This window comes from Weissella paramesenteroides (assembly GCF_036327715.1).
Classification (GTDB): domain Bacteria; phylum Bacillota; class Bacilli; order Lactobacillales; family Lactobacillaceae; genus Weissella; species Weissella paramesenteroides.
The window spans coordinates 921679-978320 of the sequence record NZ_CP130559.1; the positions used below are offsets into that span (position 1 = coordinate 921679).

63 protein-coding genes, 1 pseudogene and 1 other annotated feature (2 of these 65 only partly in view) are annotated in these 56642 nt (G+C 35.9%); of the genes and pseudogenes, 32 read left to right on the plus strand and 32 right to left on the minus strand.

The genetic code is table 11. The annotated features are described in order from the left end of the window. Both QRX23_RS04460 and QRX23_RS04465 read left to right on the plus strand, forming a co-directional pair. Positions 1–1453 carry the 3' portion of an alpha-galactosidase gene (locus QRX23_RS04460; protein WP_330156049.1) on the plus strand. 767 nt of this gene lie to the left of the window's left edge, so 1453 of the gene's 2220 nt are visible here — the last part of the coding sequence; its start codon lies off the left edge, out of view; its stop codon occupies positions 1451–1453. A 78-nt stretch (positions 1454–1531) separates the two neighbouring features. Next, on the plus strand, positions 1532–2476 hold the full coding sequence (locus QRX23_RS04465; RefSeq protein WP_330156050.1) for a Dyp-type peroxidase: 945 nt from the start codon (positions 1532–1534) through the stop codon (positions 2474–2476). A gap of 54 nt (positions 2477–2530) precedes the next feature. Here the strand turns inward: QRX23_RS04465 and QRX23_RS04470 are convergent, their stop codons facing one another. Next, positions 2531–3181, minus strand: coding sequence for a DUF3862 domain-containing protein (locus QRX23_RS04470; RefSeq protein WP_330156051.1), 651 nt, complete (start codon positions 3179–3181; stop codon positions 2531–2533). Between the two features lie 168 nt (positions 3182–3349). Between QRX23_RS04470 and QRX23_RS04475 the strand changes: the two genes are divergently transcribed. From QRX23_RS04475 to QRX23_RS04500, 6 genes are all read left to right on the plus strand, one after another. Next, complete coding sequence (locus tag QRX23_RS04475) at positions 3350–4429, plus strand: YdcF family protein (RefSeq protein ID WP_330156052.1); 1080 nt, start codon at positions 3350–3352, stop codon at positions 4427–4429. Between the two features lie 194 nt (positions 4430–4623). Beyond that, positions 4624–5589 carry a D-2-hydroxyacid dehydrogenase gene (locus tag QRX23_RS04480; protein WP_277361322.1) on the plus strand — a complete coding sequence of 322 codons (966 nt, stop codon included), beginning with the start codon at positions 4624–4626 and terminating at the stop codon, positions 5587–5589. A gap of 261 nt (positions 5590–5850) precedes the next feature. Then, positions 5851–7533 carry a D-lactate dehydrogenase gene (dld, locus tag QRX23_RS04485; protein ID WP_330156053.1) on the plus strand — a complete coding sequence of 561 codons (1683 nt, stop codon included), beginning with the start codon at positions 5851–5853 and terminating at the stop codon, positions 7531–7533. A gap of 232 nt (positions 7534–7765) precedes the next feature. Next, positions 7766–8140 (plus strand): MORN repeat-containing protein, encoded by a 375-nt coding sequence (locus tag QRX23_RS04490; protein WP_330156054.1) that lies wholly within the window; start codon positions 7766–7768, stop codon positions 8138–8140. Continuing rightward, positions 8130–9989 carry an acyltransferase family protein gene (locus QRX23_RS04495; RefSeq protein WP_330156055.1) on the plus strand — a complete coding sequence of 620 codons (1860 nt, stop codon included), beginning with the start codon at positions 8130–8132 and terminating at the stop codon, positions 9987–9989. The genes QRX23_RS04490 and QRX23_RS04495 overlap by 11 nt, the downstream gene beginning before the upstream one ends. Positions 9990–10009: 20 nt before the next feature. After that, positions 10010–10852, plus strand: coding sequence for a metallophosphoesterase family protein (locus QRX23_RS04500; RefSeq protein ID WP_330156056.1), 843 nt, complete (start codon positions 10010–10012; stop codon positions 10850–10852). 62 nt (positions 10853–10914) lie between these two features. Here the strand turns inward: QRX23_RS04500 and QRX23_RS04505 are convergent, their stop codons facing one another. Beyond that, positions 10915–11340, minus strand: coding sequence for an Hsp20/alpha crystallin family protein (locus QRX23_RS04505; RefSeq protein ID WP_002827298.1), 426 nt, complete (start codon positions 11338–11340; stop codon positions 10915–10917). Between the two features lie 198 nt (positions 11341–11538). On the opposite strand from QRX23_RS04505, the gene QRX23_RS04510 reads away from it, so the two are divergent. Further along, positions 11539–12873 (plus strand): threonine/serine exporter family protein, encoded by a 1335-nt coding sequence (locus QRX23_RS04510; RefSeq protein ID WP_408068657.1) that lies wholly within the window; start codon positions 11539–11541, stop codon positions 12871–12873. Positions 12874–12944: 71 nt separating this feature from the next. On the opposite strand, the gene QRX23_RS04515 is transcribed toward QRX23_RS04510, so the two are convergent. After that, entirely contained in the window at positions 12945–13796 is an 852-nt protein-coding gene (locus QRX23_RS04515) for a hypothetical protein (RefSeq protein WP_330156057.1), read from the minus strand. 147 nt (positions 13797–13943) lie between these two features. On the opposite strand from QRX23_RS04515, the gene QRX23_RS04520 reads away from it, so the two are divergent. After that, positions 13944–14489, plus strand: coding sequence for a TetR/AcrR family transcriptional regulator (locus tag QRX23_RS04520; protein WP_330156058.1), 546 nt, complete (start codon positions 13944–13946; stop codon positions 14487–14489). Positions 14490–14538: 49 nt separating this feature from the next. Here the strand turns inward: QRX23_RS04520 and QRX23_RS04525 are convergent, their stop codons facing one another. Together QRX23_RS04525 and QRX23_RS04530 are read right to left on the minus strand one after the other, a co-directional pair. Continuing rightward, positions 14539–14895 (minus strand): DoxX family protein, encoded by a 357-nt coding sequence (locus tag QRX23_RS04525; RefSeq protein ID WP_330156059.1) that lies wholly within the window; start codon positions 14893–14895, stop codon positions 14539–14541. Positions 14896–14915: 20 nt separating this feature from the next. Beyond that, positions 14916–15992 carry a lipocalin-like domain-containing protein gene (locus QRX23_RS04530; RefSeq protein ID WP_330156060.1) on the minus strand — a complete coding sequence of 359 codons (1077 nt, stop codon included), beginning with the start codon at positions 15990–15992 and terminating at the stop codon, positions 14916–14918. A 114-nt stretch (positions 15993–16106) separates the two neighbouring features. Between QRX23_RS04530 and QRX23_RS04535 the strand changes: the two genes are divergently transcribed. Further along, on the plus strand, positions 16107–16652 hold the full coding sequence (locus QRX23_RS04535; protein ID WP_330156061.1) for a TetR/AcrR family transcriptional regulator: 546 nt from the start codon (positions 16107–16109) through the stop codon (positions 16650–16652). 71 nt (positions 16653–16723) lie between these two features. Here QRX23_RS04535 and QRX23_RS04540 read toward each other — a convergent pair whose 3' ends face one another. After that, the gene (locus QRX23_RS04540; protein WP_330156062.1) at positions 16724–18682 is read right to left on the minus strand and encodes an alpha/beta hydrolase; all 1959 of its coding nucleotides are present in this window, start codon (positions 18680–18682) and stop codon (positions 16724–16726) included. 149 nt (positions 18683–18831) lie between these two features. On the opposite strand from QRX23_RS04540, the gene QRX23_RS04545 reads away from it, so the two are divergent. Beyond that, positions 18832–19344, plus strand: coding sequence for an NUDIX hydrolase (locus QRX23_RS04545; RefSeq protein WP_330156063.1), 513 nt, complete (start codon positions 18832–18834; stop codon positions 19342–19344). A gap of 363 nt (positions 19345–19707) precedes the next feature. Here the strand turns inward: QRX23_RS04545 and QRX23_RS04550 are convergent, their stop codons facing one another. Next, positions 19708–20568 (minus strand): lipocalin-like domain-containing protein, encoded by an 861-nt coding sequence (locus tag QRX23_RS04550; RefSeq protein WP_330156064.1) that lies wholly within the window; start codon positions 20566–20568, stop codon positions 19708–19710. 179 nt (positions 20569–20747) lie between these two features. Between QRX23_RS04550 and QRX23_RS04555 the strand changes: the two genes are divergently transcribed. Further along, positions 20748–21308 (plus strand): TetR/AcrR family transcriptional regulator, encoded by a 561-nt coding sequence (locus tag QRX23_RS04555; RefSeq protein WP_330156065.1) that lies wholly within the window; start codon positions 20748–20750, stop codon positions 21306–21308. A 6-nt stretch (positions 21309–21314) separates the two neighbouring features. Here QRX23_RS04555 and QRX23_RS04560 read toward each other — a convergent pair whose 3' ends face one another. Beyond that, positions 21315–21890 carry a TetR/AcrR family transcriptional regulator gene (locus QRX23_RS04560; RefSeq protein ID WP_330156066.1) on the minus strand — a complete coding sequence of 192 codons (576 nt, stop codon included), beginning with the start codon at positions 21888–21890 and terminating at the stop codon, positions 21315–21317. Between the two features lie 150 nt (positions 21891–22040). Here QRX23_RS04560 and QRX23_RS04565 point away from each other — a divergent pair, with 150 nt between their 5' ends. From QRX23_RS04565 to QRX23_RS04575, 3 genes are read left to right on the plus strand one after another with little or no spacing between them, the layout of a single operon-like run. Then, positions 22041–22871: a hypothetical protein gene (locus tag QRX23_RS04565; RefSeq protein WP_330156067.1), complete on the plus strand. Its 831-nt coding sequence runs from the start codon at positions 22041–22043 to the stop codon at positions 22869–22871. A gap of 14 nt (positions 22872–22885) precedes the next feature. Next, a complete protein-coding gene (locus QRX23_RS04570) occupies positions 22886–23989 on the plus strand; it encodes a hypothetical protein (protein ID WP_330156068.1) in 1104 nt (367 codons plus the stop codon). Between the two features lie 58 nt (positions 23990–24047). Continuing rightward, complete coding sequence (locus tag QRX23_RS04575; protein ID WP_330156069.1) at positions 24048–25403, plus strand: dihydrolipoyl dehydrogenase family protein; 1356 nt, start codon at positions 24048–24050, stop codon at positions 25401–25403. 118 nt (positions 25404–25521) lie between these two features. Here QRX23_RS04575 and QRX23_RS04580 read toward each other — a convergent pair whose 3' ends face one another. The 3 genes from QRX23_RS04580 to QRX23_RS04590 all read right to left on the minus strand — a co-directional run bounded on the left by QRX23_RS04580 (position 25522) and on the right by QRX23_RS04590 (position 28135). After that, the gene (locus QRX23_RS04580; protein ID WP_330156070.1) at positions 25522–25713 is read right to left on the minus strand and encodes a TetR-like C-terminal domain-containing protein; all 192 of its coding nucleotides are present in this window, start codon (positions 25711–25713) and stop codon (positions 25522–25524) included. A 105-nt stretch (positions 25714–25818) separates the two neighbouring features. Further along, positions 25819–26733: a glycosyltransferase family A protein gene (locus QRX23_RS04585; protein ID WP_330156071.1), complete on the minus strand. Its 915-nt coding sequence runs from the start codon at positions 26731–26733 to the stop codon at positions 25819–25821. Between the two features lie 16 nt (positions 26734–26749). Further along, positions 26750–28135, minus strand: coding sequence for an MFS transporter (locus QRX23_RS04590; protein ID WP_330156072.1), 1386 nt, complete (start codon positions 28133–28135; stop codon positions 26750–26752). Between the two features lie 216 nt (positions 28136–28351). Here QRX23_RS04590 and QRX23_RS04595 point away from each other — a divergent pair, with 216 nt between their 5' ends. Together QRX23_RS04595 and QRX23_RS04600 are read left to right on the plus strand one after the other, a co-directional pair. After that, entirely contained in the window at positions 28352–29023 is a 672-nt protein-coding gene (locus tag QRX23_RS04595; RefSeq protein ID WP_330156073.1) for a 2,3-bisphosphoglycerate-dependent phosphoglycerate mutase, read from the plus strand. A 47-nt stretch (positions 29024–29070) separates the two neighbouring features. After that, positions 29071–29358 (plus strand): hypothetical protein, encoded by a 288-nt coding sequence (locus QRX23_RS04600; RefSeq protein ID WP_330156074.1) that lies wholly within the window; start codon positions 29071–29073, stop codon positions 29356–29358. Between the two features lie 54 nt (positions 29359–29412). On the opposite strand, the gene QRX23_RS04605 is transcribed toward QRX23_RS04600, so the two are convergent. After that, positions 29413–30282, minus strand: a complete 870-nt coding sequence (locus QRX23_RS04605) for a DUF975 family protein (RefSeq protein ID WP_330156075.1) — start codon at positions 30280–30282, stop codon at positions 29413–29415. Between the two features lie 150 nt (positions 30283–30432). After that, positions 30433–30683, plus strand: a binding site (T-box leader). A gap of 119 nt (positions 30684–30802) precedes the next feature. On the opposite strand from QRX23_RS04605, the gene QRX23_RS04610 reads away from it, so the two are divergent. After that, positions 30803–31627 carry a MetQ/NlpA family ABC transporter substrate-binding protein gene (locus tag QRX23_RS04610; RefSeq protein ID WP_330156076.1) on the plus strand — a complete coding sequence of 275 codons (825 nt, stop codon included), beginning with the start codon at positions 30803–30805 and terminating at the stop codon, positions 31625–31627. 63 nt (positions 31628–31690) lie between these two features. Here QRX23_RS04610 and QRX23_RS04615 read toward each other — a convergent pair whose 3' ends face one another. Then, on the minus strand, positions 31691–32413 hold the full coding sequence (locus QRX23_RS04615; RefSeq protein ID WP_330156077.1) for an SDR family NAD(P)-dependent oxidoreductase: 723 nt from the start codon (positions 32411–32413) through the stop codon (positions 31691–31693). Between the two features lie 121 nt (positions 32414–32534). Continuing rightward, positions 32535–33278: a peroxide stress protein YaaA gene (gene yaaA / locus QRX23_RS04620; protein ID WP_330156078.1), complete on the minus strand. Its 744-nt coding sequence runs from the start codon at positions 33276–33278 to the stop codon at positions 32535–32537. Positions 33279–33450: 172 nt separating this feature from the next. Between yaaA and QRX23_RS04625 the strand changes: the two genes are divergently transcribed. After that, the gene (locus QRX23_RS04625; RefSeq protein ID WP_330156123.1) at positions 33451–33840 is read left to right on the plus strand and encodes a tautomerase family protein; all 390 of its coding nucleotides are present in this window, start codon (positions 33451–33453) and stop codon (positions 33838–33840) included. 369 nt (positions 33841–34209) lie between these two features. Here QRX23_RS04625 and QRX23_RS04630 read toward each other — a convergent pair whose 3' ends face one another. The 13 genes from QRX23_RS04630 to QRX23_RS04690 form a co-directional block, all read right to left on the minus strand. Then, on the minus strand, positions 34210–34761 hold the full coding sequence (locus QRX23_RS04630; RefSeq protein ID WP_330156079.1) for a GNAT family N-acetyltransferase: 552 nt from the start codon (positions 34759–34761) through the stop codon (positions 34210–34212). Between the two features lie 22 nt (positions 34762–34783). Next, positions 34784–35293, minus strand: coding sequence for a zeta toxin family protein (locus QRX23_RS04635; protein WP_408068658.1), 510 nt, complete (start codon positions 35291–35293; stop codon positions 34784–34786). A 69-nt stretch (positions 35294–35362) separates the two neighbouring features. Beyond that, on the minus strand, positions 35363–35890 hold the full coding sequence (locus QRX23_RS04640) for a GNAT family N-acetyltransferase (protein ID WP_330156081.1): 528 nt from the start codon (positions 35888–35890) through the stop codon (positions 35363–35365). Next, a complete protein-coding gene (locus QRX23_RS04645; RefSeq protein ID WP_330156082.1) occupies positions 35887–36708 on the minus strand; it encodes an alpha/beta hydrolase in 822 nt (273 codons plus the stop codon). The genes QRX23_RS04640 and QRX23_RS04645 overlap by 4 nt, the downstream gene beginning before the upstream one ends. 3 nt (positions 36709–36711) lie before the next feature. Continuing rightward, positions 36712–36933, minus strand: coding sequence for a GNAT family N-acetyltransferase (locus tag QRX23_RS04650; RefSeq protein WP_330156083.1), 222 nt, complete (start codon positions 36931–36933; stop codon positions 36712–36714). Between the two features lie 26 nt (positions 36934–36959). After that, positions 36960–37259: a GNAT family N-acetyltransferase gene (locus QRX23_RS04655; RefSeq protein ID WP_330156084.1), complete on the minus strand. Its 300-nt coding sequence runs from the start codon at positions 37257–37259 to the stop codon at positions 36960–36962. Positions 37260–37389: 130 nt separating this feature from the next. Next, complete coding sequence (locus QRX23_RS04660) at positions 37390–37830, minus strand: VOC family protein (protein ID WP_330156085.1); 441 nt, start codon at positions 37828–37830, stop codon at positions 37390–37392. 135 nt (positions 37831–37965) lie between these two features. Then, positions 37966–39333, minus strand: a complete 1368-nt coding sequence (locus QRX23_RS04665; RefSeq protein ID WP_330156086.1) for an aldehyde dehydrogenase family protein — start codon at positions 39331–39333, stop codon at positions 37966–37968. Between the two features lie 180 nt (positions 39334–39513). Further along, on the minus strand, positions 39514–40641 hold the full coding sequence (locus QRX23_RS04670; protein ID WP_330156087.1) for an MFS transporter: 1128 nt from the start codon (positions 40639–40641) through the stop codon (positions 39514–39516). 75 nt (positions 40642–40716) lie between these two features. Continuing rightward, a complete protein-coding gene (locus tag QRX23_RS04675) occupies positions 40717–41043 on the minus strand; it encodes an AzlD domain-containing protein (protein WP_330156088.1) in 327 nt (108 codons plus the stop codon). Next, positions 41030–41737, minus strand: a complete 708-nt coding sequence (locus QRX23_RS04680) for an AzlC family ABC transporter permease (protein WP_330156089.1) — start codon at positions 41735–41737, stop codon at positions 41030–41032. The genes QRX23_RS04675 and QRX23_RS04680 overlap by 14 nt, the downstream gene beginning before the upstream one ends. Before the next feature lie 280 nt (positions 41738–42017). Further along, entirely contained in the window at positions 42018–42971 is a 954-nt protein-coding gene (locus tag QRX23_RS04685) for an AEC family transporter (RefSeq protein ID WP_330156090.1), read from the minus strand. 25 nt (positions 42972–42996) lie between these two features. Further along, a complete protein-coding gene (locus QRX23_RS04690; protein ID WP_330156091.1) occupies positions 42997–44622 on the minus strand; it encodes a malolactic enzyme in 1626 nt (541 codons plus the stop codon). A gap of 132 nt (positions 44623–44754) precedes the next feature. Between QRX23_RS04690 and QRX23_RS04695 the strand changes: the two genes are divergently transcribed. Continuing rightward, positions 44755–45633, plus strand: coding sequence for a LysR family transcriptional regulator (locus QRX23_RS04695; protein WP_330156092.1), 879 nt, complete (start codon positions 44755–44757; stop codon positions 45631–45633). 160 nt (positions 45634–45793) lie between these two features. Continuing rightward, on the plus strand, positions 45794–45886 hold the full coding sequence (locus tag QRX23_RS04700) for a putative holin-like toxin (RefSeq protein WP_259703757.1): 93 nt from the start codon (positions 45794–45796) through the stop codon (positions 45884–45886). A gap of 251 nt (positions 45887–46137) precedes the next feature. On the opposite strand, the gene QRX23_RS04705 is transcribed toward QRX23_RS04700, so the two are convergent. Continuing rightward, positions 46138–46542, minus strand: coding sequence for a Fur family transcriptional regulator (locus QRX23_RS04705; RefSeq protein WP_330156093.1), 405 nt, complete (start codon positions 46540–46542; stop codon positions 46138–46140). Between the two features lie 128 nt (positions 46543–46670). On the opposite strand from QRX23_RS04705, the gene QRX23_RS04710 reads away from it, so the two are divergent. The 3 genes from QRX23_RS04710 to QRX23_RS04720 all read left to right on the plus strand — a co-directional run bounded on the left by QRX23_RS04710 (position 46671) and on the right by QRX23_RS04720 (position 48520). After that, the gene (locus tag QRX23_RS04710; protein ID WP_330156094.1) at positions 46671–47348 is read left to right on the plus strand and encodes a VIT1/CCC1 transporter family protein; all 678 of its coding nucleotides are present in this window, start codon (positions 46671–46673) and stop codon (positions 47346–47348) included. Positions 47349–47359: 11 nt separating this feature from the next. Beyond that, the gene (locus QRX23_RS04715; protein WP_330156095.1) at positions 47360–48046 is read left to right on the plus strand and encodes a VIT1/CCC1 transporter family protein; all 687 of its coding nucleotides are present in this window, start codon (positions 47360–47362) and stop codon (positions 48044–48046) included. A 381-nt stretch (positions 48047–48427) separates the two neighbouring features. Further along, the gene (locus QRX23_RS04720; protein ID WP_219843350.1) at positions 48428–48520 is read left to right on the plus strand and encodes a putative holin-like toxin; all 93 of its coding nucleotides are present in this window, start codon (positions 48428–48430) and stop codon (positions 48518–48520) included. 286 nt (positions 48521–48806) lie between these two features. Here QRX23_RS04720 and QRX23_RS04725 read toward each other — a convergent pair whose 3' ends face one another. Then, positions 48807–49136 (minus strand): putative quinol monooxygenase, encoded by a 330-nt coding sequence (locus QRX23_RS04725; RefSeq protein WP_330156096.1) that lies wholly within the window; start codon positions 49134–49136, stop codon positions 48807–48809. A 24-nt stretch (positions 49137–49160) separates the two neighbouring features. Continuing rightward, positions 49161–49598 carry a MerR family transcriptional regulator gene (locus tag QRX23_RS04730; RefSeq protein ID WP_330156097.1) on the minus strand — a complete coding sequence of 146 codons (438 nt, stop codon included), beginning with the start codon at positions 49596–49598 and terminating at the stop codon, positions 49161–49163. A 148-nt stretch (positions 49599–49746) separates the two neighbouring features. Here QRX23_RS04730 and QRX23_RS04735 point away from each other — a divergent pair, with 148 nt between their 5' ends. Genes QRX23_RS04735 through QRX23_RS04750 form a run of 4 tightly spaced genes read left to right on the plus strand, consistent with a single transcriptional unit; the run spans position 49747 to position 51793 of the window. Next, on the plus strand, positions 49747–50124 hold the full coding sequence (locus tag QRX23_RS04735) for a DUF2255 family protein (RefSeq protein ID WP_330156098.1): 378 nt from the start codon (positions 49747–49749) through the stop codon (positions 50122–50124). Positions 50125–50150: 26 nt separating this feature from the next. Next, positions 50151–50492, plus strand: coding sequence for a carboxymuconolactone decarboxylase family protein (locus QRX23_RS04740; RefSeq protein ID WP_330156099.1), 342 nt, complete (start codon positions 50151–50153; stop codon positions 50490–50492). A 1-nt stretch (position 50493) separates the two neighbouring features. Continuing rightward, the gene (locus QRX23_RS04745; protein WP_330156100.1) at positions 50494–50904 is read left to right on the plus strand and encodes a cupin domain-containing protein; all 411 of its coding nucleotides are present in this window, start codon (positions 50494–50496) and stop codon (positions 50902–50904) included. Positions 50905–50926: 22 nt separating this feature from the next. Then, positions 50927–51793: an aldo/keto reductase gene (locus tag QRX23_RS04750; RefSeq protein WP_330156101.1), complete on the plus strand. Its 867-nt coding sequence runs from the start codon at positions 50927–50929 to the stop codon at positions 51791–51793. 98 nt (positions 51794–51891) lie between these two features. On the opposite strand, the gene QRX23_RS04755 is transcribed toward QRX23_RS04750, so the two are convergent. Further along, positions 51892–52068 (minus strand): hypothetical protein, encoded by a 177-nt coding sequence (locus tag QRX23_RS04755; protein ID WP_330156102.1) that lies wholly within the window; start codon positions 52066–52068, stop codon positions 51892–51894. 174 nt (positions 52069–52242) lie between these two features. Here QRX23_RS04755 and QRX23_RS04760 point away from each other — a divergent pair. Further along, positions 52243–52898: pseudogene (locus QRX23_RS04760) on the plus strand (IS30 family transposase); the annotation flags it as partial. A 568-nt stretch (positions 52899–53466) separates the two neighbouring features. Here the strand turns inward: QRX23_RS04760 and QRX23_RS04765 are convergent. Next, entirely contained in the window at positions 53467–54480 is a 1014-nt protein-coding gene (locus QRX23_RS04765; protein ID WP_330156103.1) for a LacI family DNA-binding transcriptional regulator, read from the minus strand. Positions 54481–54701: 221 nt separating this feature from the next. On the opposite strand from QRX23_RS04765, the gene QRX23_RS04770 reads away from it, so the two are divergent. Next, entirely contained in the window at positions 54702–56069 is a 1368-nt protein-coding gene (locus tag QRX23_RS04770) for an SLC45 family MFS transporter (protein ID WP_040760386.1), read from the plus strand. A gap of 51 nt (positions 56070–56120) precedes the next feature. After that, positions 56121–56642 carry the 5' end (the start) of a glycoside hydrolase family 13 protein gene (locus QRX23_RS04775; protein WP_330156104.1) on the plus strand. Its footprint extends 1164 nt past the window's final position, so the window shows 522 of its 1686 coding nt (coding positions 1–522); it begins with the start codon at positions 56121–56123; its stop codon lies off the right edge, out of view.

Below are 56642 nucleotides of genomic sequence, written 5' to 3' on the forward strand. Positions count from 1 at the left end.
GCAGCTCGTCTATTCAGGTAATCATCAATTTACTTTTGAAAAGGATTATATCGACCAAGTTCGTTTGGTCACAGGAATCAATGAAGATGGTTTTAGTTGGCAATTAGCACCAGAAAAGAGTTTCCAATCTCCTGAAGCCATATTGGTTTATTCAGATAAAGGGCTAAATGGGATGTCACAAACATATCATCACTTGTTACGTGAGCGTGTTGCTCGTGGTAATCATCAATATCAAGATCGCCCCATTGTCATTAATAATTGGGAAGCAACCTATTTTGATTTCAGTGCAAAGAAAATTGAGGCAATTTTAGATGAAGCTGCCCCATTGGGAATCGAAATGTTTGTGTTAGACGATGGTTGGTTTGGTCAACGTGACGATGATCGTCGGTCATTAGGAGATTGGTATGAATACACAAGTAAGCTAGCTAGTGGTGGTGGCTTGCGTGGCCTAGCTGAAAAGGTACATGCTAAGAATATGGCCTTTGGTTTATGGTTTGAACCTGAGATGATTTCAGAAAATTCTGATTTGTATCGTCAACATCCAGACTATGCAATTCATATTCCGAATCGACCAATGTCACTTTCAAGAGATCAATACGTTTTGGATTTTTCTCGACCAGAAGTTGTCGAAAATATTTATGAACAAATGACTGCAATTCTTGATCGGGTACCAATTGATTATATTAAGTGGGATATGAATCGTCATATGACAGAAGTTTACTCTACTGTTCTAAATAGTGAGCAACAAGGTGAGGTGGCTCATCGTTATATTCTTGGTGTCTATGATTTAGTGGATCGGTTGACCAAGCGTTATCCTGATATTTTATTTGAAGGTTGTTCAAGTGGTGGTGGTCGTTTTGATGCGGGGATGCTTTATTACTTCCCACAAACATGGACCTCAGATAGTACCGATGCTGCTGAGCGAATTAGAATTCAGTATGGGACGACATTTGGCTATCCGGTATCTAGCATGACTGCTCATGTGGCGGCAGTCCCAAATCCTCAAACACAACGAATAACGTCATTAGAAACGAGAGGTGATGTTGCTAGCTCAGGTGTCTTTGGTTATGAACTAGATGTCCAACAAATGTCGGCAGAAGAGAAAGAGATAGTTAAACAGCAAGTTGCTTTCTATAAAGAGTACCGCCATCTAATTCAATATGGTGATTTTTATCGTCTAAAGGATCCATTCTTGAGTAATGAGGCTGCGTGGGAATTTGTTAGTCCAAATGGTAATGATGTTTTAGTTTATCATTTTAGGCTACTTGCCTCATCACAACAGAATTTTACGATTACCAAACTAGTTGGTTTAATCCCCGAGGGCATTTACGTTGATCAGGAAACTGGTGAAAAGTTCTCTGGTGACGAGTTAATGAATATTGGACGTTATGACGACCCAACCCAAGCTGGTGATTTTACTGCTCAAGTTCGGACTTATTTCTTAGAGGATTAAATTCGTAGAATTATTTTAAAAGGGATACAGCTGTTGTATGATTAAGGTGTATCAAATAATATTTTTTGGAGGAATAAAATGTTTAATGCAAATTTAGCACAAGATGTTTGGAAAGACCCAGGCAAAAATGTTTCATTTATTGTTTTGGCATTAAACCATCAAGATTTAGCTGATGAGCAGGAACATATTGCGACCTTTGCTGATATGTCTCAGTCGATTATTCGATCAATGCGTATTCGTAACCCTCAGTCTGGATTACAAGTTGCCATTGGATTTAGTAATAAGGCGTGGGATTACCTATTTCCTAATGCTAAAAAACCGAAAGAATTAGAGACTTATCAAACGTTAACTGGTGCTGAATATAGTATGCCAGCGAGTGATGGTGACATTTTTTTGCATATTCGGGCAAGTGAAGAGGCTGTTGTCTACGAAATTGTTCGTCAATTTATGAAATTGTTATCACCAGTGACAACGGTCATTGATGAAACGAAGGGATTCCGATACTTAGAGGGGCGTGCCATCATTGGCTTTATTGATGGAACAGAAGCGCCAGCTATTGAGGATGCTGCCGATTATGCGATTATTGGGGATGAAGACCCAGATTTTGAAAATGGTTCTTATGCATTTGCTCAAAAATGGCAACATGATATGGCGTTCTGGGAAAAACTGTCTGTGGAACACCAAGAAAAGGCAGTTGGCCGTCATAAATTTGATGATATGGAATTAGATGATGAGGACAAACTTGAGAATGCGCATAATGTAGCTTCTAAACTAGAAATTGATGGTGAAGAGCAGAAAATTATTCGCATGAATGTACCATTTTCTGATCCAGCATTAGATTATACGGGAACTTATTTCATCGGTTATGCTAGGCATTGGCAGGTTACAAAGCAGATGTTGGTCCAAATGTTAGAGAAGTCGGATTTTCTACTAACATTTTCAACACTGCTAAGCGGTCAATTATTCTTTATTCCATCAAGAGATACACTTGCTGATATTGCGGATGGTAATTTCTTTGATTAAATAAAAATAGGTTTGAAATTCATTTAAAATGAGTTTCAAACCTATTTTTATTGACTAGCGTAACTTTTCTTGTGATTTATCAACAGCAGTATTATGAGATGAAAAATCGATAGACACAGTACCGTTGGCACCACCATTAGTGTTATGCCAGACGGCGTTAGTCTGTACTTTACCATTAATCCGAGCGATGGTGAGGACAGCAGGTTTACCATATTTACTAGTTAAACTAGATAATGAATCACCAGCATGTTCTTGGTCATTCTTGTCTTCAAGTTCAACTGCATTATATGTAGTCATCGTCCATTTTTTTGCTAGGTTGATTGTTTTTGAGTCTAACAGTGTTTTAGAAGTTAATTTAGCTGTTCTTGAGCTATCTTTTTGACTCATAAATGTTAGCGTGACACCAGTATAGTCACCAGCGATATTTTTCCAAGAAACAACTGTCAAGATATGGTTGTCAGCTTTTGTCTTAGATTTTTTATCTGGGCGGCCATATTTTGCCACAATAGATTCGTAGCTTGAACCGCCTTTGCCAGTTTCATTAAAGTCACCAACTTTTAATTGGTCAAATGATTTTTTGGTCCATTTATGAGAACTAGCGGTGTTATCACTGCTGCCAGTTGTACCTTGATAATGATCTGAAACAACCACGATTAGGATAATTGCAATAATGCCTGCAATGACGGTAATAATTTTCTTTTTCATAAGTCTATATCTTTCTTTATTCGAAATAATCTTAATTAAGAATATCATAAAAACGTTACCATGTAACGCATACAAGTTATTTGTTACATAATTTAGTAGTCATCATCAAACTCTTTTTGTATAATCTTGGTATGCATCAAGCATAAAATTATAGGAGGTGTTTCAGGAATGTCTATAGTAAAAGATACAGCTAGTTTTCCTTTGCTAATTTTGTTGCTATTAACTGTAACCTGTATCACATTATTGATACTCAGTATGCGCCAAAATAAATTTCGGTTACTAAACGGTGTCTTAGCAAACTTTTCAGTGGTTTTAACTGGTATGACGTTAATGTTTCTGATTGAATTGCTAAACATTCAGTGGTTAAGGGTCACTTTTTATGCAATTTTTGTGATTATTTTGATTCCACTAGCAGTTTTGTATTCATTGTTGGGTATTTTGTTATTGTGGAATGCACTAACCGTATGGCGTCGAGAAAGCCATACGCTGGGTAATATGCTAACGTTACTTTTGGGTATTTTGATCATTATTGTTTTGCCAATCATGCGGGCAATTGATAGTAAGCTACTGAGTGATCAAGCGGTTGGCTTGTATATTACGTTAGTTGAACCAGTTATCCTATATTTAGTTTTTTGGTTCTTAGCATTTATTACGTCATTTATTTTGACGAGATTATATCGACCAAAGTACAACCAAGATTATATTATTGTCTTGGGTGCAGGGTTACTAAATGGTAAGGATGTTTCGCCGTTACTGGCTTCCCGTATTCAAATTGCATTGGACTTTGCTAATAAACAGTTTGAAAAAACTGGCTATTATCCATGGCTAATTTTTTCAGGTGGGCAAGGAGGCGACGAAAAATTGCCTGAAGGAGTAGCGATGGCTGAATATGCAAAACAGCATGGTGCGCAATCATCTCATGTGTTAATTGAAGATCAATCGAAAACGACCTATGAAAATATGCTATTTTCAAAGAAAATTTTGCAAGCGCGAGATTTGAACCTGGCAAATGGATTATTTGCAACCAGTGATTATCATACTTTCAGAGCAGCAGGGTATGCACGATTAGTTGGTTTGCAAATTGATGGACTAGGAGCAAAAACTAGCCGATTCTTTATTCCTAATGCCTTCATTAGAGAATATATTGCGCTACTAGCAAACCACAAGGTATTTCATGCCATCTGCTTGTCATTGATTTTATTCGTTTCAATTATTAGTTTTATAGTTGGTAATGGTATTTTCTTTTAGATGAGTAATGTGATATTAATATTAGCATTGCGGTATAAATAATACACGAGGACACTCAAGGTATAGATGACTTTGGGTGTTTTTGTTTTTACAAGTTTAATTCCAATTTTGACGAACATCAGCACGTTGCCAGCAAATTAACGCATCTTGTATGATATAATATTCATACAAAAATATTACTATTGGGGGTAATTATGAAAATTGTAGTTTTAGATGGGTTAGGCTTGAACCCTGGGGATTTGGACTGGCATATTTTAGATCAATTTGGTGAGGTTGTTGTCTATGATGCAACACCATATGATGATAAAGACGAAATTATCAAGCGATTAGCGGGTGCAGACGTTGCCTTGGTTAACAAGGTTCCAATTACATCAGATATTATTGATGCTTCTCCTGATTTAAAAGCAATTGCCGAAACGGCTACAGGTTATGACAATATTGATGTTGATTATGCGAAAACTAAGCATATTGCTGTGATGAATGTGCCAACTTATGGTACGGATGCCGTTGCACAATTTACGTTTGCGTTGTTGTTAGCTGTTACTAGTCGAGTTAAGCAACATGATGATCTGGTGCATGAAGGCGAATGGGCAAAAGCTGGCCGGTTCTCATTTTGGGACGCGCCATTGATGGAATTAAAAGGTAAAACGTTAGGGTTAGTTGGCTTTGGCAAGATTGCACAAGCAGTCGCTAAGATTGCGTTGGCCTTTAATATGCAGGTTATTTTTTACAATCATCAACCAAAAGAAGTCTTTGATGAAGCAATCAAGCAAGTTGATTTGAAAACTTTATACGCAGAGTCAGACATTATCAGTTTGCACGTGCCATTTACACCAGAGATGTCGGAGTTTATTAATGCTGACACACTTGGACAGATGAAAGACACTGCGATTTTAATCAATACTGCGCGTGGTAAGTTGATTAATGATGCCGATTTAGCTGCTGCTTTAAATAGTGGTCAGATTGCTTATGCAGCTTTGGATGTTGCAACACAAGAGCCAATTAGTGATAATAGTCCTTTGTTAACAGCAAAGCATTGTTACTTAACACCACATATTGCATGGGCACCGTTAGAAACTAGACAACGACTATTGGACATTGTCGTGGCAAATATTCAGGGTTATTTAAAGAATGATCCACAAAATGTTGTGAATAGTTAAAAAATAGATTGTGTGGCATGTCAAAGCATGTCACACTTTTTTATACAAAAACCCATTGGAAGCGTTTACAATATGTGTTAAAGTGGACCTTGTTATTTTTAATGACGATCTCAAAAATAAACGTCAGAAAGTATTGACCTTTGATTGTGAAAAATAGTACAATTGTGGGTTGCTGAATTTCATAATTTTATCGTTTTAAAAACGCAGAAAAGTGGTATATTAGAGTATAGATTGTACAACTTTAGGAGGTAGGTTAGTTTTATGTCTACAGTGGAGGATTTAAAGGCCATTGTTGGTAGTCACCATGTTGTGACTAACGCGGCTAAGTCATTACGTTATCGTAAAGGATATCGTTCAGGTTACGGAGAGGCACTAGCGGTTGTTATGCCTGGAACCCTTGTTGAAATGTGGAAAGTTTTGAAGGTTTTGCATAGAGATAATATTATTATCATTATGCAAGCTTCAAATACTAGTTTGACTGAGGGATCAACGCCAACAGAAGGTTATGATCGTGATGCAGTTATTGTTAAGGGTAGCCGTATTAAAGATCTACAACTAATTAACCAAGGAAAGCAAGTCATTGCCTTCCCAGGAACAACCTTGTTTAACTTGGAAAAGTCATTACAACCATTAAATCGTGAGCCACATTCAGTTATCGGTTCATCAACATTGGGTGCATCAGTTATTGGTGGGATTAACAACAATTCAGGTGGTGCGTTGATTCAACGTGGACCAGCTTATACTGAATTGGCATTGTATGCACGTATTGATGAAAATGATGAGCTACATTTGGTAAACCATTTGGGTATTGACCTTGGTGAAACACCAGAAGAAATTTTGGATAACCTTGCAAATCGTCGTTTCGATTTGAATAATGTACCAAATTCTGATGAACGTGTTGGACACAACCGGGATTACGAGAAGCGTGTTCGTGATGTGGATTCAGACTTACCAACACGTTACAATGCTGATCCTAAGGGATTATATGAAGCATCAGGTGCTGCTGGAAAGGTTGCCACATTTGCTGTTCGCTTGGATACTTATCCATCAGAAGGTGAATCACAAGTGTTCTACATTGGAACAAATTCACCAGCCGTCTTGGAAAAGATGCGTCGTCACATTTTGTCTGAATTTACGAACCTACCTGTATCAGGTGAGTACATGCATAAGGAAGCTTATGATTTGGCAAAATTGTACGGTAAGGATTCATTGATGGTTATCGATAAGTTGGGAACAAGCATGTTACCAACGATGTTTGGTATGAAGGCATCTGCAGAACGTATGCTAGGTCATGTGCCATTCTTTAAGCCATACTTCCCAGATCGTTTCTTGCAAAAGGCAGGGCACTTGTTCCCTAACCAATTGCCAAAGCGTATCGAAGATTATGCTAACCGCTTTGAGCACTATGTTCAATTAAAGATGTCAGGTGCAGGTATTGATGAAGCACGTGCATACTTGACTGAATTCTTCAAAGAAGAAGAGGGTGACTTCTTCGAGGCTAACGCTGATGAAACGAATAAGGCATCATTGCACCGTTACGTAACGGCTTCTGTTGCAATTCGTTACCAAGAATTGAAGCAAGATTCAATTGATATCTTGCCACTTGATATTGCGCTACGTCGTAATGATGATGACTGGTTCGAGCACCTACCAAAGGAAATTGAAGATAAGATTGAGTACAAGTTGTACTACGGTCACTTCCTTGATCACGTTATGCACCAAGACTACATTTTGAAGCCAGGTGTGGATGGTCACGAATTAAAGAAGGAAATGTTGAAGTTGCTTGACAAGCGTGGTGCCATTTATCCAGCTGAGCACAACGTTGGTCACTTGTATGAAGCAGCTCCTGCATTGATTGAACACTACAAGAAGAACGACCCAACAAACAGTTTCAACCCTGGAATTGGAAAGTCTTCTAAGAAGAAGTGGTGGGAAATCTACTAATAGACTGTTTGATTAGTCAAACATCTTAATAAATAGAAAGCAATAATTGTTGTCTTTTCAGAGATAATAATTATTGCTTTTTTAGCATTCTTTAATTAATTTAGTAGCAATAAAATGTGTTATTGAATGAATATTTTTTAAATAATTCTTAGGTAAAATTCAAAATGACTATGCAAGCTACATGATGTGTCTTATTATTAACATAAAGTGACGGTGCGCTTAAGGAGTATTTATGAAAACAAGAAACATCATACAAGTCATAGTTGTTGTTATTTTGTTAATTGCAGCAGTATATAGTTTGACCCCTGACAAACAACAGCGTCATCAGCAATTGACATTAGACAACGGGGGGATTGTTTATCAGGGCGGCTTGTTCAAACATAAATTTAATGGGTCAGGAACAGTAAAATTTAAAAATCATGATCGTTATGTTGGGCATTTTGTTAATGGAGAATTTAGTGGCAATGGGAAATTCATTTCACACGATCATTGGGAATTTGATGGCAAGTTTAACAAAAATTTACCTGATGGGCACGGTATTTTAAAAGTCAACAAACAAAGTTATCAAGCAACCTTTAAAAAGGGGGAATTGATCCATGCGCATTAAATGGTTTAGCTTTATAAGAATTGCTGGTTTATTAGCGGTATTGTCCTATCATTTCTTTTCCAATGCCTACACGGGTGGCTTTATTGGTGTCGATATATTTTTTACTTTCTCAGGATTTTTGATTACGGCGTTGATGATCGATGAATTTTCAAAGTCACGTCAATTTAAATTGATAAAGTTTTATCAACGACGCTTTAACCGCATTGTGCCACCATTAATACTTTCGGTTTTGGTGGTAATACCATTTACATATTTTGTCAGTCCGGATTACATTACGGGACTGGGGAAACAGGTTGCAGCAGCGATTGGGTTTACGACAAATTATTTTGAAATTGCGACTGGTGGTAGTTACGAAAGTAAATTTATTCCTCATTTATTTGTTCATACCTGGTCGTTAGCGGTTGAAATGCATTTTTATATTTTATGGGGGTTAGTAGTTGCGTTAATTGCAAGAAAACTACAACGGTCTCCCTTAAGTCAAGGCGAAGCTTTGAAATCCTTTCGATTTAGACTTTCAGTATTATCGTTGCTAGTGATTATTATCAGTGTTGTGATGATGGGCATACGTAGTTTTAATTTAACTGATTATTCTGCCATTTATTTTTCAAGTTTGACACACTGTTTTCCGTTTTTCGTCGGATCATTAACAGCGACATTTACTGGTATTCAGTCAGTTCCTAGACGATTTAATAAGAAGCTACAACAGGCAACATTGCTACCAACGATAAGTACATTATTCGGTGCATTTATTGTTCTAAGTATTCTTGGCTATTTACTAAAATTTGATAGCCAACTGACTTATTTAGGGGGAATTTTATTTGCAAGTATTGTTGCAGCTTTTACTATTGTCAAAGCACGTACATTACATCAGTTGACACCAAGCATTAATGAACCTAAGTGGGCAATCTTTATTGCAGATATTAGTTATAGTATGTATTTGTACCATTGGCCATTATTTGTTATTTTTTCACAAATAACGAGTGTATTTTGGGCAGTTATTTTAACCATTGGTATTGGGGTACCATGTTCAGCAATTTCTTACTATATTATTGAACCAATATTAGCGGGCAAACAACCGCATGCCATTAAACGAACAACAGTAATTCCTAAACTAAAGTCGGCGTTAGTAATAATAGCCATCGTTTTGTTAGGCGTTACAGGATATACAATTCACTCGGCACCAAATTTAACAAGTTTGGAACAACGGTTATGGGTGGGGAGTCTTTACCAAGCTCGCGATAACTTAAATACGACGCGAGATATTGTTGCAGCATCCATTAAACAACAAAAGCAAGCAAAGGCACAGAAAGCAGAAGATAAAAAGATTGCGATAATTCCGAAGGGAGTTTCTATAATTGGGGACAGTGTTACATTAGGCACACGTGATTATTTGCAAAAGAATGTTGCAGATAGTACAGTTGATGCTGCTGGTGACCGGACAATGGATCTAGCATACCAAGTTATGATGCGGGCGCAATCGAATAAAATTTTGCGACAGAATGTGGTGATCTGTATTGGAACTAATGCGCTACCTGGTAGTCAGGAACAGTTAGAAAAATTAATTACTGATTTAGCACCTGGACATCGGTTAATTTTAGTGACACCTTACGATCGTCGAGCAGACGCCACGTGGAACTCGTCAAAATTAGCAGACTTTGAACGAACTTTACCGCAAAAGTATAATTACATAACCATTGCCGATTGGCAAAAGATGGCGCAACAACATCCAGAAGTTTTTGATGGTACTGATGGTGTTCATTTCGCAGGTCGACACTCAGGAGATGTTATTTACGCTGAAACGATCAATCAAGGTCTGCAACAGGCAGCCAAAGGACCGTTAAAGAAATAAAGTTGGAAAAGGGTAATGAGATGAAGAAGAGAATTGCAATATTGTCAGATATTCATGGTAATGTGACGGCACTCAAAGCAGTGATAGCTGATTTATCTAAGCAAGCAGTTGATGATTGCTGGTTTTTGGGTGATCTTGTTATGCCAGGACCTGCGACCAATGAACTATTTGAACTATTAGAATCTATCGATACATCAGTCTATATTCGAGGGAACTGGGATAATTGCTTTTTAAATGTGCAGCGGAACATCGTTGGTAATCATCTCGATGATCCATCTGATGTTTATATTGGTGTACTTGGACAATATGTTGCTGATCACATAAAAAGCAATTATCAGCAAAAGTTAGCGTCATTGCCAATTCATGCAATTAAAAGGGTTAATGGATTGACAATTAATTTGTCACATAATCTAAATACACTCAATTCTGGACCAGCGCTACTAGCAGATGCAGATACAACTCATTTTGATGAATTGTTTTCAGACAACACCATTGATATTGCAGTTTATGGTCATGTTCATCATCAAATGTTACGTTACAGTAGCCAAGATCAATTAGTGATCAATCCAGGATCTGTTGGTCAACCATTTTTTAAGCATGGTCGTTTGAATGCTGATCGAAGAGCACAATATGCGATTCTGACAATTGATGATACTGGTTTGGCTGAAGTCACTTTCCGAAAAGTGGCCTATGATCTAGATAAAGAATTAGTAATTGCAAAAGAAGCCGCTTTACCATACTTAAACTTGTACCAAGAAATCCTGTTTGATGGTGTAGCCCATACGCATGATGATGAATTATTGGCTAAGATTAATGAACAATATGGCTATCTGGCCTCACTGAAAAAATTGATTGGTAGATAAAATTAAAGAAGCTGATGCATGTATATTATATGCATCAGCTTCTTTAATTTAATAGTGTAGTACTAGTCAATCGTAATCCGTTGGTTATGACTAGTTTCTGACTTTGGTAGTGTTATCTTTAAGACACCATCATTGACTTGTGCCTTGATTTTATCGAGCTCAACAGCCGGTAAATAGTAACTACGTTGTAAACGACCTGCCGTACGTTCACGAGTAATCACATTACCCTTGTCATCCTTTTCAGTGTTAGAAGTGTGTCTTGTAGCAGTAACTGTTAGCGTATCATTCTGGTAATTCAAATTAATGTCTTGTTTATTAATTCCAGGAACATCAATTGATACTTCGTAATGATCATCTAGGTCTACAACATCACTCTTCAACTGCTGATTTTCAGCACTAAATGCTGGCATTAGATGATTAAAATCATTAAAGAAGTGATCCCAATCATGAAACATACCATTAAATCGGTTTGATAACTCGTTTGCCATAATAATTTCCTCCTAAACTGTGTAATTGTGAGATTGATAATTATATCACTATCTCCACCTATATTGTAGATGTTCATTTTTTTATTGCAAATAATTACATTCGGTATGAAACGATTAAGAAATACAGTTGATGTAAAGGAGCTATGTTACAATGAAAAGTATTGAAAAAGTGATGGATAGCAAAGAAGGTTTTAAAAAATGGTAGAAACGAATGATGGTCTCGTAGCAAATCATATGCAAATTCCGTGGAGAGAACTTGCCGATAAAGAGGCTAATAATTTAGTAATTAATGCCTCTTTGAAGGAAAAAACAATTATTGTTGGCCGGGTAGGCTTGATTATGTTGTCTTGCGGTACGGGTGCCTGGCGAGTACGTGAAGCAATGAACACAATGGCACGTATTTTAAAAGTTTATTGTTCAGCTGATATTGGATTAATTTCAATTTCGTATACTTGTTTCGATGACGTGAATAGCTATACAGAGTCGTTATCATTAAAATCAAGTGGTGTGAATACTGATAAACTGACAAATATGCAGCAATTTGTCACTATGTTTCAAAATGAAGGAGCTTTTTTAAAAGTAAAAGATGTGCATCGATTATTAGATCGAATCGATGCAAAAAAAGGTAATTACACGCCCATCTTACTGGGGTTAGCTGCTGCATTGGCTTGCTGTTCCTTCGTATTTTTATTGGGTGGGGGTCCAGTAGAGATGTTGTGTACTTTTTTTGGCGCAGGGTTTGGTAATTATACTCGTGCTAAAATGAATGGTAAGCATTTGACCATGTTTGCTGGCTTAGCTGCTGGGGTAGCTGTAGCTTGCTTGACCTATCTAATTTTTTCAAGAGGATTAGAATTACTTTTCCATATCAATGTTGCGCATGAGGCTGGTTATATTGGGGCGATGCTATTTGCTATTCCAGGTTTTCCATTTATTACAAGTGGTTTAGACTTAGCGAAATCAGATATGCGGTCTGGCATTGAGCGCTTAGTTCACGCCGTATCAATCATAGTCATTGCAACCCTAGTTGGTTGGTTAGTTGCATTGGCTAGTGATTTAAGACCAGATAGCTTTTTGCCATTAGGACTGGGACCTTGGTTGATATGTTTATTTCGAATTCCAGCAAGTTTTTGTGGTGTCTTTGGTTTCTCAGTAATGTTTAATAGTCCAGTTAAAATGGCAGCAACGGCTGGGCTGATTGGGGCAATTGCCAACACACTCCGTTTGGAATTAGTTGATTTGACACCGCTGCCAGCAGCTGCAGCAGCCTTTATTGGCGCGCTAACAGCCGGTATATTAGCATCATTATTTCATAAACGAATGGGATATCCACGTATTTCACTAACGGTGCCCGCAATTGTTATTATGGTGCCTGGTTTATATATGTACCGCGCAATGTATTACATTGGTGTTGGTAATATTTCAAATGGTGCACAGTGGTTTGTTTCAGCAATGATGATTGTGCTATGTCTGCCATTAGGACTAATTGTCGCACGTATGTTAATGGATCGAGATTGGCGTCATGCGGGATAGTCGATAAATAATTTAAGATGAAAAAACCAGTGTTGAATTTGTGATAAACAAACAACACTGGTTTTTAATAATTATTTATTCTTATTTGCCATATGGTGGATGGCTGTTTCTAGTACTTTCTTTTGGATGAAAGAAGGGTGCTGTTGGGCAGCAATGTGTAGTCCATTGTTAAACTCAACCATCAAATGCCATTTGTGACCTTCTGCAATTTCTTTAGGAGCTCCTTCGGGAAGTAAGACACCTAGTTTAATTTTCATGCCGTCCTCTGTACTAGAAAGCTGATGCATTCCTAACATCTTAGTATTTAGACCACTATTTTTTAAGAAAGTATTTCCTGCCATGACGATATCAGCATTTTCTTTTGGCTGCACAGAGAAATCAGGACCAATTTTACCTGGTTTTAAGTCAAGGTATGAAGGATCCTTATACATCCCAAATGTTTCGATAATAACCTGATTACCAGCTTTATCAGCATCAAAATAATAATGTTCTGGATGAATCTTTGATGGCATATATAGATTGTTTTCTTTTGCCAATAATTGGTTAAACATCATGAATTGTACTAATGAGATACCATGTACTTCGACATCGACATATGCTTCCTGCATATTGACACCTTCACGTGAATTATTGGCAATTTCTGTCCACATCTCATCGCCACGTGTAATTTCTGGTTTAAAAAGTTCTAGTGTTTTTTCTTTACCAATGCTTTCGCGAGTTTGAGCCAATGCTTCTTTAGCTTCAGATAATGGTAATCTTAATAGGTCTTCGTAGGGGATGATCGTATTATCTTTTTTTATTTCAATATTTTTATCATTAAAGATTTTAAAAACATGATGGTACCGACTTAATTCCATATCATGAATTTCTTCTTCACTGACTGGTTGACCATCAACAGAAAAGTTAATTGTATAGTTATCCATATTATCATGCTCCTTTGTATATCGTTGCGTGATTATTTATTAATTTATAACCACAGTATATAGAGTATGCTAGTCAGTTAAAACGGCAATATTCCGATTAGTGTATAATAAAACTACAAGTGTAGAAAAAAGAAGGGGGGATTTGGTATGGATTTAAGATTTTTAAGAACTGAAACAATCATTAAAGAAAAGTTTATCGAGCAGTTATCAGTGATGTCCTTCCACGAGATGACTGTCACTAAGTTGGCAAAGGCCAGTATGATTGATCGAACGACTTTTTATACACATTATGCTAGTACTTTTGAATTAGCCTCAGCATTAATCATTGATTATTTAGCGCCATTTAAAAATGCTTTTGAATTGAGTCAAAAACAGCGCCATTTACAGAGTCATTTTGATAGCTATCATTTCTTTTCTGATGAGTTAGTGACTTATTTATTAAAAAATAAACAGAATATCCAATTATTACGAGAAATTTCTTTAGGAAAAAATAGCTTTGACCCACAACTTAGACAATTATTTGTTCAAGTCTATTCAAAATCGTTTAACCGAAAAGAATCTGATTTTGTTATTTATTTAATGGTAAGTTTGGCAATGAGTAATCTCGAATTTATTATGAATGAAGGTAGATTGCCAAAACGAGAGGAACTAAAAGACGGCATTAACTTGATGTCTGCCGTGCTCAATAAATAAAACGCTCCTAGAGAAAATATTCTCCAGGAGCGTTTTTCAAGTGAAGTAACTAAACAGCATAAATTGCAATAACTAGCAACAATATAAATATGACAGTTACAAAGGCAGCATTTTGATATTCTTTAAATTTTATATGGGTGAAAAAGGCACCCAGCATAATAACCATTAAACCAATCGCTGCCCACATTGTTAATGCAGGTAGAATATTAGTTGCTTTAGGTAAAATTAACCCTAAAGCACCAAGCATTTCTGCCGTTCCGATGAACATAATGAAGCCCTTTGATTCAAGATGGTCCATCTTTTTCAATTCAGCTTCTTTTTTATTATATTGGAAAGTTTTTGAAAAGCCGGAATTTAAGAATAATAGGGCTAATAAAATTTGTAAAATCCACAGAACAATAACCATGTGCAGTACCTCCTAATAGATTATTCAGAGATTGTCTTACCAAAGTACATCAATTCCCAAATACCATTGGGATTAACGGCTTCGTCAACAACCTTGTTATCTTCATACTTTGTTACTTTGATTGTACCAGTGAAACGTAGATAAGCACCATCAAAGCCACTTAACTTGGCGAGTAGCTTTTTGAAACCAGACATTTCGTCAATCATTTTAAAGCCAGAAATGATTTTTTCCATGCTATAACTGACGACGTAAGTGTTTTTCTCACCTTTAACAGTGTACTTTAAGTTTTTTTGCACAGGTTTTTGGGTTTGTTCATCAGTGAAGACATCAGAATCTTCCACAATCATATTACTTTCATCACCACTAATGATTTCACCATGATCAGCAATCATCATAACTGGCATTTTTTCATAATTATAAGCCTTTTCAGCAGTTGTTTCGGTTGAAATGACCTTATAGTCCTCGACGTCTGCACGACCCCAGTACCAGTGATGCATCAGTTTGAGCATTAATTCATCACCCCAGTTATGATCATGATAACCTTTTCCGGATACTTCAACTGATTGTCCATTGGTCACTAGAGTACCGGAAACATCAGCAGCTGGGACAGCAGGTAACCAACTAAATTGTTTGTCGCCAAACAAGTTTGCACCAGCAGCTGGTCGCCATGAAGAAAGTGTATTCTTAATAGTTAAATCGGCTTTGAAGTTGTCTTTTTCAAAGTGAAGGGTATAGGACTTTAAGTCACCAGTTAGATAGTTTTTACCGATATGAACATCGCAATAATCAGTTCGTGCAGAAAACTCCTCTGCGGTTACATCTTCGCGGTAGCTGGTTGTTTTGCCATTCGCATCAGTGATTTCAAATGAAACCCAAGGCTTTAATTCTGTGCCAAGGTTAAATGAATCCTTTGTCATAAATGTTGCTACGACACTAGATCCATCAGTCAAATTTGCATCGAAATACCACCATTCAAAATTTTTTTCACCGGCTCTTGTACGCATGCCATCTTCCCAAGGACGGACAATATTAGGTTTAACATTAAAACGGGTATAGTCTTCAGGTTTATTTGCCGCACGGGCAATCATCTTTGCCATAAAAATCTCCTTATGAATGTGCTTTATAGTATGATATCCTTAGAGTAACTGTAGACCTTACACGTGTCAACTTTTTGCTGTTAAGTTTGTCAAAAAATAGAAAGTGTCAAGATTATGTACGAAGGAAATAACCCAACTGCTTTACAATCAAAACAAATGATCATTAATGCCATGTTTGAATTATTAAAGGAAGAAAGCTATCAAAATATCTCAATAAAGAAGTTAGCTGATCGTGCAAAATTATCACGTCAAACATTTTACGCTAATTTTGCTAATCGTGAAGAAGTGATTCGCAGTGAATTAGATCGTATCTTTGTAGATTATAAACAAGCAATTGATAAATCTGATAACTCATCAAACCAACTGATTCGTTTATTTTTTAAATTTTATAAGTCACATGAGCAAATGATTGATGTGCTACTTGCTAACCATTTGGAACCACTGTTAACAGAAGTTTCACGTGAATGTATGAATAGTTTGCAGATTTCTAATGAAGCAAATAACCAATATGTTTATGGATTTGTTGCCGGTGGATTGACTCAAATATTATCTGATTGGAACCAGAGAAATAAAGATTTGCCAATTGAGGCGTTAGCAAGTTTAACGGAAGGGTTATTAAACCCTCAATCATTTAATACAATGACTCAAGAAGAAAAATAAAAAGATGATGAACTATGACTGGTACACCAGTTAGTTCATCATCTTTTTGAATATTCACAAATAGGCAAGGATTACTTACCCCATAAATAATCGGTTAATTTGTCGTTGACGACAGGATTATTAATATGTAATCGACTGTGTTGACCACCTTCGCCTTTAACTTCGAACTCCTGATATGAACGCGCTCTATCAGAGATTAGGTATCGTAATGATTTAACTGATTGAATTGTTACCAATCCGTCAGAAGCAGTACCATCCTTCAAATCACCATAGATATTTAGAACACGTGTATTTGTCGGGAAATTAGGTTTGCGTGCAAGTAATGTTTGATATTCTTCATGAATAATCTTGGGGCGACCAGCCTTATTTAGTGAATTTTCATGAGGTGCATCATCCCAAAGATCAGCTAAATTACCGCTTGTTGGTTGATTTGCATGACCTTTGTCTAAAATACCATTATAAGGACCTGCTAAAACAACCATTTTATTAAGTCTTGGTAGGTTTGGATCAGCACCCCAATACATGCTGTAATATACCCATGCATAGGCACCCATTGAATGACCAACAACATTGAAGTTTTTGATGTTGTACCTATTCTTTAGGTAAGCAACGATGCGATGAAGTCCCTGTGCATAACGTACTTCACCAACGCGATTGTTATCAAACTGTACCAGAATAACTGGATTGTCGTTATTACCAGTTAATCGACCTTGTACTTGTAGCTTATTATCGCGGGTGACATGAATGACCATTTCTTCAGTCACAATATTCTGTTCCGTACCAATCTTGATGAAAGATTGTTCAGCACGCAAACTACTTGACCAACCGTGCATAAAAATAGTCGGCGTAGTTGACATGATGTAGTTTTTAGAAGTTTGTGATTGTTGTTGATAAGAAGAAAATGCCCACACAGCTCCCAGAGCAGATAGGCCAATAGCGACAGGAAAAGCAATTTTGACACGATCAGCTTTCTTTTCTTCAGCACGTTGTTGCCACTTAAAATAAAATTCGGTGTCCTTAAACCTGCGAAGTAACCAAGCTAGCAAAATTGGTGCAGTCAGACCAATAATAATCCTAAAATACCAGTTATTTGTAAAGACGGACAAAGTGGTTATATCAAAAGCTGCCCGATGATAAAACATGATGATGTCCGTATTTTTACCAATAAAAGTTAGTGGTGCAAAATTACCGAGTCGTTCAAGGCCTTCGCAAATGATAAATACAACCAAGCACAGAATTGGCGGAATAATAAAAGCTTGTAGTCCATTGTGAATGTTAGAAGATTTTAGCCAAAGAACAAAGTCAAGGTTACCAGTTGCATACAAGTATAGTAGGCTAACAAAGAATAATACGCCAATACCAGCAAAAACTTGTTTGGCATGCCAATTGATTTTTGGAAATATTTTAAATGTATAGTAGCCAAGTAGCATCCAAAAAACGGCTAGGAAAGAAATCTGTGCATCCCAAGGAAAATCAGCGCTGCCAAAGAATGTGACGTTCTGTAGAGCAACCCCCAGTGCAAATGAACCAATAGCAATGGCAAATTGTAACCAAATTTTTTTAATAAAGGATATCAATAGGGTCGTCATAAAAATGGCAAGCATATAAGTAGTCATGTACCAAAATACACTCAGATAATCATCTAGGGTACTGCCACCATAGATTAGGCGTCCAAAGTAAGAAAATGTATACTCCCAGGATTGCTGTCTGAAAAAATGACTTAAAATAATTAAAATTGCCCCATTTAAAAAATAGGCAATTACTAAAGGTTTAATACGATGACCCAGCAAATAAGACCAACCCTTGAAGTCATGACTAATTTTTTTAAGGAAGAAGCCACCAATCATGAAAAATAATGGCATATGCCACCAGTAAATGGCATTATAAGTAACATCTAGTCCTTTACCAGCAACATCATTGATTGCATGTCCTGTCACGACTGCGATAATTCCAAAACATTTTGCATAATCGGCCCATAAAATTCGTTTATTCAGTTTTGGCTTGTTTGTATCTATTGTGTCTGTAGTCATAAAAAGTTAGCTATTCATCTCCTATAGTGATAAATTTTATCTTAAACTTAAAATAACGTATTTTTCCAAAAAAAACATTAAATAAGCTTTATAGTAGTACTAAAGACTATCAAACGTATATTATTTTTAAGAAAAGTGGGGAGAGATATATGAGTAAAGATAAATTTCATCGAGCTTTTGGTGTGTATGGTATTATCACGATTGAAAATGCGTTAGTTGTCATTAAGAAAAATGGTGGACCGTATATCAATCGGTTTGATTTACCTGGGGGTAGTTTGGAAGATGGTGAATTTTTAAAGGACGCAATTATACGTGAAATCAACGAGGAGACTGGTCTGCAGGTTAGCAAAGTCAATCAGCTAGGTACCACAAGTTTTAGATATCCATGGCATTATTTAGATTATGAAATGAATCAGCACATTGCGGTTTTTTATCAAGTTAGCGAATATGAAGGGGCGTTATTGGAGAAGGTTGCACAATTTGACGGACAAGATTCTTTAGGCGCTGTGTTGGTTAACCTAAACGATTTAAATGAACAAAATGCATCCCCACTGGTACTTAAAGCGAAAGATTATTTGGAACATAAATCTTTTGCAACAGAGGATGTTGAATATCAATCTTGGCGTGTTTTAAGTGATGGCGAACAAGTATTTAAGGGGTAATTTTAAAGGCACGACCATGTATCAGAAACAAATTAAAAGGGCAAGCCACCGATATAATATCAAGAACTTGCCATTCCATTTTGTTTAATTTAGTTGTCAAAGTTTGTGCTTTTATTTCGATTATGCAAAAGGGTTAGATGCTTTACTTATACTCCAGACCTGGGTACATAAATTCATAAATTAATTCACCGGAACGATTAATCGGATCTTTTCCTGGCTCAGTTATTACAAGAGATCCTGTTGCCTGATATCGAGCATAGGAAGGTTTAAGTCCCATTGTTTTAAACATTAACCGCACTGGCATAGGCATATCATTGGCAGGCACGATATTATCTAAAATTTTATGCTGAGATAGTGTGTATTCTACCTTCTTATCTTCAGAAGTGAATACATATTGGAATTTATCAGGATATTTTTTTCAGACTTTTCATCAGTATATTCATGTAACACTTCTACGTTAACATTTTTTGTGTCTTCAAAAACAAGTTCGCCGTTTTGATCTTGAATAAAGATAACGGGGAAGCGCTGGTAATTATATTTCTTGCTTGCGACCATATCAAAAACAAGCATTGAATAATCATCGAAAGCTTGCCGTGCCCAGACCCAATTATTCCATAAAGTCATATAAACGTTACTGCCCCATTGGTGATCATGATATCCTGATCCGTGAACATTTTTTGTTTCACCGTTAATCGTTATAGTCCCTGACACTTCACCTTTAGGCGCAGCACATAGCCAAGTATAAAAATTTTCTTCTTTATCACCAAAGGCCCAATAAGCAGTTCCTGGTCGGTAAGGTTTGGCTTGACAATGCAATTTAAGATCAGCACCTAGTCCATTTTCAGGTTCAATATGAATCTCATAATCTTTAAAATCACCCTTAAAAGTATGCGGTCCGATGACAACATCACATTGCTTCTTACTAAAAGAACTGTTCTTTTCATCGTAATTAAAGTGATCTTCAAAACTTTGTCCGTCTGACAAGGTTACTTTAATCGAAGCCAATGGTTGATCACTATTTTTTTTAATTGCTTCAATTCCCTTAGTAAAATCTTGAATTACCACTGTTGTACCATCATCTAAAATAGCGTCAAAATACCACCATTCCCAGTGATCACGTGCGCTGCTATTCCGACGGCCGTCTTCCCATAATTCAATTTGATTAGGATTTACTCCTAATTGTTGATAGTCTGTGGTTGTGTCCATTAAACGTGCTTTTGCCATAGTAAACTTTCCTTCCTGATTGTTTGTGTCGGCTATTGCTTCCTTATTGGAACATATTATCTCTTTTTAAAATTGTGGTTTCAAGATTTAAGGGGAGTTAATATCAGCTATTATGTATCATTTTAAAATGAGTACCTATGGTACAATTTTTTTTAAACAGTACAGAAAAGGAGTATTTTATGTCAAGGGGTCCACAAACAAATCCACCAGGGAAACGCGCCTTAGTTGAAGCTTTGTTTAGATTAATGAGCCAAAAAGATTTTTCTGATATAACTATTACCGAACTTATTCGTGACGCAAAAGTTGCTCGAGCAACCTTTTATCGTAATTTTTATACCAAAGAAGATATTGTTAAATATTTTTTGGATCTATTACAAAAAGAATTACTCGCACAAATTCCTGAGGCGAAAAAACAAATGGTGAACTTAGAAAATGTTTTTGAACCCAAAATCATGGCTAAAATATTAGAATTATCTTTTAGCTATGCTCTAAAAAATAAATTTTATCTGGTAACTCTTTACAAAAGTGGGTTAGGGGATGTTGCTCAAAAAACCTTAAATGTATTTGCAATGAATATTGCAGTTGAGCAGAATTCAGAAATTTACTATCGACTATTGTTCTTACAAGGTGCTTCGTACAATCTTTTAATGCAGTGGTTAGTAAATGGAGCTAATGAGTCGCCATACTATATGGCACATAAATTAGTGACCTACCTTGAAAGAGGAATCATTAAAAAGTAGCTGTAGCTATTTTATTAACTGTTGCAAATTATTTTGATCTAACAAGGTGACCAAAATTTCAGCCATTTCATGTGGAGATTCCTGTGCTCCTTTTTCTAACCATGCAAGCTGTACATTCGCGAATGCACCAGCGATAAAATATATTTGGTAATCATTACTGATATTTAACTTTTGAAAAATTTCTTGTGCATACTGGTTGACCATATTTTGAATTAGTTTGCTAAAACCATTATTGTAAATTAATAATAAATAGGACTTATTCATCAAGAATAATTGAAAAGATCTTTCAAACGAAGAAACTAATCTTTTAGGATCTAAATTCTTACGTATTTCTTGTTCTTTTAGCGGTTGTTTATCAATTTTGAAAGCTGCCATTAGTTGCTGATGCGTTAAGTTCATAAAGTCTTCAATAATATCTTCTTTGTAATAATAATTATGATAATAAGTCGTTCGAGCAACACCTGATTTTCTGACAATATCTGAAATGGTAATGTCAGAAAATTTTTTTTGCACTAATAATTCAAAAAAGGCATCCGTAATTGCCTTACGAGCACGTAAATTTTCAGAAACACCATGATTCATAAAACCCCTCCTTATTACTACAAAATGTAGTACTTTAACAGATTATTTTTTATTAGGAACTACAAATAACGCGAATTTTTAGCAGTTCTATCCATTGAATAATTAATTACCTACTAATATACTTTATAGCATAAAGAAGGAGGAAAATAAATGACTGAACCAACTATTGAATGCATAATTGATGGTAAGCAGATATCTTGTGCTGAACTTGAAGAAATTAAATATGAAAGAGCAAAACATGTCTTACATGAAATGAAAAGTTTAGGTGCTAAGGTAGTGTTTAAAGGAAAAGAACTCTCTGATTCAGAGATAAATTATCTATCTCGTGAGCAAGCACTGACTTTAAATACTGCTGTAAGAAGTCAATATACTCCTGACGAAATTCAAAAACTTTACAAAAATCAAATAAAAACAGCTGAACAAATGTGGAAAGAAATTGGCCGAAACTTTGTTCTTGGGAAAAGTCCAGTCAAATATAGCCAAACTTATATTAAAGCTACGGGTGTAAATCCGGACTTAATTATCAATGGTGAAAGTGATAACCAAGATGTTGCATATGAAACGGCTGATCAAAAGATGAAGCGCATTGCTGCTGAATCTACCAAAAATGCTTTTCAAATGAACCCTGAACATTTTTTCATTGCTGCTGGTTCTAATGGATTATACGGTATGGAAACCTTTGGCATGTATGGTGAACCATTTCCACAAACCATTCAACCTGGCGATGAAAGTTTGGTTCCAATCGAAAGAGATGACGAATACCCAGTAGTTTCTACAGGAATGCCAGCACTTTTGGATGGTACGCCACTTTATACAATTCCTTTCCATCAATATAAACCGTTAGATAATGGTATTGAAATGAAATTAGCTGTCGTGATGCCAGAAAGCACACCTGATGAAATTATTTGGGGACATCAACTGCACTTAGCAATTGAATTTGAAGAATCTATTAAAATGAATGCTGCTAAAAGCGATAAATAAGCGAGGAGTTTTTTATGACTGATGTTAGACTGATGGATACACCTGAAGACTATGAAAAATTAGGTATAAATCCTAATCATGTTGAAGGCTGGGAAGATGCACGTCGTGATTATGAAGGAACTGGCCATTGGGGCTGGTGGTATTCTGATTTTTTGTTAGATGATGGAACTAGTGTGGTTATCCAATTTTTCCCGAAAGACCCTCGTGATGCAACATATAACAAAGAAAAGCCTACCTTCCAGATGCTAGTGACTGACAAAGATGGTAACACATTTAAGAAAGCGCCTAATTTTGCTCCCGAAACGGCTTATTACGGTAAAGAAGAGTGTGATGTTTCTTTCGACAATGGGAAGAATATTTTCCAAGGCAACCTGAAAGATTATCATATTGTCGTTGATGACAATGATGGGTTAGGAGCAGACTTTAACTTACACTCCTTATCAAAGCCCTACCGACCAGGAACGGCCTATTTTAAATTTGGTGATGATTTTTATACTTGGTTATGTGTCGTTCCTCGTGGTGAAGTGACTGGTACACTCACCATAAATGGTAAGCAAGAACAAATTCATGGTTATGGTTATCATGATCATCAATGGGGTGGTAAACGCCATTTTTCTGAATTATGGAATAATTGGACTTGGGCTCGTCAATCATATGATGATTATTCACTATTAATCTTTGATATGGTTACCAAGGGTGAATTTGGTTATCAGCGCTTTCCAATTGCATTTGTAGAAGATAAAGACGGTAATGTTATCTTTCAGAATAAGAAAGATGTTGATTACACTCTGGTTGATAAATATAAAGATGAAAAGAGTGGTAAGAACTATCCTAGCAAGCAAGTCTTTGATTTTGATGACGGGGAAAAACATTTGCATTATGAATTAGATGCTAAAGAAGTGCTTGAAAATCAGGTTGCGGTCACTGCATATCCTAAAGAAGTTGCACAAGAAATGATTGCTAAGGGGCAAAATCCAAGTTATACCCGTTATAAAGGTGAAGGCCGCATGACAATTTCCGAAGAAGGTAAACCAAATATTTCACGCACAAACTCACTTATTTTTGAATTTATGTATCCAGGTGCAGTAAATTTTGATGAAGCATTAAAAATTAAATAAATTGTGAGATTATAAATTATACTGATGCTCGTTTGTGGTAGAAAGGGAGATGTTTTTAATGTCAAACTATGATTATGATGTAATTTTTATTGGTACTGGACATGCAGCCTTCCATGGTGCTTTTAAATTATTGAAAAATGGTAAAAAAGTAGCATTTGTTGAAAGCGATAAGTTAGGTGGTACTTGTCCAAATTATGGTTGTGATGCCAAACTTTTGTTAGATGGGCCATTTGAAGTTTTACAAGATACAGAAAATTATCATGGTTTTGGATTAGATGGTGGTCCACAGGTCAACTGGGAAGATTTAATGTCCTACAAGCATCAGTGGATTGATCGGATACCCAAAAATATGGAGCAATCTTTTCCTAAAGCTGGCATTACAGTTTATCATGGTCAGGGAACCATAATCGATCCTCACACAGTCCGTGCTGGAGAACAAGAAATCACAGCTACAAATATTGTCATTGCAACAGGACAGCATGACGCTACCTTGCCTGTGAAAGGAAGTGAGTATATTCATACTAGTAAAGATTTTCTAGTTATGGAGCACTTACCACAGTCAATGGTTATTATCGGCGCAGGTCTTATTTCAATGGAGTTTGCTTCAATGATGGTCAAAGCAGGTGTTCAAATAGATATCATTGAATTTGCCGATCGCGCACTTGCTTCATATTATCCTAAATATGTCACTAAACTAGTTGCTAAGTTAAAAAATGAAGGTGTGAACTTCCATTTTAATGAGGCGGTAGATCAGATTACTGAAGAGGATAATAAATACATTGTTACAACCCAAAGTGGTCTTTCATTTAAAACGGCATATGTGTTTGGTGCGACAGGACGTCAAGTAAATATTGATGGTCTTGGACTAGAAAACGTAGGCATTCAAGCGAGTGCTAAGGGTGTTAAGGTTAATGATCATTTACAGACATCAGTACCAAATATCTATGCCAGTGGTGATGTTATCGACAAACAGATTCCTAAATTAACGCCAACAGCAACCTTTGAATCAAATTATGTTGCTGCGCAAATTATGGAACAAAGTGTGCAACCAATTTCATATCCAGCTATTCCATCGATTGTGTTTACATTGCCACGGATTGCTGAAATTGGGCTGTCAATAGCAACTGCTGAGCAAGAGACTGATAAATATCAAATTACTGTGTTACCATATGGACAAAGTTTTGATACAAAACATGATAGTGAAGCTGAAATAACGATTGCTTTTGAGAAGTCAACTAATCAAGTTGTTGATGCAACTATATATGGTGGGGATGCGGCTAGTTTGATAAATATTTTAACTTTTGTGATAGACAAAGGACTGACATCAGCTGATTTAGAGCAGTTAATCTTTGGCTTCCCGGACGTTTCGTATTCTATATTAGGATCACTTAACCCAAACGGTATGTTAGGATAGCAAACTTTAACTACGCTGGTAAAGAAGACCTTGAAGCACATGTTTAAAGTGTTTATTTAATTGAACAGCTTACCAAAAAAGCAGCTAAATTTTTCATGAATTTAGCTGCTTCATAGTTTTAGAAGGTCCTAAAGTCTTCAGAAAGTAGTGCTATTAAAACATCTGCCATGGTTTTTGGTGTTTCTTGTGCATCACTTTTTAGCCACTGAATGATTGTATTCAATAGTGCACCCGAGAGAAAATACAATGTATATCTTTTTACAGAACGTTGTGGGAAATCTCCTAAAATTAATTCAGCGAGCTGATTCATATCTTCCTGTAGAAAGTTTCAAACCTTTGCTAGATATTACTTCAAGTATAAATAACGTATAAAAAACGACAATAACCTTAATAAAAAAGGACCATTGTCGTGTTTTTAGTTAGATTTCAAATTTGATGCTATTCGTACTGCTGCTGCCATACCACCATCCCCGTATGAAGGACAGGCCATGAACTTCTGAGAGATTGTGCTAATCTCATTTTTTGTTGCACAGGAATGTTTAATTTCGTCCTCCCAATTTGCTAGCCGTTCATCAGAAGTGGACTCGATATCAAGTAAGACTTTGACAATATTGTTTTGATACGATGTCAGATGCTTATTAATAATTTCTTCCATTAAGGACAAACGATTTGTCATACTTTTAACATTTGAGGAAGTTGGATTTGTGCGATAGGCAATCAAAGGCTGATTTACAATACCAATAGCTGCATCTGAACTTGTCTCGAGTAAACGCAAGAAAAATTCCCAATCCTCATAACCTGATTTCATCGTTTCATCGTAACCTAGACATTGCTCATATGCTTTTCTTCGAAGTAGATGAGTCGCTGGACAACAATTGTGCGATAAAAATGATTGTAAACGGCCGCCAGCTGGCTTAATAATTGCATCTAGAACGCCAAAAGTTTTCAACCAGGATGAGGCCGCCACTAGGTGGGGATGCTCATTGAGTAAGAGAGTCGTCGATTCTAGAAAAGTGGGCATTAATTTATCATCGCCATCTAGCACTAGAACAAATGGCGCATTCGTGTGTCGTATGCCATTGTTTCTGGCAGCTGAAACGCCTAGATTTTCTTGGTAAATCACATGAATCGGGACAATGGCTTGCTCTTGTTCAAGTGCGTGTAGTACTTCAAGTGATTCAAAATCAGATGAGCCATCATCGATAATATAAATGTTACTAGGTTTCACAGTTTGATTGAAAACAGATTCAACTGTTTCAAGAATTAGGTTTTTTTGATTATAGCTGGTAATAACGGCATCAATTGTTGGCGCATCACTGATTGGTTCCATGAAATTATCTCCTATTTTATCGTGTCTTGTATTTTCGACTAAGCAAGACGGTACCCAAACTGATCAAAGCTAGAATCACTAGCAGGGCATAATCTATTTTTGTACCTTGAACAGTCAACAGTGCCTTTGAACCATGTTCGAGCTGTTTAACAGAAATGACGGCAGCCAAGACATTTGTTCCAAAAGAACCGGCAAATTGTTGAAAGGTATTGAATAGTGAATTTAAATCGGCATTTAGTTCTGATTCAATATGCATACTAGCATCAGACATTGAAGTGCTGAATCCTAAGTTAAAGCCAACTCGTAATAGAATGTAAATAATGGTGATACTGAATGCAGTTGCAGCTGAGGTTGTCACAAAGAACAGACTGGTACCAATTAGAAGCAGGATACTTGAGCTAATCAATGGGACATAACTTCCATGTCTATCAAAAAGTTTACCAGCATAGGGCGAGACAGCGGCTCCTAATAATGAACCAGGTAATAAAATCAATCCAGCTGAAAAAGCACTTAAGTGTAGATTTTCTTCAGTGAATATTGGAATAACGATTGAAATACCAATGTTAATAAATTGCAGTACAAAAAAATTGATTAAGCGTAGTCTTATTACTGGCTGATGCAAAATGCTGAAATTTAAAATTTTATTTTCAGATCTTTTTAGATGCAGAAGTAATAAACTTGCAAAAACAATAAAAGCAAGCAAGAGTGAAACGAATTTCAAGCTTTGGAAACCAGCATTAGCAGCGTCCGCAAATGCTAGACTCAGACTAACAAACATAATGGTTAGCAAGACAACGCCCAACCAGTCAAATTTTTGGGTGGTATTTTTGGCCGGTAAGCGAATGTAAGTTTCACCGAGTAAAGCCGTAACTATTAGTAAAAATAGCGCAATAATAAAAATACCTCGCCAAGACCAAAATGCTGTTAATGTACCACCATAGGTAGGTCCAAGTGCTGGTGCCAAGGAAATGATCATGGCCGCAAAGCCAATATACACGCCGCGTTTGCTTTGTGGAATTAATGATAGTACCAGATGATACATGAGTGGTGTAGAGATTCCCGTTGAGATGGCCTGTAATAAGCGACCTAACAGCAGTACCGGAAAAGCACTGGCAAATAGACAAAAAATGGTTCCGATTAGATTAAAAATAATAGCAACAGTAAATAAGGTACGGGCAGAAAATTTCTTGGTCAAGAAACCGGTCGTACTCATAATAATGGTTACCATTAAAAGGTATCCTGAGGTGACCCATTGCATTGTTCCTAATGATACTGAAAATTCTCGAGTAAGGGAGGGTAAGGCAACGTTTAATGATGTTTCTATTAAAATACCTAGAAACGACAATAAAGCAACTGCACTAATGGCATATTTTGTTTGTTTACTAACAACTTGGCTTTCCATGAAAATCCAACTTCCTTTCAAAAACATTGTTGTATAAATAAAATATCAACACGCATTCATCTTACAACTTTGGTAGCAAAAAACAAATTTAAAAAGCATGTTACATATTTAACAAATAGTAAGTTGCGTTTATAATGGAGTCATTATGGTAATGTTTTACCATCGGAATAATTGAAGCTTTTTTACAAATTGCACAATAAATTAAGGAGACTGAACATGGTTAAATTAATCCTGATGCGTCACGGTGAGAGTACTGCAAATAAAGACAATACTTTTACTGGCTGGACCGACGCAGCACTTACAGATAAAGGACGTGCACAAGCGAAAGAAGCTGGTGAAATATTAAGTAAAGAGCATATTCAGATCGATGATGTGCACACATCATTGTTAAAGCGAACCATTACCACTGCTTATATTGTTTGTGATGTATTGGCAATCAACTGGATATCAATTTTTAAAGCGTGGCAATTAAATGAACGCCATTATGGTGCTTTGGCAGGACTGGATAAGGACGAAGCACGTCGTCGGTTTGGTAAACAACAGGTTGAGCAGTGGCGCCGCGGTTATCAAGATATACCACCACAATTGTCGGTTAGAGACCATCAACCGATTTATGATCGCATTGGTGTAGATGTACCATTGTCTGAGAGTTTAGAGATGACCTTTGTAAGAGTTAAAAATTATTGGGATTTGAACATTGTGCCACGTTTGCAAGCAGGTAGAAATGAAATGATTGTTGCCCATGGTAGCAGCCTACGTGTCTTAATTAAATATTTGGATCAGGTTGCTGATGATCAATTGGACCAAATTGATGTACCAAATGCTAAACCTATTATTTATACGTTGGATGATCATTTACGAGTTGTTAATAAGCAGGTATTTAAGTAGTGTATTGTCAATACTCAGAATATTTTTTGGAAAACAGGGTGCCCATTATGAAATATATTGAAACAATTGATGGTAGCGAACTCCATATTCGTGAAGGTGTTTTGCATTTGATGGGGAAAAGACGCCACATAGCTAAGGATGTTTGGATTATTGTGGGGGATGATGCACAAATTGAAACAGAGTATTATGAAACCGAGACACCAGATAGACTAGGTTTTACGAAGTTTTTAGTTATTCCACGCAACGATAAACAGTTGATTGAAATAATTGAAGAAGTTGGGTTAGAAAATGCCAGTCAATCAGGCAAGCAACAATTAATCATTGTTGAAAAATAATACTATAAAAATGCGAGCGTCACATTTTTGTGATACTCGCATTTTCTTTATATCTTAAATTTGATTTGAAGGCTCTAATATAATTGGTTGAATCTTTTTTTGTTCGTTTGAATCATCAAGGTGTGATTGTTTATTTTGCGCGTCATTTAATACGTCAAAATATCCTGCTAGTGTTAGTACCATATAGGGGATGGTATAAAAACCAGCTAAACCTAATGTAACCAATGTTAACAATCCCCACCAGAAGAAACTTAATTGCATAACAAACAGCTCCCAGCGGTGACCGACCATCAATTCACGCGATTTTGCAATTAATTGAAAGCCCTTGAGTGATTGATCATTATATCCTACAAAGGGTACCAAGATATACTTATACCACTTTATAATATAAATAAAGGTAAACACTACTAACAAAATGATTCCAATCGCTAGTAACCAATAGACAAAACTTGGTACAATCGTATAACTTAATTGTGCGATAATCATAATCAAGGCTGAAGCTTGGATCATTAATTCGCCAAGAAATGCTAAAATTGCCCAACCGATGAGATAGATTGCAATCATCCAGACACTCAGCCATAAGGTTTTTTGCCAAGACTTTGTGAGGTAAGTTTTAAACCATGATTGCATTGGACGCGCTGTCACTGTTTCATCGCGTAATTGTTTAATAGATTGATATGATTGAATATATTGGGCATAAATGACGACAACAGCTCCGACAATTGATAGGATTAAATTTAAAATTAGTGGTGTTGTGGCTGTATTGTTTTCATCCATCAGGAAAGAAATTAAAAATTCCAGATAAAGTATGACAATGACCGGTGCCTGTAGACCAACATTTCCCCATAAGTCTCTGTGTAGAACTGCTTTAGCGTTTTGTTTTAATTGTTTGCGAATGGATTTTCTGTCATAAGGTGTGTCCATGTTTTCCTCCTTGATCATTTCTAATACTAGGGTAACATAATTTAATTAATCCGTAAGGGGAGTACACAATTTAATTATAATCAACTGTAAAATAAAAATGAGATAAATTTAATATACTTATTGACTTTTCATTTTTAGCCAAATATAATGAGTGCAACGAGGAAGAGGTAAGTAGTTAAACCTAAGTTGTTTAGAGAGTTGTGTGAGGTGGAAAACAACCAATCTTAGTTAACGAAAATGGCCTTAGAGTGTGAGAAATGATGAGTCATTGTGATGAGTTGTTTCCGGTAGTGCCCGTTATCGCGCTAGAGTATCACCGCATAAATGCGCGTACTTAATTTGAGTGTCCATTTTATTTGGACAGAACTCGGGTGGTAACACGATGATTAGTCGTCCCGTTGCTATGACATTATGTCGTGGCAACGGGACTTTTTATTTGGAGGGGAAATGAATAGTTGTAGTTGTTAAGCAAGATTTTAAGTATTAAGAAATGGTAGTTTTGATTATTAAGGAGAAGATTATGAAGAATAGTATTAAATTTAGCATTGGCTTAGCCACGGTGACATTGGCTACTTTAGCTGTTGCACCATTAAGTGTTAATGCAGCATCAAGTAAGACAGTAACAGTAGGTGTTGTTGGTGATACATCACGTGAACTTTGGCAAGATATTGGTCAAAGAGCACAAAAGAAATATGGTATCACCATTAAACTGAAAGAATTCAACGACTATGTTAAACCAAATCAAGCGTTGGTTGATGGTAGCTTGGATCTAAATGCTTTCCAAACAAAGATTTTCTTTGATGATCAAAATAAGAAGATGGGCAATAAGTTGCAGTCAATTGGTAAGACGGTGATTGTCCCAATGCGTCTTTATTCTCTAAAGGCTGATAAGATTAGCGAAATCAAAAAAGGGTCAACAATTGCTGTGCCCAATGACGCAACTAATGAAGCACGTGCTTTGAATGTCTTAGTACAGGCTAAATTAATTAAGTACAATAAGCAGGTCACTGATCCAACCGCTAAGGATATTACTTATAATCCCAAAAACTTGAAGATTAAAGAAGTAGATGCTGGCCAAGCTGTTTCATCATTACAAACGGCAGATGCTGCTGTCATTAATGGTAATTTTGCGCATGATGCAAACTTGAAAGATAAGAACATCTTATTAACGCAAAATCTGAAAAAGAATGTTAGTCCATATATCAACTTAATCGCTGCTCGTAAAAGTGAAGCAAACAAGAAAGTGTATAAGCAAATTGTAAAGCTTTATCAAACAAAGGAGACAAAAACTGAGATTAAAAAGTTGTTTGGTAATTCTCAGTATGCAGCTTGGAATTTGAAGTAGACTGAAATTCAAAAAACCACCCCAAAAGTTAGAGTTTGGGGTGGTTTTACTAATGTTGTTTGATCAGTCTTGAATTTCTGAGAGAATGTTACCATTTGGCCCAATAATTTTACCATTCTGATCCTTGTCAGCTAGCATAGTATTAATGATATCACGAGCCCCTTCGGCAACTGATCTCATATACGGTCCTTGTCTATGATCATTGATATCTGTTGAAACACCGCCAGGGAAAATACCAAAGATTGAAATTGGCAATTCTTTGTTGATAACATCAACAGCTAATGTTTGAATAAGACCATTCAAAGCTATTTTAGAAACGCGATAAGCTGCTGGATTATACCAAGTTGTTGCTGTGAATGGACCAGTGATGGCTACAATTTTGCCCTTATTTTGCTTAATAACGGGTAAAAAGTGTTGAATAACTTGCAAAGTTCCCCAAAAATTTATATCAAGTGTTTCTTTATAATCTGAAAGAGGTGTGTCTAAGGCTGGTTTTTGCATATCAGCAGCAATTCCTGCATTATTCACGAGAATATCTAAATCGGGATGTTCTTTTTCAACATAATTGGCGGCATTTATCAAAGACTCTGGATTTTGAAGGTCAACTTGTACCAAATCAAGCTGTGATCGTGTAACCCCAGCTTGAACCAATTCATGCAGAGCAATCTGTCCTTTTGATAAATCTCTAACACCTAAAATAACTTTGTAACCTTTTAGTCCCAGCTGTTTACTCATCTCAAGGCCGATACCACGATTTGCTCCAGTAATTAAAATTTTATGTGTCATTAGTTCTCCCTATATATTGAACAACAAAATTATCTTTATTTGGTTAATTTGTTTTTTGGCTACCAGCTACTCTGTAGTAACTAAACGAAGGTTATAAAATATGTCTTAAATCTACCATTAACTACTTTTTATTAACAAACAACAATCTTTTTGCAGTTGAAAGAGCTGCATCAAAGGTATATGTTTCAGATTGAAAACTTTTCAGTTGTTCGACGGTTGTTAGTTGATTTTCAACGATAAAACGAACCATTTCGCCACGCGCAATCTTTGCCAATGTGGCTTTTATTTTTAGTTTGCCATCTATAAAGTGTGCAAATATAACATCAATGAATTGATCATCTGCTTCTAAATAGGGTGTGATTGCTTGAGAATATTCTTTAGAAGCCAAATTAATGATTGGACCTTGTTGATGTACGGCACGATATAATTTATCGCCCCAAAATTCATATAGATTTTTATTATCAGCAACTTGTAATTGAGCGCTCATCTCTAATCGATAAAGAACGATTCCATCAAAAGGACGTAAAGCACCGTAGAATCCAGATAAAATCCAGAGTGTTTCTTGCAAATAATCTAAAGCAGTTGAACTAAAAATGCTTGGTGCCATATACTGGTACTGAATACCTGAGTAACTTAATATGGCCGGTGTTAAAGGATGCTGTAAATCCATATGTTGTAGGTTTTGGTAGTTTTCTTTCGTCAATTTGTCACTCGTATGCCATAATTTTTGAACATCCGCGTAGGACAAAGTACGCATTTCTTGAAGAATTTGAGCAGTGTTCTGTAAATAACGTGGTGTATTCATTGGCAGAAAGTTTTCTTCGTCAACGATCATTTTCTTTGCGGGTGAAATAATAATTTGCATAATAAACTACCTCAGTTTAGGAATCTTTCTCGTTGTATCAGGTCTTTATTAATAAATGCTCTTTAATGAATTAAGTAGTAAAATAAAAAACTAGATACAATAGATATTGCTATGAATATTCTAACGTATTTACTACGATATTTAAAAAGGGACTATGAAAGAGGGGAATATCATGCCACTTGTACGATTTGATTTAATTAAAGGACGCACACAAGCAGATATTGAAAACATTATGAAGATTACTCAGGACACGGTTGTTAAGGACTTTCATGTCGATCAACGAGATTGTTACCAAATAGTAACTCAGCATGAATCCTATGAGATGAATATTATGGATACAGGTCTGGATATTGAGAGAAGTCAAAATGTGCTAGTTATATCTATTACGAGTCGTCCAAGGGAGAAAAGTGACATAGAGAATTTCTATGCTGACTTAGCAAACGGTTTGTCAGAAAAGAAGCTTGTTGAGAAGAATGATTTAGTTATAAATATGACTATTAATGGGGATGCTAATTGGAGCTTTGGTTTTGGTGAAGCACAGTTTTTGACAGGTAAGTTATAGAATAAAAACTATGTAATCTATTGATAATTATATTAAACAAACTGGACTTCCTAAGTAGATTTTTTCTTAGGAAGTCCAGTTTGTTTTTTTTCTTTTAACTAGAACTACAACACTATTTTTAGAAATGATAATTATTTGGTATGGTGTACAATATTTGTGCCAAAGTGCAGTTGTTTGGAAGTTTATAGATAATGTTTTTGTTGTGGTTATAAATTACTTAATTAGTAAATTGATAATTTTTAGAAAGAAACGATAATAGCATTATTTGAAAGTTAATCTTGATTACAAAAAGCATCTCGAAAGTTAGGATTTCTAACTACGAGATGCTTTTATATGATGATTAAAGGTGAGTACTATAGGCAGTTGATGTTAACGACGATTTTCCCACTCAACTTTAAGTATTGTCCAAATATTGCCATTATGAAAGCCGTCTGACAATAGTTCGTTGGCCCGAATTGTACCATCTAAATGAAAGCCTGCTTTTTGAGCAACATGATTACTACGCGCATTATCAACTGCCGCATGGATTTCTATTTTATTAACCTTATAATCATTAAACCCTATTTGGCACATGCCAACTACAGCGCGATGCATGATGCCCTTACCGATAAATCTAGTTCCTAGCCAGTAGCCAATTTCTGCACTTTGATCCATTTCTCTAAATCTATTAAAGCTAATCATACCGGCAGGTTGATTTTTATAAAGGATAATCAGATTTAATGAATAACCTGTGCCAAAGTGTTTCATCACTTCATATAAAAATTTTTCTTCATCTGCAATGGCCTTTGTATATGATACCCATGGCAACCACATTTCTAACTCTTTTCGACTTTCATTAATTAATTGGAACATGGCTTCAGCGTCAATTTTTGGTCTAGGCAGTGCTAGACTGACTTCGTTGTCGATTTGATATGTAAACATTTTGTTCCTCCATAAAAATTTTTTATAAATTATTAAACTGGCTATTAGTAATATCTTTGATAATTTGATTAAAAAAAGCTTGAGTATTACCATTTGTAAGATGACGTTCTTTAGAATTCTTAAGATAATCGTCAGGAAGCCACCATTTTTTTAACGTAAGGATTGAAAAAGGATTTTCTTTAAGCTGATTTTGTCTAACAGTTACAGAAAAAGGGATATCTAGATAGTAAACAAAAGCTTTATTATGAAAATTTTGAACAATTTTATTTAGCATTTTTCCATAAACATCTTTTTTTAGAATTCCTTCTAGTATGATGATTTTATAATGATGTACTCCAAAATTTATTAAAGTTTCGAGTAAATTAACTGTTGTAGTTCCAACATGATCATGGGTGTGTAATATCTCTCGGCGAAGAATATCTTGTTGAAGTAATAGGCAATCTTCATATCCAAAATATTGCTGTAACTGTTTTGCCAAAACAGTTTTACCACTACCAGAATTACCTCTAATTAGAATAAAGATAGGTTGCATAGTACTCTCCATGTAATTAATTGAAAAATATCTCTGTTTACTTCGGAGCGTTAGCATAATCTCCAGATGTTATTGCATCCATTCAGAGCGTAAAACACCGTATTTAACCGAATCCCAGTATTTGTTTTGCCAAAATCTAACTTGTCTAATCTCAGCTTCTTTTTTAAGGGATAAACTTTCAGCCAAAGCAATCATACGATAATTACCAGACCATGTTGTTAAACCAATATGAGGTAGGGGTGTCATTTCAAATAATTCGTTAATCCACTGTTTTAAAGCAGTCTTACCAATACCATGATGCCAGCTATCTTGTTTATAAATGACAATACCAACATCTAACCATTGCTTTAATGGTTCATCCTCATAGTGAGCTGAAACCATCCCAACCATGATATTATCAACCCAGATGATTTTACGCATAGGATTTTGTACGTAACTATTTTCCAAATCTAAATCAATAAATTTTTGTTTCTCAGGTAGTTTGTCATGAAAATAGGGACCATTCCATTTTGTCCACTCAGCGTCGGGTTTACTAAAGGCTAGATTCCAAAAATCTAGCAATTCGTTACGTTCTAGTTCTTTTAATTGTAAGTTCATGTGTTGTTATTTTCCTTTAAAATTTTAAGAATGGCTTCACTAATTTTTTCGGGAAATTCAAAATGAATATAATGATTTTTCCCTAAGGGTACGATAGTTGTTTTTTCAGTGTAATACTCTGAATGACTATATTCATTAATTCGATAGGGACGGACAAAAAGAGTAGTTGAAACGGTTTGGTCTAAGCTTAAGTTTGAAAAATCTGGACGTTTTAAAATATCGATTCCAAGATTTAATCCGTGTGGTTTTGTGATTTTTGCATCTTTTTCTTCAGAAATCAGAGCAGTGTTCCAAATTTTATCAGCTAAAGTTTTTTGAAATGAGGTGTAAATTCTTTCATGCATTAGGTTAGTAATTTCATCTTCCGTAATTTCTGAATCTTCTTTTGCGTCTCTATTGTAGTTTGCTTCATCGGGTGGGTCTAAGAGAACTTCTTTCGTTATAGGCTCGATACCAATGAAACCAATTAACTGATTTAATTTTTGTGCAATGGACAAGGCATAAAAACCGCCTAAGCTATGGGCTATTATCACAATTTTTGAAGCATGTTGATTTTTGATGATCCTCGTAATTAAATCAGCCTCGTCTGTTAATAGGAATGGCCTTGTGGAGGAAGAACTTAGTCCAGAATCTAAATAGTCAATCGCTAAAACACCGATTTCTTTTGGAATTTTTTGTATGATGGGCTGAAAAATTTGTGCAGTATCATAAGGCCCATAGCCATTAAGAAAGATTAACAGTGTATCTCCGGGCCTAACAGATATTTTAAAAGTTCCTAGTGAAGTATTTATGTATCTATCTTTTAAAAGGTTAAGCATTATTTATTGATTCCTCCACTCATGTTCAAGTAATGACCAAAGATTTTCATCATGAAAACGGCCAAAGAGTAAGGCATGATCTTGTAACTTGGCCTCTAGATAGAAACCGGCATTTTTAGGTATCTGATTACTTGCATGATTGTCCGATGCAACATAAATTTCGATTTTATGAACTTCAAACTTATTGAACGCTAAATCGCATACACCTTTTAATGACCGATGCATGATTCCCTTGCCTGTAAATTCAGTGCCTAGCCAATAACCAATTTCAATTTTTTTATATTCTTATCCCAATTTTTAAGAGATATTGATCCAACAATTTCATTTTTATACCAAATGACTAGATTTAGAGAACCTATCGTATCTAAGCTTTGTGCATTTCTCTTTAGCGTTTCTCGTTCATCTGCAATACTTTTGACTTTTAATACCCAAGGTAACCAAGGTATCATTTCATTACGACTATCATTGATTAATTTAAACAGGGCGGTTGAATCGATTTCAGGTCTTGGTAAGGATAAATAAATTTCATTATCAATTTTATATGTAAGCATAAAAATAATACTCCGCTTTGATAGGGAAGATTAGGGTTCATAAAATTTTGTACATGAATTGGAATGTTTTGTTTAAAGTAATTTATATCATAAGTATTCACATATGAAGTGATTACTAATTATTATAATCTTATTTTAATTTTTGTATACGTTTATTTAATATTTGTCGGCGTGTACTAAAATCAACTTCGTGAATATTTTGCTCGATTACCCAAGAATAGTTGAAGGGGTCTTTCACAAGGCTATTCCATATACCTAATTCTTCATCTTTCATTAAGGGCACGATTACTTCAAACCCTGCACTAATAGCTCGTTCGAATAGTGCGTGTGTATCATTAACGACAATGTTGAACCACATGGATTGGACAGCATTCGGGTCTGGCACTTGCCATCCCATTTGAGGATTAGCATCAAATAAGTGAAACTGCATATCTCCAATTTCAAAGATTACTTCGTTAAATGATAGGTTGGGTAGATTCTTGCTAGATTCAATTAACCTAGTTTCAAAAACAGTTGCATATGTTTGATACGCTTTTATTGCGTCTTTAACTACACAATCAATAATAAGCATGTTGATTACTTCCTTTATCGTTTAATATGTGCATTGGTCTCAGGTATTATTATTTATAGCGAGATTTAACGGTATAGAAAAGGATACGCTAAATTTGTTCTAGCGTATCCTATAAAGTAATTTTTTAGTTTTTAATTAATACATTACAGGTTTTATGTTAGCAAATTCATAGATACCCCAGTCACTTAGTTCACGACCATAACCAGAATCCTTGACACCCCCAAATGGTACTTGAGCTTGAGAACTCAAAATAGAGTTAATCGTAACTTGACCAGTTTCAATTCGTGAAGCAAGTTTCTTACCGCGTTCAATATTTTTGGTGTAGATAGCACCACCTAGACCATGTCGAGAATTATTTGCAATTTTGATGATTTCGTCGTCTGATTGTGCTTGATAAATCTGTGCAACTGGACCGAATAATTCTTCTTCAAACATAGGATTTTTTTCATCCATACCAGTTAAAATCAAAGGTGAGAAGCCTGCGCCGTCACCGCTAATCGGCGTCGGATTACCATACAAAACTTTAGCACCACCAGCAATCACTTTTGCCACTTGAGTCTGTAACTGTTGTTGCGCTTTCTTAGATGAAAGGGGAGCTAAGGTTGTATTTTCATCCAATGGATCACCTAATTTGTATTTAGCGAATTCTTCTTTTAATGCGACTAAAAACTCTGGATAAATACTTGAAGAAACAATATAACGTTTGGCAGCTGTACATACTTGACCAGCATTGGTCAAACGTGCTTTGGCCGCATCTTTCGCAGCATCAATGATATCAACATCATCCAGGACAACAAAAACGTCAGTTCCACCAAGTTCCATAGTTGATTTGGTTAAATTTTTACCCGCACTCGCGGCAATTCTACGACCAGCATTTTCAGATCCTGTTAAGGCAACACCCTGCACACGAGGATCCTCAATAATGCGATTAATCTGATCATAATCAGCAAAGATATTGGTAAAGGCACCTGATGGTAAGCCAATATTATCACACGCTTTTTGAAATGCTAGCGCTGCCTCGGGTACAATGCTAGCGTGCTTAAGAATAATTGGGTTTCCTAAAATGAAATTAGGGGCAAATACACGCATGACTTGTGTATATGGAAAATTCCATGGTTCAATTGCTAAGACAATACCTGTGCCAGAAAATTCAACTTGAGCTTGTCCGTTAGGTAGGTCATTGTATGGCTTAGGCTGCATGAACTTCACACCATTTTCAGCGTAGTAACGTGCAAAAGAGCTTGTCTTTTTAACTTCTTGACGAGCCTCTGTCAGTAATTTTCCCATGTTCGTTGATAGTACACGAGCATATTTTTCTATATTTTCTTCGAACTCATCAGCTAACTTGTACAGAAAATCTGTTCTTTCTTTGACATCTTGATTCTGTGATTGTTTATAAAAACCTTGAGCTGTGTCTAAGATAATATCTAATTGTTGGTCAGTTACATTATCAAAGTCACGAATTTTCTGTCCGTTATATGGATTCACTGCTGCATAACTCATGTATAGTTACCTCCTTAAAGGAAACGAGATTTCGTTACAACCCCTATGATAGAATTTTTTCTACCCATAATGCTAATTTTTTGCCTATTAGTGTGATTCATGGACATCAGATTCTAACGAAAAGTGGAGCAGCTAAGTATCATGATGCAATGCGAAATTATTGTGGGCATATGTTCATAATCACAATTTATAGTATTTTGGTTTAACATCCCGTAATAACAATAAAAAGAAGACAACAATCAAATGAATGATAAAAATAGTTAAAAAGGTTGCATCAAAACTAAAACTAGTTATCATAAAACCACCTAGTAATGGCCCTAATGCACGACCAATTGATCCAGAGAGACTGCCAATTGCTTGAATGGTACCACGATTAGTATCATTAGCGTAGTGGTTTAACAAACTTGGAATGGCAGTTAGTGCAAGAATTTCACCAATAGAGACAAACGTAATGCCAAGGACAAAATGCCAATAATCGTTAGTATTAATAATAAATAAATATGATAAAGCAAAAGTTAAAACACCTAAAATTACACGTAATTTATCTGCATTAAACGTTTTTGGAAATAGGCGAACAATAAAAGGCTGTAAAGCAACAATCTCTATTGTACTGATTGTAAATAATATGCTGTACTTTTTGACAGAAATACCATTATTAGTCATTAGGACAGAAACATTACTGTTCCATTGTTCATAACATGCCCAAATAATAATCATCGTTAAACTAAGTAATGAAATGTAGCCAAGTGTACGCTTATTAAGTGAATTGTGAAAGCTGTTTTCCGTATCTGAACTACGCAGAGCATCAGTTGAAACAAACTGTGATTTGATAATAAATAAGGCCAGTAAAAAAAGAACTGCTGAGCTACCAAACACTAGCTGAATATTGATACTAAAAAGAATTCCTGATAGGAATGTAGCCAACCCCATACCAATGTTCGCAGCCCAGTAGCCGTTGTTGAAAATATTAGCATCACTTTTTTGAAAAAAAGCCAAATAACTATTAATCGAGGCATTTAAAATTCCTAAGCCAGCCCCATACATCGTTAACAAAATTGGATATAATGGCCAATAGGGGTAGAGTGCCAGTAGAAATAGTGAAATGATGATAGTAACCGTACTAATATACATCAGTGGTTTAGTTCGCCATTTATCAAATAATCGACCGCCTACCAAATTTCCTAGAGCCATAGCACCAGAAAAAAGTAAAAGTGTGTAACCAGCAACAACCAAGCTCATATGCAACACATTGTGAATATAAAGTGTAGTGACTGGCATAATTAAGCCAATTCCCATATTTACTAACATGTTTGTGACTAAAATATATTTATTTTTCAAGAGAACAACACAACCTTTCGCATTACAAAACATGATTTGCCACTATTAACTTAGGATGTTGATTAAACTTAAAGATACGACGCCAATCAGGACAATCAGTAGCAAACTTTTTGTAAGGATTGCAGTAATAACGGTGGGAATTGACGCCAGCAAGTTGGACCAATCGATGCTTGGTAAATGGCCAATATGTTGAATAAATAAACTTTCAAACCATAAACTAGACATTATAACAATAGGAACAAAACTTAAAAATTCAATGACTTTTTTTGATAGGGTCATATTTTTTAGAATGACCAAGGGTAGAATTCTTGAGAGCCAAGTAGCCAGTCCACAGCCAATGATTGTGTAGAGTATATAATTAGTTAAAGGCATTTTTAATCACCATCCCAAAATAACAGGCAATAATTGTTGCAAATAAGATAACCAAATTTGCAGGAATAAAAATTAGGCCAAGATAGACAACTACAAGGGTAAATAGAATGACTATTAATTGGATATTTATTTTTATTGATTGATCAGAAATTATTTGTAAATATAACAAACCAATAAACATCGCAGTAATGGCAAAATTAAATCCTAATTTTTCGGGATTCGTAATTAAGCTGCTTATTGTAGCTCCTAGAAATGTACCAAATAGCCAAGCAAAATAAGAAACAATATTTACTGTATTAAACCAGCGAAAATTCAAGTGACTGTTAGTATAGTTCAATTTATTCATGCCTAGTGCAAAGCTCTCATCTGTAAGAAAGGTGCCAATTAATATATTTTTTATCAATGACTCTTTCTTGAAATAAGGTACAAGAGTGGCACTCATTAGAATCAAACGTGAATTAACCAAAAATACAGATAAAACTATCGATAAAATGGGACTATGTGTCAGTAACATGGGAACTAAGACAAATTGAGCAGCTCCGGCGTAAACAATTATTGAAATAAGTAAAATAGTCAAGAGATTCAAACCAGATGATTGGCCGATGATACCAAAAGTAGCACTGATGCCAATATAGCCAAAGATAGTTGGTAATGCTTCTTTAAAAGCTGCTTTTGGTGTTAACAAATTAATCACAGTACACCTCCTTATACAAAAATTGTTCCTTTATTTATTGACCGTATTGTATATTATAAAAAATGTAATGTAAATATCAATTGGCTAAATGACACAGAAACCTTTAATTGACGCCGTTAAAGTGCATGAGTCTTTAGGTATAATAATATTAAAAGTAACATTAAAAAACATCGAAACCGAATGCGTTCCGATGTTTTTTTAGGTTATTTACATGCACTGGTATTTGATGAAAGTATCAGTCATTTTCGTTTGTATATACGCTACTTGTCTAATTTTTTAATTACAACATCGTAATTATTTGCATCAAAATTGGTACGACAATCACGAATAGGACAGTCGAAGTTGTGACAACATTTGTCGCATATTCGACGTCACCCTTAGCATCACCAACCAAAATTGGCAAAACAGCTAATCCAGGAGCAGCAGCTTGGATAACCAACGTACCTTGTTCAACTGATGGAATATTCATTGTATTCTTAAACAGCATCATGATAATAATCATAACGGCAGGGGCAAAGACGAACCGACCAAGTAAAGCGACAATCGTATCACGATCGAAGTGAATTGACTTCAAACCAGCATCTGCCAAGACAATACCAATGTAAATTAATGACAATGGTGTTACCACGCCACCAACCATTGAGAAAGTTTTATCAACCAGCGTAGGTAAAGGCAAATCGAGTAACAACCATACTAAAGCAACAATAAATCCTAACAATGGAGCAGGTAACAATTTCTTCCAGTTAAACTTCTTGGTATCATCAGACTTTGGACCATCATTAGAAACGAAAAAGATACCAATTGCCCACGTTGAAACAGTGTTAGCAAGGTAGTAAACCAAGAAGAACGACAATGAATGTTGTCCAAACAATGCCAAGTTTAACGGCAAACCGATAAAAATTGTATTTGCGTTCACGAACATATTGATAAATGTCCCACGACGACCTTCTCTAATCTTCAAAATTTTCGTCAAGAGCCAAGCTATTAGGTAACCAACAGCAAATGAAATAATGACGAAAACTAATGACCCAGAAAGGGCAATCAATTTTGAACGGGTTAAGTTGTCCAAAACACCAACGAATATGTTTAAGGGCAGGGCGACCTTCATAATTAAGAATTCAATATCATGTTTGAATGAGTCTTGGAACTTGCCAACGTTTCGTAGTAAGTAACCCAAAGCAATCACGAAGATAATCTCAACAACGGATGAGATTGATGTTAGTAATGCAGACATTTTAAAAAATAACTCCTATATTTGATTAGTATTTAGGTGTCCATTGGGCAGACTTAACAGCAGCTTCAACGTTGTCGATTTCAACTTGATTCAATCCTTCAGCAATTGCTTGCTTAGCTACAGCAACGGCAACACGAAATGACATTTCTGACAAACGTGACACAGGTGGCAAAACAGGAGCACCAGGTTGAGAAGTATCAACCATACCACCTAAAGCGTGGGCAGCAGCTGAAATCATACCGTCTGACAATATCTTAGCTTTGGCAACAATTGTACCCAATCCCAAACCTGGGTAAACCAGCATGTTATTAGCTTGACCGATTTCGTAGGTTACACCATCTGAAGCCACAACTGGATCGACAGGTACGCCAGCAGCAACCAATGCTTTACCGTCTGACCACTTAATCAAATCATCTGGCATTGCTTCGTGTAACTTCGTCGGGTTTGACAATGGGAAAATCTTTGGGTGATCTGTGTTAGCAATCATTGCCGCAACAACTTCCTTAGTGAATGAACCAGGATTAGTTGACGTACCAACCAAAACAGTTGGTTTAACAGTCTTAACAATTGTCAACAAGTCCGTTAATTCATCAGCATTTTCAAATTCTGAACGTGAACGAGCAAAAGGTTTTTGTTCAGGTGTCAACGTTTCATCATCGTCAAATAATAGCCCTTGACGATCAACCATATAGAAGTGCTTACGAGCTTCTTTTTCCGATAAACCTTGTTGCATAAATTCGGCCAAGACACGACTAGCGATACCTGTACCAGCTGAACCACCACCGTACGTCAAGTATGTTTGTGACTTAATGTCCTCACCAGTAATAGCCAAGGCACCCAAAACAGCTGATGTGACAACGATGCCAGTTCCTTGAATGTCATCATTAAACGTTGGCCAGTTATTTTTGTATGTGTTCAAAATTTTCGTTGCCGTTGATCGTCCAAAGTCTTCAAAGTGTAAGTACATGTCTGGGAACAGTGATTGTGCAGTCTTAACAAATTTATCAATGAATTCAAAGTATTGTTCACCGCGAACACGTTCGTGGCGGTTACCCAAATATAGTGGATCTGCCAACAACTCTTTACGATTCGTACCAGCGTCAACCGAAACTGGTAAGACTGAGGTAGGGTCGATACCGGCAGCAGCGGTGTAAACCATCAACTTTCCAACGGCAATATCAACACCTTGAACACCCCAGTCACCAATTCCCAAGATACCTTCAGCATCAGTGGCAACCAATAATTTAATGTCACGTCCATCAGCAGCATTTTTTAGCGTAGCTTCAATGTTCTCGGGGTGATTAATATCCAAGAAGGCAGCGTTTTGTGGATTTACAAATAATGCGGAATAGTTTTCGATTGTGTCTGCAATGGTTGGATCATATACAATTGGCATGAATTCAGCAATGTGTTGATCTACCAAGTAATAAAACAAAGTACGGTTTGTGTCGAACAATGTTGAAAGGAAAATACGCTTTTCAACGTTGTTAGCCTTTGTTAAATATTGGGCATAAGCCTGATCAGCTTGCTCTTTAATCGTTTGAACATGGGCTGGTAATAAACCAGTTAAGCCAAATTCTGCACGCTCTTCTTCAGTAAAACCAGTACCTTTATTCAAGAAAGGGTTGTTTAAAATTTCTTGTCCACGCATTATGTAATTATCTCCTTAAAAGTAAATAACAATTTCTTAACGGTGCCTAGTCTACTATCTATAAATTTTTATAGTCAAATTGCGTAGATATGATAAAATTTATTTATAAACAAACGGATGGAAGGTACTGAAATGAACTTCAAAGATCTGTCATATTTTTCTGCCTTAGCGCAGTTGAAACAGTTTACTGCTGTTTCTGAGCAATTTGGTGTCACTCAGCCGACAATTACATATGCTATCAAACGACTAGAGGAGGAGTTTGACAGCGAACTACTCGAACGTCATGCTTCAAAAAAATCGGTAGAACTAACTCGAACTGGTGAACTTGTGTTGACTCTAGCTAAACAAATTCAGAGTGAAATTTCCTTCACGAAGGAAGAGGTACGGTTACATTCACTAAAGAAACTGCGATTTGGGTTACCACCAATCATTGGAAACTATTATTTTTTACCGGTCACGCGTAAACTTGCTAAAACACATTTACTTCCAAATTTTGAGGCAATAGAACTTGGAAGTGATGACTTAATGGCACAAATTAAGGATGGTAAATTAGATTTTGGCTTAATTGCATCGATTGATGATGTCCATATTCCTGGTGTTAATGCACAAAAAGTGGCATCATTTCCATTTGTATTAGCGACCACGAAATATGACATGCCTGATGAATGCTATTTTGAAGATGTTGCAAGTGAAGATTTCGTTTTATTTAATGAAGGATTTATTCATAGTCGTGTCTTTAAGGAACTAACATATAACACGGAAGTTTTTCCCCATATTTTGTATCAAACCTCAAATGTTGAGGCGCTCAAAAGCGTAGTAAGGGAAGGTTTGGGCATGACATTGATTACAACTTTGGCGTTGCGTGAAACTGATCATGATATGCATTACATCAATCTATTGAACAATAATTTACCAACATTTAACATCTATCTTTTAACACGTGAAAACGTGCCACTAAACGATTCTCAGCAAGCAATTTTGCAAATTATTAATGATTACATCAATAAGTAAAAAGTCGTTAAATCCATTGATACAACAGAGATTTAACGACTTCTATGATAAAATAAATTTATGGGTTAAAAGGCGGTGGCTAATCTTTCCGAAAGGGGTTGGTGCCTATGAACAAGTGTTCGTAGACTTCAAAATCTAATGAAAGGAGGATTAGCTGAACATGTCTGTTCACGATGCAATATCTTTAATGATATTGTTCGGGAGCTTCTTATTGGCGTTGTTGACATATATCGACAATCACCATAAGAAGTAAGACAAATAAAAACCGCCCTCAACTTTGACGAGTAAGGCGGTTTAAATTTATATTTACTCAGCCACCGTTGAAGTAGCCCAGGCCTCGTGTTGGTAGCACGGGGCTTTTTGTTTACAAGTAAATTATAACATGATTTATTTTGTTGACAAAATTAAAACCATAACATTTGAATATTTTGACACAAAAAATCAATAACCTGAATAGATTTTTACCCTGTTCAAGTCATTAGGTACATCGAAACAGTTGTGTTTTTATTTTGCATCTTTAGGGTCGATACCATACAGCTCAATATGATAACCAGAAATATTGAGACCACTGGCTTTTCGAGCTGCGTCAAGTAATGGTTGTACGTCAAAATTATTAGCATCGATGATTTCGTGAGTTTTTTTATTGATGATGTGGTAGTGTGGTTCACCATAGTAATCAAAATGACGTTTATCATCATTACTATCAATAACAATGACTAATCCAGTATCAGCTAATTTTTCAAGTGTGTTGTAAATGGTAGCTAGGCTAATTGATTGTAAGTCAGCATGGATCATTTCAGCTGTCGGATGAGTTTTATGAGACATCAGATAATCTAAAATAACCATACGCTGAGTTGTTGCCCTAAGTCCATATCGTTGCAACATGTTACGTAATTTTTGATCAAACATCATTATCTCCATTCAATATGACATCATTATATCATGCCTAAAATGTTCTACAAAACAACTTGAATTGTGAGACAAAGAGCGTTATGATTTGAATAGATTAGAATGATTCTAAAATAGGAGTGATGATAATGTCAGAAAAACAAAGTTTGATGCAACGCGACAATATTATTCGTGCAGCAGTAATGGGAGCAAATGATGGCATCTTGTCTGTTTCGGGAATCATATTGGGTGTTGCAGGCGCCACAAGTCATACCGGAACTATTTTGTTAGCTGGATTTGCAGGCACGTTAGCGGGTACTGTTTCAATGGCGATGGGGGAGTACGTTTCAGTCAGTTCACAACATGATGCAGAAGAAAAAGTTCGTCGGGAACAAACAAAAGCATTAGCGGATGATTATAATAAGGAGTTTGATTTTGTCCAAAAAAAATATGAAGCGCATGGTATTTCATTAGAGTTGGCCCAACAAGCAACTCGAGAAATGATGAATATGGACCCCTTGGTGACAACTGTGCGTGAACGTCATGGTTTTTCGTTAGATCATGAGTTAAGTGCAAAAGATGCAGCTCTAGCATCTTTGATTAGTTTTCCGATTGGTTCAGTGCTACCGATGTTGGCAATTTCACTGTCATCACTTCGTGTGCGAGAATTAGTAACTTTTTTTGCCGTTATTGTGGCTTTGGCTATAACAGGGTATACAGCTGCCTACTTAAACGGTGCTGATAAAAGGCACTCCGCAATTCGCAATGTGTTGGCTGGTGTATTTACCATGCTCGTAACTTATGCTATTGGTAGCTCCTTTAGATGAAGGTGAGTACTATGGAAAAGAAAAATAGAATTAAAATGACTATGGATGAGCGATTGAATACTATACGTGCAGGTGTTCTGGGAGCAAATGATGGTGTTTTAACTGTTGTTGGTGTTCTTTTTTCTGTGGCCGCTGCAACAAATAATCATTTTGCCATTTTTATTGCTGGTTTATCTGACCTACTGGCGTGTGCACTATCAATGGCTTCTGGTGAATATGCATCTGTCAGTTCACAAACTGATAGCGAAAAAGTCGTTGTTGCGAAAGAACAACAATTGTTAAATGATGACTTCGCTGGACAAAAGCGGATAGTTACCAATTTTTATGTCGATCGTGGTGTTTCACAACATACAGCCGAAAAAATTGCGGATGAACTACTCACTAAAAAACCACTAGAAACAGTTTTGAGTGTTAAATATGATTTTACGTTGGGACATTATATGAATCCTTGGTCAGCAGCTTGGTCGTCATTGTTTAGTGCTGCAATTGGTGGTATTTTTCCGTTAGCAGCTTTAGTATTCGTAACAGGACACTATCAATTTGTCGCTACAATTGGTGCAACAGTTGTCGCTGTTGCATTAACTGGATTTTTGAGTGCTAAAATATCTAATGGTCTTATCAAACGAGCAATTATTCGAAATATTATTATTGGTCTTGTAACAGTCGCCATCCACTTTGGTATTGGAAAACTATTTTGAGATAAACTTGCCCATGAAATTTAATATTTGAATTATGGGGCATGATTAAAAAATGGCTGAACTGAATAAAAAAATTGGAGTAATCCTCACAACCGTTAGTGAGTAAATGGTTATCCATTTAAAATGTGTTCAGTAAGTAAAATAAGATAGTTCATAAATACATCATATGTTAAAAAGACGTGAATATTTGCGCATCTAAAATAGTGAACTGGTCTGATTAAAAAGTCGTTAAATCCATTGGTACAACAGGGATTTAACGACTTTTATGATATAATAAATTCATGGGTTAAAAGGCGGTGGCTAATCTTTCCGAAAGGGGTTGGTGCCTATGAACAAGTGTTCGTAGACTTCAAAATCTGATGAAAGGAGGGTTAGCTGAACATGTCTGTTCACGATGCAATATCTTTAATGATATTGTTCGGGAGCTTTTTGTTGGCATTGTTGACGTATATCGACAATCACAACAAGAAGTAAGACAAACAAAAAACCGCCCTTTGTTTTGACGAGTAAGGCGGTTTTAAATTCAAATTTAACAGCCACCGTTGAAGTAGCCCAGGCCTCGTGTTGGTAGCACGAGGCCTTTTGTTTACAAATATAGTATAGCATGACCTGTTTAATTAACCAAATAACTAAGATTATGAACCTAGACCAATGCTGTTCATTCTAATTCTTGAAGGCCTTGTCCATAAAAAATAGCAGACTGGTTTTTCTTTCTAACAAAATTTTGTTTACACACTTTCTGATGAATTGCTTTTTTTAATTATTTACGTATAAATTTTGCATCATGTGAATCATCACTCGGATCGTCAAGATAACGTTCCACGTACATGTGTAAATCATATTTTTCACGTAACTGCGCTAAATCTTGCATCATTTGAGAAGCGTGATGCTTATCTAAAGCGGTTTGATTTTCCCAACTATCAATTAATAAAATAGTTTCTGGATTGTCAAGCGAAGTAAAATAGTTGTATTTCAAATTGCCTTTTTCGGAACGAATTTTATCGACAATACCTTGATTAAGCATTTCTTGGACAAATTTTTGAGCGGCTCCATTAGTACCAGTGTAGTATAAATTGACTGTTAAACTCATACTTTTCTCCCATTCTAAATTTCTCTATTCTTTATGACCTAATCTTTGCAAATACTCAGCGAAATTCTCTTTTTCGGAAATAATACCAGCATTTTTTTCTTCATACCAATTAATTTTGTCATTTAAAATTTGTAGGTGATGCTGAACCTCAGTTAGTTTCTGTAAAAAATCATTTTTAGTGGTTTTAAGTAACTCTAAACGTTGTGGGATAGTAACATCACCTTTTTCCCGCCAGATGATATATTGTTTAAGATCTTCAATACTCATACCTGTACCCTTTAAATGATTTAAGAATTTTATCCAGTCTATGTCTTCTGAAGTATAGTAACGACGACCGTTTTCATAACGGTTGGGTTTGATTAAACCTTCATTTTCGTAATAACGTAGCGTTGAGGGGGTTAACCCAATTTTAGTACTAAATTCACCAATATTATAAACGTTCTGTTTTATTTGTTTAGTCATTATGCATGTTGCTCCTGCTAGAGTTAACTTTAGTAGCATTATATTATATAGAAGAATGCTTTCAAAGTAAATTAAAATTCATTGTTGACTTAAAGTCGACTTTAAATGATAGGATTAAATCAATCAACAAATAGGGGGTTGAAACATAATGAAAAAATGGACAAAAGAACAAATTACAGAGTTTTCTCGTGCAGATGACATGCATGTCTCACCATTTTATGAAGACGGTAAGACCTATGGAACACCAACTTGGATTTGGTCAGTAGTCGTAGATGGTGATCTATATGTTCGAGCCTATAATGGACAACAATCGCGTTGGTATCAATCAGCGATGACGCAAGGAGCTGGTCAAATCAAATTTGCTGGTCAAACATTTGAAACAATTTATACAGATGCTTCAGGAGATGCAATTCTGGATCAGAAAATTAATGCAGCCTATAGTTCTAAATATCAAGGGAGTCCATATTTGTCGCCAATGTTAGCAAAGGGTCCTGTTAGTGCAACGGTGAAAATTTCACCTAAATAAGTTTAGTAACAAGAAAGCGTGATGATATGAAAAAACAAACCGCTGGGCAGGAACAGTTAGGTGAATTCGCTTCACAGTTTGCCCACTTAAATGATGATGTTTTATTCGGAGAAGTATGGTCTAAAGAAGATGATTTGTCAGCGCATGATCGTTCTTTAATAACAATTGCTGCTCTTATGGCAATGGGCAATACTGAACAACTAACTGCACATTTACAAATTGGCAAAAATAATGGCATCTCACAAAAAGAAATTGTTGCGGAAATTACGCATTTAGCGTTCTATGTTGGTTGGCCCAAAGCTTGGTCGACATTTAATCAAGCTAAAGAAATTTGGCAGGAAAATAATTCGTTACGAGGTGAAAAATAATATGGTAAATAAGAAGATTGAACAACCAGGAGTTTTCGCAACGGGTCCTAAAAATGATGCATACGCCCAATACTTTATTGGTCAAAGTTATAATAATCCATTAGTAATGCCTAGTAACGATGTTAGTGTACCAGTAGGAAATGTGACGTTCGAACCCGGCTGTCGAAATAATTGGCACATCCATCATCACGGTAGCCAAATTTTATTAGTGACTGGTGGCGAGGGCTGGTATCAGGAGGCTGGCAAACCAGCACAATTATTACAGCCTGGTGATGTGGTGATCGCTCATGATGGCGTCAAACATTGGCATGGTGCTACTCAAAATTCTTGGTTTAGTCATTTGGCGATTACTACCGGGGAATCAGAATGGTTAGAACCAGTGACAGATGAAGAATATACTGCATTGCATTAATTTATGACTGAAAGGGAGACGTATGACAATTCTTGATGAAACATATAGATTAAATAATGGTATTGAGATTCCTAAATTAGGTTTTGGAACTTGGTTAATTGAGAATGATCGTGTAGCAAAAAACATTCAACAAGCCGCAAAAATTGGTTACCGTCATTTCGATACGGCGCAAGCCTATGGTAATGAAGAAGGTGTGGGCCTTGGATTAAAAGCAACTGGAATTTCCCGTGAAAATCTGTTTGTAACAACAAAAATTCAAGCTGAATTTAAAGACTATCAGACTGCCAAAAAATCAATTGATGAGTCATTACAAAAGTTAAATTCAGATTATTTAGATTTATTATTGATTCATTCACCTGAGCCATGGGTTGAGTTTCATAATGAAGAAAATCACTATTTTGAAGAAAATATTGAAGTTTGGCGTGCCATGGAAGAAGCAGTTAATAACGGAAAAGTGCGATCTATCGGTGTTTCCAATTTTAAAAAAGCTGATTTAAACAACATTTTAGAACATAGTACGATTAAACCTGTAGTTAATCAACTGTTAACTCATATTGGTAATACTGACTTTGGATTACTCCAACAAGCCCAACAAAATAATGTCTTAGTTGAAGCTTATTCTCCTGTTGCTCATGGTGAGATTTTGCAGAATCCAGAAATTAAACAGATGGCTGATAAATATCAAGTTTCAATCCCACAGTTAGCTATTCGTTATTGTTTGGAATTAGGTACGCTACCTCTACCAAAGAGTCAAACATTATCGCATATTGCAAATAACGCAGACGTAGATTTTGAAATTTCTAAGCAGGATTTAGAAGAATTGAAGAAACTACCACAAATTAATAGCTATGGTGATTCTAGCAGTTTTCCAGTTTTTAGTGGCAAATAGCAAGTATAAGAAGAGGTCTAGTACAGGCTTCTTCTTTTTCTTTGCAAATAATAATCATTGAAAAATTATGATAGTAATGATTTTCTACTTACTTTAATTTAAATAATGATAATTGGTCGTGGATGACTTGGCGCATCCCAAGCATCTTGAATATGATCTAAATCAAAGGAAACGGTAGGAACTACCCATTTATTTTGGACTGCTAATGCAAATACTTGCTGTATTGATGATACTAATTCTTTCGCATTTAGTGAACCAAAACCAGATCCTAACAAAGGTGAATTTGGTGGATTTTAAAAGAGCTCCTGGTATATCGATAGTAGGTGATGCCAATGTACCTATTTGAACATAGCGAATTTCTGCTTGGCGATTACTAAATTGATAAAGTGCCCGCATGATTTGTTCAGCAGGTTTTCCCCATAAATAATTAATCAACAGCTGAGAGGTTATATAAAGCCCATCTACATAAGCAGTTTAGTTGTAAAAAACATCACTTCAAACCCGTAAAACAATCTGAGGAGACCATTCACTATATTGGCAAGCGACAGAGTATTAATGAACGCCCCGCAAAGGTCAATTACCGCAAAGAATTTGGACATTGGGAGATGGACGGGGTGGAAGGTTCGGCTAATGATTCGTTATTAGTCACGTTTGTTGAACGAAAAACACGTTTTCAAGTTGCTTTGAAAGCTAAATCTAAGCGAGCGCTTGATATTTTGAAAGTAGTCATACAATTTAAAGGTCAGTTTGGTATTTATGTGAAATCAATCACATGTGATAATGGTAAGGAATTTGTAAATGGTGTGGTCTCCAAGTATATTCTGCAATATTTAGGTGATTTATACATCGCCAATAGTTATGCACCTTATGAACGTGGGACTAATGAGGCACTAATCGTAATCTCCGTGCCAAATGGTATTTTCCTAAAGGTACGCGGTTTAGTGATATTAGTCAACAGCATGTAGATCAGGTCATTAAGGAAATTAATAGTAAGCCGTTAACACATGTCCATAAACGACAAAAATCGCCACAATATCTGTTTAAACGCGCGACTAGACGCTTACGCCAACGTGCCCAGCGTGACGATCAGTTATTGGTTAGCTAACTGAAAATGGTTAAACAACATACATAACAGCAGTACAGCAATTTGATTAATCGCAAAAAGTTAAGGAACACCTGGTTAAAATTGTATTTTGATGAGGTGCGTTTTGTTGTGCCTTGAAATGCTAATCTAAATTAAACAATAATACATAGATTGTGTTCAAACGTTATAAAGCATTAATTAAAGTTGAAAATGGTCAATAAAGACAAAAAAGACAAAAATTTTTTGCTAAAATGAATTTTGTTATAAAAATGTAAAAAAAAGCCGGTAAAACTGATGTGATAACGTTTACAGTACATACAAAAAACAGTAATAAAAACAATGTTGCATCAAATACTTGACAGTGCCCGTTTATATTTAACTTTTGATAATATATATTATGTAAACTAAAATAAGTGATTTTTAAGAAGCCTCAATATTAGCTACAATTCTTTCTTATCCCCTGATATCCAACTATTTATACTGACAAATAATCTCATAACATTTAATGCCTAACAAATTTTGATACTAAATACAAAAATGCTCCGTAAATTTTATTTATTACAGTAATTATTTACGGAGCATTTTTATTTTATTTGGTTGAATTCAGATTTAAAACACTGTCGCGTTGAATTAATTCGGTTGGAATGTAAATAATCTGAGGTTCAGTTTTTTCTGAGTCTGAGTCCAAAAAAAGTTGCATAGCAATGCGTCCAATTTCAGGAAAATCTTGTTTGACAGTTGTTAATTTAGGTCGGGCTATTTCAGTTTGTTGGAGACCGTCAATGGTCACAATAGAAAGATCTTCAGGAACTGTCTTTCCATGATCAATCATCGCGTTTATCAGTCCTTGGCCAACCATATCAGCAGTTGCAATTGCTGCGGTAAACGGCAATTGGTTTATGTCATAACCAGTCGTAACACTCGTATATCCAGTTTCATACGAGTGATCATTACCATATAGAAAAATGTTCTCATACGCTAAGTTGTGGTCTGTCATTGATTTAATAAAGTTTGTACGACGAGTACTTGATATGTTAGTTGTCAGTTTTGTATCCCCAACTAAGGCAATATTTTTGTGTCCCATATCTATCAAATAATCGACGATACTATTCATCATTTCAAATTCGTTTGAAGTGACTGCAGAAATTTGTTCACTAAGCAAAGCTGTTAAAGAAATTACTGAGATTTGTTCTTCTAGAAGTTTATCAATCATCCATGAAGGAATATCTAAAGACAACATAAAGACAGCCCCCACCTGTCTAGATAACAAGGTTTGAAATACTTGGTACTGATGATCTTCGTCTTCGTCTAGATATGTAATTAATAACTCATAACCTGATGAAATAGTCGTTTCATAAAGTCCCTTGATTATCTCATCCGCAAAGTTTGTATGTATTAATGGTACAACGACACCAACAACACGACTTTTTTTACTTGATAAATCAGCCGCATTTTGATTCTTGTAGTATCCCATTTCTTGAGCTAATTCTCTAACACGTTTTGCTGTTACTTCACTGTAGCGACCACGATTTGTCAGTATACGCGAAACTGAAGCAACCGATAGTCCGGCTGCATTAGCAACGTCTTTTAAAGTGACTTTCATGAGCAACTCCTAACTTGTATCTTAATGTGTTTAATTATACACGGACTTTCTTGTAACACCATACAAATTGCAACAAATTCACAAACTTTTAGTTTTTTAGAAACAACTTGACATAACAAATGGAACCGCTTACAATAATTGCGTAAACGTTTGTACAAGTTTTACAAAACTTTTGAGATTTTATTTTGATTTATGAGGGGTTTCATATGGATAATTCAATGATGACAGGTAGTGAACTAAAAGAATCAGAAACATCCACATCTGGGGTAGTTAAAAATAGATTACCAAACTTAACAAAAGTTCAGATGTTTATGATGACATTTGGTTATTTTGGTACACAAGTAGCTTTTTCAATGCAAACTGGAAGCATGGGTCGTATCTTTCAAACGATTGGTGCAGATCCAAATAATTTAGGATTTTTCTTCATTCTACCTCCTTTGGCTGGAATGATTATGCAGCCATTAGTTGGCTATTTCTCTGATAAAACGTGGTTACCAAAACTAGGACGACGGATGCCCTATTTGATTGGTGGATCAGTTGTTTCGTTTATCGTTATGTTGATGCTGCCTAACGCAGGTTCATTAGGGTTTGGGTTTGGATCTGCAGCTGCGCTATGGTTTGGGGCTGTGACAGTATTATTTATGGATTTGGCAGCGAACGTTTCACAACAACCATTTAAAATGATCATTCCTGATATGGCGAATGAAACACAGTCAAATTCATTATGGTCAATGCAGAATGTTTGGGGTAGTTTAGGAAGCTTAGTAGCGTTTGTCTTCCCCTTCCTCTTAACTGCTCTAGGAGTTGCAAATACTGCACCACGTGGCGAAGTGCCAATGTCCGTTAAAATTTCATTTTATGCATCAGCAATTATTTTGGCTCTTTCGGCATTCTTTACGATTAAAAACGTTAAAGAATATACACCGGAAGAAATGGCAAAGTATCACAATATTTCTGCAGCAGAGCAAAATGAAAAGTCTTCAATTGTCAATGTATTGAAAAGTGCCCCAAAGGTATTCTGGCTATTAGGTATTGTCGAATTCTTTGTTTGGTTTGCGATCCCTTATATGTGGACCTATTCAACAGGTGCCTTGGCCGAAAACATATGGCATGTGACTGATCCATCAACTGCTGGTTATCAAGCAGCTGGAAATTGGTTTGGAATTGTTCAAGCTGTGTACTCAATTGTTGCCATTATTGTTGGGCTTTTCTTTGCACGTTTAACTAAGAAGACTCGTCGACCTGCATATACAGTTAGCATGATTCTTGGTGGTATTGGCTTCCTAATGATAGCATTTGGTACAACTAAGTTGTCATCAATCATTGCCTTTGCCCTATTTGGAGTTGCTTGGATTGCATTAATTACGATTCCATTTACAATTTTGACAAACGCGCTAGATGGTAAACATGACGGTATAGTTTTGGGTCTATTTAACTGCTTTATCTGTATCCCACAGATTGTCGCATCATCTATTAGCTTTTTAATTTTACCAGCCTTAGGTGGTTCAATGGCACATATGTTTATCGTTGCTGCGATAGCTTTCTTTATTGCGGGATTTGCAATTTGGATGGTTCGAGATGAAATTTAATATCATTTACTAAATGAGAGATAATCAATAAAAAAATAATTGGAGAAAACAATGACAAAAGAAAATATCAAGTGGTGGCAAAAAGCGGTTGTTTATCAAATCTACCCTCGCTCATTCCAAGATTCAAATAACGATGGTATCGGGGACTTAAAAGGTGTTGAACAACATCTAGATTACGTTAAGAAATTAGGTGCAGATGTTATCTGGTTGAACCCAGTTTACAATTCACCAAACAAGGATAATGGTTACGATATTTCTGATTATCAAAGTATCAATCCAGAATTTGGAGATATGGCACAATTTGATCACCTGTTGGCAGAAGCCCATGAACGTGGTCTAAAGATTGTGATGGATTTAGTTATTAACCATTCTTCTGATCAACATAAGTGGTTTATCGAGAGTCGTTCTTCAAAGGATAATGATAAGCGTGATTTCTATATTTGGCGTGACCCAGTTGATGGTCATGAGCCTAATAACTGGGGATCTTTCTTCTCTGGTCCAGCTTGGAAATTTGATGAAAAGACAGGTCAGTACTACCTACACCTCTTTGCTGAAGGACAACCAGATCTTAAC

Bases quoted from the DNA above. Each gene is read 5' to 3' on its own strand.
- QRX23_RS04635 (WP_408068658.1), bottom strand. From the start codon at position 35,293: ATGCAACCTATCTTTATTCTAATTAGAGGTAATTCTGGTAGTGGTAAA.
- QRX23_RS04600 (WP_330156074.1), top strand. From the start codon at position 29,071: ATGAAATATATTGAAACAATTGATGGTAGCGAACTCCATATTCGTGAA.
- QRX23_RS04610 (WP_330156076.1), top strand. From the start codon at position 30,803: ATGAAGAATAGTATTAAATTTAGCATTGGCTTAGCCACGGTGACATTG.
- QRX23_RS04710 (WP_330156094.1), top strand. From the start codon at position 46,671: ATGTCAGAAAAACAAAGTTTGATGCAACGCGACAATATTATTCGTGCA.
- QRX23_RS04615 (WP_330156077.1), bottom strand. From the start codon at position 32,413: ATGACACATAAAATTTTAATTACTGGAGCAAATCGTGGTATCGGCCTT.
- QRX23_RS04565 (WP_330156067.1), top strand. From the start codon at position 22,041: ATGACTGAACCAACTATTGAATGCATAATTGATGGTAAGCAGATATCT.
- QRX23_RS04605 (WP_330156075.1), bottom strand. From the start codon at position 30,282: ATGGACACACCTTATGACAGAAAATCCATTCGCAAACAATTAAAACAA.
- QRX23_RS04750 (WP_330156101.1), top strand. From the start codon at position 50,927: ATGACAATTCTTGATGAAACATATAGATTAAATAATGGTATTGAGATT.
- QRX23_RS04535 (WP_330156061.1), top strand. From the start codon at position 16,107: ATGTACGAAGGAAATAACCCAACTGCTTTACAATCAAAACAAATGATC.
- QRX23_RS04700 (WP_259703757.1), top strand. From the start codon at position 45,794: ATGTCTGTTCACGATGCAATATCTTTAATGATATTGTTCGGGAGCTTC.
- QRX23_RS04585 (WP_330156071.1), bottom strand. From the start codon at position 26,733: ATGGAACCAATCAGTGATGCGCCAACAATTGATGCCGTTATTACCAGC.
- QRX23_RS04630 (WP_330156079.1), bottom strand. From the start codon at position 34,761: ATGTTTACATATCAAATCGACAACGAAGTCAGTCTAGCACTGCCTAGA.
- QRX23_RS04645 (WP_330156082.1), bottom strand. From the start codon at position 36,708: ATGCTTAACCTTTTAAAAGATAGATACATAAATACTTCACTAGGAACT.
- QRX23_RS04520 (WP_330156058.1), top strand. From the start codon at position 13,944: ATGGATTTAAGATTTTTAAGAACTGAAACAATCATTAAAGAAAAGTTT.
- QRX23_RS04575 (WP_330156069.1), top strand. From the start codon at position 24,048: ATGTCAAACTATGATTATGATGTAATTTTTATTGGTACTGGACATGCA.
- QRX23_RS04500 (WP_330156056.1), top strand. From the start codon at position 10,010: ATGAAGAAGAGAATTGCAATATTGTCAGATATTCATGGTAATGTGACG.
- QRX23_RS04770 (WP_040760386.1), top strand. From the start codon at position 54,702: ATGACAGGTAGTGAACTAAAAGAATCAGAAACATCCACATCTGGGGTA.
- QRX23_RS04480 (WP_277361322.1), top strand. From the start codon at position 4,624: ATGAAAATTGTAGTTTTAGATGGGTTAGGCTTGAACCCTGGGGATTTG.
- QRX23_RS04510 (WP_408068657.1), top strand. From the start codon at position 11,539: ATGGTAGAAACGAATGATGGTCTCGTAGCAAATCATATGCAAATTCCG.
- QRX23_RS04525 (WP_330156059.1), bottom strand. From the start codon at position 14,895: ATGGTTATTGTTCTGTGGATTTTACAAATTTTATTAGCCCTATTATTC.
- QRX23_RS04595 (WP_330156073.1), top strand. From the start codon at position 28,352: ATGGTTAAATTAATCCTGATGCGTCACGGTGAGAGTACTGCAAATAAA.
- QRX23_RS04540 (WP_330156062.1), bottom strand. From the start codon at position 18,682: ATGACTACAGACACAATAGATACAAACAAGCCAAAACTGAATAAACGA.
- QRX23_RS04735 (WP_330156098.1), top strand. From the start codon at position 49,747: ATGAAAAAATGGACAAAAGAACAAATTACAGAGTTTTCTCGTGCAGAT.
- QRX23_RS04675 (WP_330156088.1), bottom strand. From the start codon at position 41,043: ATGCCTTTAACTAATTATATACTCTACACAATCATTGGCTGTGGACTG.
- QRX23_RS04490 (WP_330156054.1), top strand. From the start codon at position 7,766: ATGAAAACAAGAAACATCATACAAGTCATAGTTGTTGTTATTTTGTTA.
- dld (WP_330156053.1), top strand. From the start codon at position 5,851: ATGTCTACAGTGGAGGATTTAAAGGCCATTGTTGGTAGTCACCATGTT.
- QRX23_RS04685 (WP_330156090.1), bottom strand. From the start codon at position 42,971: ATGTCTGCATTACTAACATCAATCTCATCCGTTGTTGAGATTATCTTC.
- QRX23_RS04495 (WP_330156055.1), top strand. From the start codon at position 8,130: ATGCGCATTAAATGGTTTAGCTTTATAAGAATTGCTGGTTTATTAGCG.
- QRX23_RS04655 (WP_330156084.1), bottom strand. From the start codon at position 37,259: ATGCTTACATATAAAATTGATAATGAAATTTATTTATCCTTACCAAGA.
- QRX23_RS04745 (WP_330156100.1), top strand. From the start codon at position 50,494: ATGGTAAATAAGAAGATTGAACAACCAGGAGTTTTCGCAACGGGTCCT.
- QRX23_RS04625 (WP_330156123.1), top strand. From the start codon at position 33,451: ATGCCACTTGTACGATTTGATTTAATTAAAGGACGCACACAAGCAGAT.
- QRX23_RS04475 (WP_330156052.1), top strand. From the start codon at position 3,350: ATGTCTATAGTAAAAGATACAGCTAGTTTTCCTTTGCTAATTTTGTTG.
- QRX23_RS04725 (WP_330156096.1), bottom strand. From the start codon at position 49,136: ATGAGTTTAACAGTCAATTTATACTACACTGGTACTAATGGAGCCGCT.
- QRX23_RS04660 (WP_330156085.1), bottom strand. From the start codon at position 37,830: ATGCTTATTATTGATTGTGTAGTTAAAGACGCAATAAAAGCGTATCAA.
- QRX23_RS04560 (WP_330156066.1), bottom strand. From the start codon at position 21,890: ATGAATCATGGTGTTTCTGAAAATTTACGTGCTCGTAAGGCAATTACG.
- yaaA (WP_330156078.1), bottom strand. From the start codon at position 33,278: ATGCAAATTATTATTTCACCCGCAAAGAAAATGATCGTTGACGAAGAA.
- QRX23_RS04720 (WP_219843350.1), top strand. From the start codon at position 48,428: ATGTCTGTTCACGATGCAATATCTTTAATGATATTGTTCGGGAGCTTT.
- QRX23_RS04650 (WP_330156083.1), bottom strand. From the start codon at position 36,933: ATGCATCGGTCATTAAAAGGTGTATGCGATTTAGCGTTCAATAAGTTT.
- QRX23_RS04705 (WP_330156093.1), bottom strand. From the start codon at position 46,542: ATGTTTGATCAAAAATTACGTAACATGTTGCAACGATATGGACTTAGG.
- QRX23_RS04695 (WP_330156092.1), top strand. From the start codon at position 44,755: ATGAACTTCAAAGATCTGTCATATTTTTCTGCCTTAGCGCAGTTGAAA.
- QRX23_RS04670 (WP_330156087.1), bottom strand. From the start codon at position 40,641: ATGTTAGTAAATATGGGAATTGGCTTAATTATGCCAGTCACTACACTT.
- QRX23_RS04690 (WP_330156091.1), bottom strand. From the start codon at position 44,622: ATGCGTGGACAAGAAATTTTAAACAACCCTTTCTTGAATAAAGGTACT.
- QRX23_RS04555 (WP_330156065.1), top strand. From the start codon at position 20,748: ATGTCAAGGGGTCCACAAACAAATCCACCAGGGAAACGCGCCTTAGTT.
- QRX23_RS04640 (WP_330156081.1), bottom strand. From the start codon at position 35,890: ATGAACTTACAATTAAAAGAACTAGAACGTAACGAATTGCTAGATTTT.
- QRX23_RS04590 (WP_330156072.1), bottom strand. From the start codon at position 28,135: ATGGAAAGCCAAGTTGTTAGTAAACAAACAAAATATGCCATTAGTGCA.
- QRX23_RS04505 (WP_002827298.1), bottom strand. From the start codon at position 11,340: ATGGCAAACGAGTTATCAAACCGATTTAATGGTATGTTTCATGATTGG.
- QRX23_RS04730 (WP_330156097.1), bottom strand. From the start codon at position 49,598: ATGACTAAACAAATAAAACAGAACGTTTATAATATTGGTGAATTTAGT.
- QRX23_RS04550 (WP_330156064.1), bottom strand. From the start codon at position 20,568: ATGGCAAAAGCACGTTTAATGGACACAACCACAGACTATCAACAATTA.
- QRX23_RS04765 (WP_330156103.1), bottom strand. From the start codon at position 54,480: ATGAAAGTCACTTTAAAAGACGTTGCTAATGCAGCCGGACTATCGGTT.
- QRX23_RS04530 (WP_330156060.1), bottom strand. From the start codon at position 15,992: ATGGCAAAGATGATTGCCCGTGCGGCAAATAAACCTGAAGACTATACC.
- QRX23_RS04515 (WP_330156057.1), bottom strand. From the start codon at position 13,796: ATGGATAACTATACAATTAACTTTTCTGTTGATGGTCAACCAGTCAGT.
- QRX23_RS04740 (WP_330156099.1), top strand. From the start codon at position 50,151: ATGAAAAAACAAACCGCTGGGCAGGAACAGTTAGGTGAATTCGCTTCA.
- QRX23_RS04470 (WP_330156051.1), bottom strand. From the start codon at position 3,181: ATGAAAAAGAAAATTATTACCGTCATTGCAGGCATTATTGCAATTATC.
- QRX23_RS04715 (WP_330156095.1), top strand. From the start codon at position 47,360: ATGGAAAAGAAAAATAGAATTAAAATGACTATGGATGAGCGATTGAAT.
- QRX23_RS04545 (WP_330156063.1), top strand. From the start codon at position 18,832: ATGAGTAAAGATAAATTTCATCGAGCTTTTGGTGTGTATGGTATTATC.
- QRX23_RS04580 (WP_330156070.1), bottom strand. From the start codon at position 25,713: ATGAATCAGCTCGCTGAATTAATTTTAGGAGATTTCCCACAACGTTCT.
- QRX23_RS04570 (WP_330156068.1), top strand. From the start codon at position 22,886: ATGACTGATGTTAGACTGATGGATACACCTGAAGACTATGAAAAATTA.
- QRX23_RS04465 (WP_330156050.1), top strand. From the start codon at position 1,532: ATGTTTAATGCAAATTTAGCACAAGATGTTTGGAAAGACCCAGGCAAA.
- QRX23_RS04665 (WP_330156086.1), bottom strand. From the start codon at position 39,333: ATGAGTTATGCAGCAGTGAATCCATATAACGGACAGAAAATTCGTGAC.